General features: G+C 57.2%; 66 protein-coding genes (2 of these 66 cut by a window edge). 55 read left to right on the top strand and 11 right to left on the bottom strand.

What is annotated here, in order from left to right:
* From ABWV42_RS01445 to ABWV42_RS19680, 18 genes are all read left to right on the top strand, one after another.
* Positions 1-507, top strand: partial view of a hypothetical protein gene (locus ABWV42_RS01445; RefSeq protein ID WP_353338585.1) — the 3' portion only. 159 nt of this gene lie to the left of the window's left edge; 507 of the gene's 666 nt are visible here — the last part of the coding sequence; the start codon falls outside the window, past its left edge; it ends in the stop codon at positions 505-507.
* A gap of 56 nt (positions 508-563) precedes the next feature.
* Positions 564-1,178 (top strand): hypothetical protein, encoded by a 615-nt coding sequence (locus tag ABWV42_RS01440; RefSeq protein ID WP_353338584.1) that lies wholly within the window; start codon positions 564-566, stop codon positions 1,176-1,178.
* A gap of 636 nt (positions 1,179-1,814) precedes the next feature.
* Complete coding sequence (locus ABWV42_RS01435) at positions 1,815-2,195, top strand: hypothetical protein (RefSeq protein WP_353338583.1); 381 nt, start codon at positions 1,815-1,817, stop codon at positions 2,193-2,195.
* 50 nt (positions 2,196-2,245) lie between these two features.
* Positions 2,246-2,749: a DNA-packaging protein gene (locus ABWV42_RS01430; protein ID WP_353338582.1), complete on the top strand. Its 504-nt coding sequence runs from the start codon at positions 2,246-2,248 to the stop codon at positions 2,747-2,749.
* On the top strand, positions 2,694-4,148 hold the full coding sequence (locus ABWV42_RS01425) for a PBSX family phage terminase large subunit (protein ID WP_353338581.1): 1,455 nt from the start codon (positions 2,694-2,696) through the stop codon (positions 4,146-4,148). Before ABWV42_RS01430 ends, ABWV42_RS01425 begins: the two co-directional genes overlap by 56 nt.
* Entirely contained in the window at positions 4,148-5,554 is a 1,407-nt protein-coding gene (locus tag ABWV42_RS01420) for a DUF4055 domain-containing protein (protein WP_353338580.1), read from the top strand. Before ABWV42_RS01425 ends, ABWV42_RS01420 begins: the two co-directional genes overlap by 1 nt.
* Positions 5,551-6,606 (top strand): phage minor head protein, encoded by a 1,056-nt coding sequence (locus ABWV42_RS01415; RefSeq protein ID WP_353338579.1) that lies wholly within the window; start codon positions 5,551-5,553, stop codon positions 6,604-6,606. Before ABWV42_RS01420 ends, ABWV42_RS01415 begins: the two co-directional genes overlap by 4 nt.
* Before the next feature lie 328 nt (positions 6,607-6,934).
* Complete coding sequence (locus tag ABWV42_RS01410) at positions 6,935-7,666, top strand: DUF6651 domain-containing protein (RefSeq protein WP_353338578.1); 732 nt, start codon at positions 6,935-6,937, stop codon at positions 7,664-7,666.
* Positions 7,667-7,682: 16 nt separating this feature from the next.
* Positions 7,683-8,651 carry a major capsid protein gene (locus ABWV42_RS01405; protein ID WP_353338577.1) on the top strand — a complete coding sequence of 323 codons (969 nt, stop codon included), beginning with the start codon at positions 7,683-7,685 and terminating at the stop codon, positions 8,649-8,651.
* Positions 8,652-8,720: 69 nt separating this feature from the next.
* Entirely contained in the window at positions 8,721-9,035 is a 315-nt protein-coding gene (locus ABWV42_RS01400; protein ID WP_353338576.1) for a hypothetical protein, read from the top strand.
* A 9-nt stretch (positions 9,036-9,044) separates the two neighbouring features.
* The gene (locus tag ABWV42_RS01395) at positions 9,045-9,563 is read left to right on the top strand and encodes a DnaT-like ssDNA-binding protein (protein WP_353338575.1); all 519 of its coding nucleotides are present in this window, start codon (positions 9,045-9,047) and stop codon (positions 9,561-9,563) included.
* A 5-nt stretch (positions 9,564-9,568) separates the two neighbouring features.
* On the top strand, positions 9,569-9,925 hold the full coding sequence (locus tag ABWV42_RS01390; protein WP_353338574.1) for a hypothetical protein: 357 nt from the start codon (positions 9,569-9,571) through the stop codon (positions 9,923-9,925).
* A 3-nt stretch (positions 9,926-9,928) separates the two neighbouring features.
* Positions 9,929-10,333 carry an HK97 gp10 family phage protein gene (locus ABWV42_RS01385; protein ID WP_353338572.1) on the top strand — a complete coding sequence of 135 codons (405 nt, stop codon included), beginning with the start codon at positions 9,929-9,931 and terminating at the stop codon, positions 10,331-10,333.
* On the top strand, positions 10,330-10,719 hold the full coding sequence (locus ABWV42_RS01380; protein ID WP_353338571.1) for a phage tail terminator-like protein: 390 nt from the start codon (positions 10,330-10,332) through the stop codon (positions 10,717-10,719). Before ABWV42_RS01385 ends, ABWV42_RS01380 begins: the two co-directional genes overlap by 4 nt.
* 13 nt (positions 10,720-10,732) lie before the next feature.
* Positions 10,733-10,987, top strand: a complete 255-nt coding sequence (locus tag ABWV42_RS01375; protein WP_353338570.1) for a hypothetical protein — start codon at positions 10,733-10,735, stop codon at positions 10,985-10,987.
* Between the two features lie 73 nt (positions 10,988-11,060).
* Entirely contained in the window at positions 11,061-11,513 is a 453-nt protein-coding gene (locus tag ABWV42_RS01370) for a hypothetical protein (RefSeq protein WP_353338569.1), read from the top strand.
* A 1-nt stretch (position 11,514) separates the two neighbouring features.
* Positions 11,515-11,916, top strand: coding sequence for a hypothetical protein (locus ABWV42_RS01365; RefSeq protein ID WP_353338568.1), 402 nt, complete (start codon positions 11,515-11,517; stop codon positions 11,914-11,916).
* A complete protein-coding gene (locus ABWV42_RS19680; protein WP_502930932.1) occupies positions 11,844-12,263 on the top strand; it encodes a phage tail assembly chaperone in 420 nt (139 codons plus the stop codon). The genes ABWV42_RS01365 and ABWV42_RS19680 overlap by 73 nt, the downstream gene beginning before the upstream one ends.
* Before the next feature lie 64 nt (positions 12,264-12,327).
* Here ABWV42_RS19680 and ABWV42_RS01360 read toward each other — a convergent pair whose 3' ends face one another.
* Positions 12,328-12,621 (bottom strand): hypothetical protein, encoded by a 294-nt coding sequence (locus ABWV42_RS01360; protein WP_353338567.1) that lies wholly within the window; start codon positions 12,619-12,621, stop codon positions 12,328-12,330.
* A gap of 21 nt (positions 12,622-12,642) precedes the next feature.
* On the opposite strand from ABWV42_RS01360, the gene ABWV42_RS01355 reads away from it, so the two are divergent.
* The 14 genes from ABWV42_RS01355 to ABWV42_RS01290 all read left to right on the top strand — a co-directional run bounded on the left by ABWV42_RS01355 (position 12,643) and on the right by ABWV42_RS01290 (position 26,375).
* Complete coding sequence (locus tag ABWV42_RS01355) at positions 12,643-14,727, top strand: hypothetical protein (protein WP_353338566.1); 2,085 nt, start codon at positions 12,643-12,645, stop codon at positions 14,725-14,727.
* Entirely contained in the window at positions 14,724-15,473 is a 750-nt protein-coding gene (locus ABWV42_RS01350; protein WP_353338565.1) for a DUF2460 domain-containing protein, read from the top strand. Before ABWV42_RS01355 ends, ABWV42_RS01350 begins: the two co-directional genes overlap by 4 nt.
* 2 nt (positions 15,474-15,475) lie before the next feature.
* Positions 15,476-15,802 (top strand): hypothetical protein, encoded by a 327-nt coding sequence (locus tag ABWV42_RS01345; protein ID WP_353338564.1) that lies wholly within the window; start codon positions 15,476-15,478, stop codon positions 15,800-15,802.
* A 12-nt stretch (positions 15,803-15,814) separates the two neighbouring features.
* On the top strand, positions 15,815-20,260 hold the full coding sequence (locus ABWV42_RS01340; protein WP_353338563.1) for a hypothetical protein: 4,446 nt from the start codon (positions 15,815-15,817) through the stop codon (positions 20,258-20,260).
* A complete protein-coding gene (locus ABWV42_RS01335) occupies positions 20,260-21,081 on the top strand; it encodes a phage/gene transfer agent baseplate hub protein (RefSeq protein WP_353338562.1) in 822 nt (273 codons plus the stop codon). The genes ABWV42_RS01340 and ABWV42_RS01335 overlap by 1 nt, the downstream gene beginning before the upstream one ends.
* Positions 21,059-21,496 (top strand): C40 family peptidase, encoded by a 438-nt coding sequence (locus ABWV42_RS01330; protein WP_353338561.1) that lies wholly within the window; start codon positions 21,059-21,061, stop codon positions 21,494-21,496. The genes ABWV42_RS01335 and ABWV42_RS01330 overlap by 23 nt, the downstream gene beginning before the upstream one ends.
* Complete coding sequence (locus tag ABWV42_RS01325; protein ID WP_353338560.1) at positions 21,497-23,740, top strand: GTA baseplate fiber-binding domain-containing protein; 2,244 nt, start codon at positions 21,497-21,499, stop codon at positions 23,738-23,740.
* On the top strand, positions 23,737-24,240 hold the full coding sequence (locus ABWV42_RS01320; protein WP_353338559.1) for a hypothetical protein: 504 nt from the start codon (positions 23,737-23,739) through the stop codon (positions 24,238-24,240). Before ABWV42_RS01325 ends, ABWV42_RS01320 begins: the two co-directional genes overlap by 4 nt.
* A 72-nt stretch (positions 24,241-24,312) precedes the next feature.
* Positions 24,313-24,681, top strand: a complete 369-nt coding sequence (locus ABWV42_RS01315) for a hypothetical protein (RefSeq protein WP_353338558.1) — start codon at positions 24,313-24,315, stop codon at positions 24,679-24,681.
* The gene (locus tag ABWV42_RS01310) at positions 24,678-24,809 is read left to right on the top strand and encodes a hypothetical protein (RefSeq protein ID WP_353338557.1); all 132 of its coding nucleotides are present in this window, start codon (positions 24,678-24,680) and stop codon (positions 24,807-24,809) included. The genes ABWV42_RS01315 and ABWV42_RS01310 overlap by 4 nt, the downstream gene beginning before the upstream one ends.
* 12 nt (positions 24,810-24,821) lie before the next feature.
* Positions 24,822-25,559, top strand: coding sequence for an NlpC/P60 family protein (locus tag ABWV42_RS01305; protein ID WP_353338556.1), 738 nt, complete (start codon positions 24,822-24,824; stop codon positions 25,557-25,559).
* A gap of 1 nt (position 25,560) precedes the next feature.
* The gene (locus tag ABWV42_RS01300) at positions 25,561-25,863 is read left to right on the top strand and encodes a hypothetical protein (protein ID WP_353338555.1); all 303 of its coding nucleotides are present in this window, start codon (positions 25,561-25,563) and stop codon (positions 25,861-25,863) included.
* Positions 25,781-26,062 carry a hypothetical protein gene (locus ABWV42_RS01295; protein ID WP_353338554.1) on the top strand — a complete coding sequence of 94 codons (282 nt, stop codon included), beginning with the start codon at positions 25,781-25,783 and terminating at the stop codon, positions 26,060-26,062. The genes ABWV42_RS01300 and ABWV42_RS01295 overlap by 83 nt, the downstream gene beginning before the upstream one ends.
* The gene (locus ABWV42_RS01290) at positions 26,055-26,375 is read left to right on the top strand and encodes a hypothetical protein (protein ID WP_353338553.1); all 321 of its coding nucleotides are present in this window, start codon (positions 26,055-26,057) and stop codon (positions 26,373-26,375) included. The genes ABWV42_RS01295 and ABWV42_RS01290 overlap by 8 nt, the downstream gene beginning before the upstream one ends.
* Before the next feature lie 11 nt (positions 26,376-26,386).
* On the opposite strand, the gene ABWV42_RS01285 is transcribed toward ABWV42_RS01290, so the two are convergent.
* Positions 26,387-26,623, bottom strand: a complete 237-nt coding sequence (locus ABWV42_RS01285; RefSeq protein WP_353338552.1) for a hypothetical protein — start codon at positions 26,621-26,623, stop codon at positions 26,387-26,389.
* 150 nt (positions 26,624-26,773) lie between these two features.
* On the opposite strand from ABWV42_RS01285, the gene ABWV42_RS01280 reads away from it, so the two are divergent.
* Complete coding sequence (locus tag ABWV42_RS01280; protein ID WP_353338551.1) at positions 26,774-27,505, top strand: Crp/Fnr family transcriptional regulator; 732 nt, start codon at positions 26,774-26,776, stop codon at positions 27,503-27,505.
* Positions 27,506-27,559: 54 nt separating this feature from the next.
* On the opposite strand, the gene ABWV42_RS01275 is transcribed toward ABWV42_RS01280, so the two are convergent.
* Positions 27,560-27,760, bottom strand: coding sequence for a hypothetical protein (locus ABWV42_RS01275; RefSeq protein ID WP_353338550.1), 201 nt, complete (start codon positions 27,758-27,760; stop codon positions 27,560-27,562).
* A gap of 169 nt (positions 27,761-27,929) precedes the next feature.
* Positions 27,930-28,346, bottom strand: coding sequence for a hypothetical protein (locus ABWV42_RS01270; RefSeq protein WP_353338549.1), 417 nt, complete (start codon positions 28,344-28,346; stop codon positions 27,930-27,932).
* A gap of 241 nt (positions 28,347-28,587) precedes the next feature.
* Here ABWV42_RS01270 and ABWV42_RS01265 point away from each other — a divergent pair, with 241 nt between their 5' ends.
* The 6 genes from ABWV42_RS01265 (at position 28,588) to ABWV42_RS01240 (ending at position 33,305) form a co-directional block, all read left to right on the top strand.
* Positions 28,588-28,902, top strand: coding sequence for a hypothetical protein (locus ABWV42_RS01265; RefSeq protein ID WP_353338548.1), 315 nt, complete (start codon positions 28,588-28,590; stop codon positions 28,900-28,902).
* A complete protein-coding gene (locus ABWV42_RS01260) occupies positions 28,899-29,252 on the top strand; it encodes a hypothetical protein (protein WP_353338547.1) in 354 nt (117 codons plus the stop codon). Before ABWV42_RS01265 ends, ABWV42_RS01260 begins: the two co-directional genes overlap by 4 nt.
* Positions 29,242-30,075 carry a hypothetical protein gene (locus tag ABWV42_RS01255; protein ID WP_353338546.1) on the top strand — a complete coding sequence of 278 codons (834 nt, stop codon included), beginning with the start codon at positions 29,242-29,244 and terminating at the stop codon, positions 30,073-30,075. The genes ABWV42_RS01260 and ABWV42_RS01255 overlap by 11 nt, the downstream gene beginning before the upstream one ends.
* Complete coding sequence (locus ABWV42_RS01250; protein ID WP_353338545.1) at positions 30,057-31,364, top strand: N-acetyltransferase DgcN family protein; 1,308 nt, start codon at positions 30,057-30,059, stop codon at positions 31,362-31,364. The genes ABWV42_RS01255 and ABWV42_RS01250 overlap by 19 nt, the downstream gene beginning before the upstream one ends.
* Positions 31,361-32,482, top strand: a complete 1,122-nt coding sequence (locus tag ABWV42_RS01245; RefSeq protein ID WP_353338544.1) for an alanine racemase — start codon at positions 31,361-31,363, stop codon at positions 32,480-32,482. Before ABWV42_RS01250 ends, ABWV42_RS01245 begins: the two co-directional genes overlap by 4 nt.
* 595 nt (positions 32,483-33,077) lie before the next feature.
* Positions 33,078-33,305, top strand: coding sequence for a hypothetical protein (locus ABWV42_RS01240; protein ID WP_353338543.1), 228 nt, complete (start codon positions 33,078-33,080; stop codon positions 33,303-33,305).
* Between the two features lie 142 nt (positions 33,306-33,447).
* Here ABWV42_RS01240 and ABWV42_RS01235 read toward each other — a convergent pair whose 3' ends face one another.
* Both ABWV42_RS01235 and ABWV42_RS01230 read right to left on the bottom strand, forming a co-directional pair.
* Positions 33,448-34,311 carry a hypothetical protein gene (locus ABWV42_RS01235; RefSeq protein ID WP_353338542.1) on the bottom strand — a complete coding sequence of 288 codons (864 nt, stop codon included), beginning with the start codon at positions 34,309-34,311 and terminating at the stop codon, positions 33,448-33,450.
* A gap of 1,290 nt (positions 34,312-35,601) precedes the next feature.
* Entirely contained in the window at positions 35,602-36,666 is a 1,065-nt protein-coding gene (locus ABWV42_RS01230; protein ID WP_353338541.1) for a LacI family DNA-binding transcriptional regulator, read from the bottom strand.
* A gap of 151 nt (positions 36,667-36,817) precedes the next feature.
* On the opposite strand from ABWV42_RS01230, the gene ABWV42_RS01225 reads away from it, so the two are divergent.
* The 11 genes from ABWV42_RS01225 to ABWV42_RS01175 all read left to right on the top strand — a co-directional run bounded on the left by ABWV42_RS01225 (position 36,818) and on the right by ABWV42_RS01175 (position 46,194).
* On the top strand, positions 36,818-37,000 hold the full coding sequence (locus ABWV42_RS01225; protein WP_255108516.1) for a hypothetical protein: 183 nt from the start codon (positions 36,818-36,820) through the stop codon (positions 36,998-37,000).
* 34 nt (positions 37,001-37,034) lie between these two features.
* Complete coding sequence (locus tag ABWV42_RS01220; RefSeq protein ID WP_353338540.1) at positions 37,035-38,180, top strand: TRAP transporter substrate-binding protein; 1,146 nt, start codon at positions 37,035-37,037, stop codon at positions 38,178-38,180.
* 118 nt (positions 38,181-38,298) lie between these two features.
* The gene (locus ABWV42_RS01215) at positions 38,299-38,814 is read left to right on the top strand and encodes a TRAP transporter small permease (protein ID WP_255108512.1); all 516 of its coding nucleotides are present in this window, start codon (positions 38,299-38,301) and stop codon (positions 38,812-38,814) included.
* 11 nt (positions 38,815-38,825) lie between these two features.
* Entirely contained in the window at positions 38,826-40,154 is a 1,329-nt protein-coding gene (locus ABWV42_RS01210; RefSeq protein ID WP_353338539.1) for a TRAP transporter large permease, read from the top strand.
* A 10-nt stretch (positions 40,155-40,164) separates the two neighbouring features.
* Complete coding sequence (gene hisD, locus ABWV42_RS01205; RefSeq protein WP_353338538.1) at positions 40,165-41,472, top strand: histidinol dehydrogenase; 1,308 nt, start codon at positions 40,165-40,167, stop codon at positions 41,470-41,472.
* 4 nt (positions 41,473-41,476) lie between these two features.
* Positions 41,477-42,235, top strand: a complete 759-nt coding sequence (locus ABWV42_RS01200) for an SDR family NAD(P)-dependent oxidoreductase (RefSeq protein ID WP_353338537.1) — start codon at positions 41,477-41,479, stop codon at positions 42,233-42,235.
* Positions 42,232-43,212, top strand: a complete 981-nt coding sequence (locus ABWV42_RS01195) for a zinc-dependent alcohol dehydrogenase (protein ID WP_353338536.1) — start codon at positions 42,232-42,234, stop codon at positions 43,210-43,212. Before ABWV42_RS01200 ends, ABWV42_RS01195 begins: the two co-directional genes overlap by 4 nt.
* 11 nt (positions 43,213-43,223) lie before the next feature.
* Positions 43,224-43,514, top strand: a complete 291-nt coding sequence (locus tag ABWV42_RS01190) for a UxaA family hydrolase (RefSeq protein WP_353338535.1) — start codon at positions 43,224-43,226, stop codon at positions 43,512-43,514.
* Positions 43,515-43,526: 12 nt separating this feature from the next.
* On the top strand, positions 43,527-44,708 hold the full coding sequence (locus tag ABWV42_RS01185; protein ID WP_353338534.1) for a UxaA family hydrolase: 1,182 nt from the start codon (positions 43,527-43,529) through the stop codon (positions 44,706-44,708).
* A 146-nt stretch (positions 44,709-44,854) separates the two neighbouring features.
* On the top strand, positions 44,855-45,262 hold the full coding sequence (locus tag ABWV42_RS01180) for a universal stress protein (RefSeq protein ID WP_255108500.1): 408 nt from the start codon (positions 44,855-44,857) through the stop codon (positions 45,260-45,262).
* An 8-nt stretch (positions 45,263-45,270) separates the two neighbouring features.
* Positions 45,271-46,194, top strand: a complete 924-nt coding sequence (locus ABWV42_RS01175; RefSeq protein WP_353338533.1) for a lysophospholipid acyltransferase family protein — start codon at positions 45,271-45,273, stop codon at positions 46,192-46,194.
* Here the strand turns inward: ABWV42_RS01175 and ABWV42_RS01170 are convergent.
* Entirely contained in the window at positions 46,157-46,438 is a 282-nt protein-coding gene (locus ABWV42_RS01170; RefSeq protein ID WP_353338532.1) for a hypothetical protein, read from the bottom strand. The genes ABWV42_RS01175 and ABWV42_RS01170 overlap by 38 nt on opposite strands.
* Before the next feature lie 725 nt (positions 46,439-47,163).
* On the opposite strand from ABWV42_RS01170, the gene ABWV42_RS01165 reads away from it, so the two are divergent.
* The 3 genes from ABWV42_RS01165 to ABWV42_RS01155 all read left to right on the top strand — a co-directional run bounded on the left by ABWV42_RS01165 (position 47,164) and on the right by ABWV42_RS01155 (position 50,344).
* Positions 47,164-48,267: a porin gene (locus ABWV42_RS01165; protein WP_255108321.1), complete on the top strand. Its 1,104-nt coding sequence runs from the start codon at positions 47,164-47,166 to the stop codon at positions 48,265-48,267.
* A 221-nt stretch (positions 48,268-48,488) separates the two neighbouring features.
* Positions 48,489-49,823, top strand: a complete 1,335-nt coding sequence (gene tig / locus ABWV42_RS01160; RefSeq protein ID WP_353338531.1) for a trigger factor — start codon at positions 48,489-48,491, stop codon at positions 49,821-49,823.
* A 104-nt stretch (positions 49,824-49,927) separates the two neighbouring features.
* Entirely contained in the window at positions 49,928-50,344 is a 417-nt protein-coding gene (locus ABWV42_RS01155) for a DUF1330 domain-containing protein (protein ID WP_353338530.1), read from the top strand.
* A gap of 79 nt (positions 50,345-50,423) precedes the next feature.
* Here ABWV42_RS01155 and rplI read toward each other — a convergent pair whose 3' ends face one another.
* The 3 genes from rplI to rpsF are packed head-to-tail and all read right to left on the bottom strand — an operon-like array spanning position 50,424 to position 51,668.
* Complete coding sequence (gene rplI / locus ABWV42_RS01150; protein ID WP_255108318.1) at positions 50,424-51,044, bottom strand: 50S ribosomal protein L9; 621 nt, start codon at positions 51,042-51,044, stop codon at positions 50,424-50,426.
* 13 nt (positions 51,045-51,057) lie between these two features.
* Positions 51,058-51,285 carry a 30S ribosomal protein S18 gene (rpsR, locus tag ABWV42_RS01145; protein ID WP_008328567.1) on the bottom strand — a complete coding sequence of 76 codons (228 nt, stop codon included), beginning with the start codon at positions 51,283-51,285 and terminating at the stop codon, positions 51,058-51,060.
* A gap of 29 nt (positions 51,286-51,314) precedes the next feature.
* Positions 51,315-51,668, bottom strand: coding sequence for a 30S ribosomal protein S6 (gene rpsF / locus ABWV42_RS01140; protein WP_255108316.1), 354 nt, complete (start codon positions 51,666-51,668; stop codon positions 51,315-51,317).
* 281 nt (positions 51,669-51,949) lie between these two features.
* Between rpsF and ABWV42_RS01135 the strand changes: the two genes are divergently transcribed.
* Both ABWV42_RS01135 and ABWV42_RS01130 read left to right on the top strand, forming a co-directional pair.
* The gene (locus tag ABWV42_RS01135; RefSeq protein ID WP_353338529.1) at positions 51,950-52,444 is read left to right on the top strand and encodes a hypothetical protein; all 495 of its coding nucleotides are present in this window, start codon (positions 51,950-51,952) and stop codon (positions 52,442-52,444) included.
* Between the two features lie 105 nt (positions 52,445-52,549).
* Entirely contained in the window at positions 52,550-53,122 is a 573-nt protein-coding gene (locus ABWV42_RS01130) for a YceI family protein (protein WP_255108314.1), read from the top strand.
* Between the two features lie 191 nt (positions 53,123-53,313).
* On the opposite strand, the gene ABWV42_RS01125 is transcribed toward ABWV42_RS01130, so the two are convergent.
* Positions 53,314-53,436 carry the end of a cytochrome b/b6 domain-containing protein gene (locus tag ABWV42_RS01125; RefSeq protein WP_353338528.1) on the bottom strand. Its footprint extends 1,083 nt past the window's final position, so 123 of the gene's 1,206 nt are visible here — the last part of the coding sequence; the start codon falls outside the window, past its right edge; it ends in the stop codon at positions 53,314-53,316.

Below are 53,436 nucleotides of genomic sequence, written 5' to 3'. Positions count from 1 at the left end.
AGGCTAGACATCACGCAAAGTCAACGGGCCATCGGGAATTGCTTTGGAGCTCTGTGCCAGGAGGTCATTTCTGGTGGCCGTGGCGGGTCATTCCTCAAGGAACGTGTCGATTCCTCACCGACCGGGGCCGGAGGTTATTCAGAGGCACATGCTCACCGCTCACTGATGGTGAGTTGTGCTTTGAAGGCCCTCCGATCGGTTCCCTCGTTCACCTATCCCAAAGGCAAGGGCCGGAACTGTGTTCTTGGTCCACATAAGCGTATCAAGGCTTTCGACTTGGCCTTTCAGGTCTGTGTCAAACAGAGAACCTTGAGTTTGGTCGCGCTGAGCTATGGTTGGACACGAACTCCTGTGCGTGATGGCAAGCCGGGAAAACCCGTGGTTCCGGACAGACAGCGCAAGGCTCTGGCAGGCCATCTTCGAACGACGATTGACACAATCGCGGATGCCTGGGTGGAAGGCGAGTACAAGGTCCCCTACGAGTTTTTTACAGTTGTACCCCGCTAGACAGACTTGGCCTGAAGTGGTGTTGTGGTGCGAATTGAAAGTACGGGGATAGTTTGATGGCTTCTGGCGCAGAGAATTTTGCAAATGTTGTCCTGCCTTTGGCAACAGTTGGCGGTGCTTTTGTGGCTTGGTATGGGGTTTGGTCGTGGAAGGCTCAGAGAAAGTGGGAGCAAAGCAATGAACTGGGCCAAGAGATCCTGCGATCGATCCTCACCTATAGGGACGCTTTGGATGATCTTCGCAGCCCATTTGATCGAAAGCTGCAGTATCTCGGAGCCTATGAGGGAAAGCCAGAGGAGGAATTGGTAGAGATTTTTGCCATGCACGACCGGCGCGACCAAGAAAAACTGGACAAGCTTTCGGTGGCCAGGCGCGATCTGGAAGCCCTTCTCTCCGAAGCTGTGATCATATGGGGTGATCATGCGGAAACGTGGCTTGTTGATATTTCGGAATCAGAACAGCGGTTGAGACACCAGTTTACCGTTTATTCCCTTCTCGAAGATCCACGTGTCAGCGAAGAAGACAAAGAGTTGCTTCGGGTCGGAGCGGGCGCCGAAGATATTCGGTTTGACCACACCAAGTATGGCGAGAAGGAAGAGACTGGGTTCACGGAGATTTTTACTGCGAAAATTCAAGAGCTTAAGAGTAAGGTTCGAAAGCGCATGAAATAGCCTAAATCTAAAACAGTTGACTGAGAGTCAGTTACTGAGTCATGTATGTCACAATAGGGCGAATCACGAGATACAGTGGTTTGCCCTTTTTCTTGTGGCCTATGTTATCTCGTGCACAAGATGCAGGGCAGGGCGCCACCAAGCGCCAAATGGGTACAGTGCTGCCACCGAGGCCCTCCACCGAAGAGAGTAGGTGCGGATGCTGGCAGCCGGACTGGCAGACGAAACTAGGCTGTGTGACCGGATAGCTATCGGAACCGAAACCTAGGCCCAAAAATCAATAGGTGTGGTTGAGGCACAAATAGGCCCACACGAGGAGCCCTTGTGGCGGTTAAGCCCCAACCGAGATTGCGGGGGTGAGCCAGGCGGACGCTTTCGCAGGAGAGCCGCCAACCGCTTTTTGGTGGTGTGCTGGGAGTAGGTGCAAAGCCTGCTTGTACCGAAGATCCTCGGCATACCTCTAAAGCTCGGTACCGGCGCACCTCATGGGCGCGGGAGCGCACTGAATGCCAGCACCAGCTCTACGGTGCCAAGTGGGTGGAAAGCCCACACATCACCGCTGGTCAAAGCGGGTGACTAAGAGATGGCCTCAGGGCCCGGAAGCTTCGCGCAGCCAATCAAAATCCACGGGGTCTCATGGGTAAGACAAAAGAGCCAAAGGCTGATGGACTAATCATCGCACAGCCCTTTGGAGCGCAAATCGGAGTGTTCAAAGATCTGGACGAGATGTGCGAGTACTTCGAGCGTGTCGTCGGAATCAAGGATCATGGTTTTCGGGACAAACGGGCCAAAGCGATGGCCAGCGAGCTGACAGACGAAAAAAACACGCATTGGTGGGCCGTCTACCTGCCAGAGGAAGTCGATCTCTCCACAATAGTTCACGAATGCAGCCATCTCGCAGACATGGTGATGGAATCACACGGGGTTCCGCTCGGATGGGAATCCACGGAAGTCCGCGCATATGTGCTTCAGCGTATGTTCGAGCAAGCCGCAGATCTCTGTGGTTTCGAGGTTTAATCCGATTTCTTGCAGCCTGCTGAAGTGAATTACCTGAATGGGAGAACTGCATGTCCAAAGATGATGGCAAGCGAGACGCCGAAGGCCGGTTCCTTCCCGGCAACAAGTTTTGGCAAGCCCGCAGCTCAGCAGGTCCAAAGCCTCTGTTCGAAACACCGGAAGCGTTGGAAATCGCGTGCATGGAGTATTTCGACTGGGTACACGAAAACCCGTTGGTGACGGTTGAACTAGTCAAGTTTCAGGGGGAAGCAAAGCAGGCCGAAGTCCCTAAGATGCGCGCAATGACTATTGGCGGCTTGTGCCTTTTTTTGGATGTGACACAGCGAACCTGGTCGATGTGGAGAGAGGACCGCGCCGATTTGCTTCCTGTCATAACGCGAGTAGAGGAAATCATTCGAGCGCAGAAATTTGAGGGGGCTGCGGCAGATTTGTTGAACCCAAATATCATCGCTCGGGATCTCGGACTGGCTGACAAGAAGGAGCTTTCAGGCGAGATGAATGTTCGCACGTTGTCCGACTTCTACGCGAGTCCCGATGGCCCCAGTGACGCTTAACCCAGCACTACGTGATTTTTGGACAACGCCTGCGCGCAACCGAGTTTTATACGGGGGGAGGTCTTCCACTAAGTCTTGGGATGCCGCCGGGTTTGCCGTCTTTCTGGCTTCAAATTACCGTGTTCGGTTTCTCTGTGCTCGGCAGTTTCAGAACAAGATAGCTGAGAGCGTCTATACGCTTCTCAAGATGCAAATCCTGCGTTTTGGGCTGCAGAATGACTTTGTCATCACCAGGGATGCGATACGCCATAAGCGAACAGGTTCAGAATTCCTGTTCTATGGGCTGTGGCGGCATATCGATGAAATCAAGTCTCTTGAAGACATCGACATCTGCTGGATTGAAGAAGCGCACGGGCTGACAAAAGAGCAGTGGGAGATTCTGGAGCCGACGCTTCGCAACGAGGCAAGTCAGTTCTGGATCATTTTCAACCCGAAACTCGTCACCGACTTTGTTTACCGAAAGTTTGTCACCGGAACGCCGTCAACACTCATCAAGGGTAGGATCTATGGCGAAGTTGGCGACACCATAAAGCGCAAGATCAACTTTGACGAAAATCCGTTTCTCTCTGAAACCATCAAAAGGGTGATAGAGAAGAAGCGTCTTCAAGATCCCGACGGGTTCCAGAACGTCTACATGGGCGATCCGGTTGAAGATGATGACCAGGTCATCATTAAGCGCAGTTGGATAACGGCCGCTATCGACGCTCACAAAAAGATCGGGATGGGCATCAACGGGCGCAAGCGCATCGGGTTTGATGTCGCCGACGATGGGAAAGACAAGAACGCCTTTGTGGAGGCGCACGGTATAGTCGCAATTCGCCTCGAGGAGTGGAAAGCAGGCGAGGATGAACTGCTCAAGTCGGCCGCTAGGGTTCACGCCAGGGCGCGCCATACCAAGGCAGACATCGACTACGACAGCATTGGCATCGGAGCCTTTGCAGGCTCGCACTTCAAAGCTCTGAATGAGGAGCACGAAACAGGTATCGAGTACTTCAGGTTCAACGCAGCTGACGCAGTGGTGAACAAGAAGAAGAACATAGATCCAGAGGACCCAAAGTCTCCGTTGAACGAGGACTATTACTCCAATCTGAAAGCACAGTCTTGGTGGGAGGTCGGAAAGAGGTTTCTCAACACCTACAACGCCGTGACCAAGGGTATGAAGTTTCCAGATGACGAGTTGATTTCGATCTCCTCTGAGCTCGAGCACTTGGATGATCTCATCGACGAGTTGTCGACGCCTCGCAAGGACATCGACAAGCGGGGGCGCGTCAAGGTCGAGAGCAAGGAAGACCTGGCAAAGCGAGAGATCGCATCTCCCAACAAGGCAGACGCCTTCATTATGGCCTACGCCCCGCGGCCTGCGGCGTATAGGGCCGGCACAGTGAGGTTGAAACTCTGATGACCAACTCAGTTGCAGACAAGTCGCCAAAGAGCCTCAGTGGCAGCCCGGCTCTAAAGAAAATCCGGGATCTGCGTGGTGGCGTAGATGCAATGCGCAAAGCTGGTGAGGTCTATCTGCCTAAGGAAGAGCGCGAGTCAAATGAAGATTACATCAGCCGGAAAAACCGTTCCTGGCTGTTTCCTGCACTTGATAAGGCGATCGAGGATGTCGCGGACCGCGTCTTTGCCAAGGAGGTAGCATTTGGCGAGGACGTCGACGCCGAGCTGCTGAGCTTCGCAGAAAACATCGACAGTGACGGGCGCAAACTCAACAATTTCGCACGAGATGTTTTCGAGGATGGGGTTGAAGCAGGAATAGCATTCATTCTTGTCGACAGCCCCCAAAAGTCCTCAGGAATGACGAGGGCTGAAGCTCGAAAGCAGAACATCCGCCCATATATGATCCACGTCAAAGCAGAAGATGTGCTTGGCTGGAAGACCACGGTCCAGAACAATAAAACAGTTCTGTCCATGGTGAGAATCTGGGAGACCGTAGAAGAGGACGATCCCAACGACAAATTCTCCCAAATTTCAGTTGATCAGGTCCGTGTGCTCGAGTTGGTCGACGGCAAGGTGGTTATCTCCATCTATCGAAGGGGCAAGAATGCTAAATGGGAGATCTTCGGGAGTCCGATTTTTACGGACATGGAGGAAATTCCTCTGGTGCCGTTCTATACAAATCGCACCGGATTTTTCACGGCGAAGCCCCGGTACGAGAAGCTAGCCGACCTCAATATTGCTCACTGGCAGAGCGCAAGCGATCAGCGCAACATCCTTCACACCGCACGGGTGCCGTTGCTTGTTCTGTTCGGTATGAAGGCAAAGGACGTCGAGGCCTCGCCCAACTCGGCGATCATTACCGAGCGCCCGAAAACGGAAGCCGACGTCAAGTATGTCGAGCATGCCGGGGCTGCGATTGAGGCCGGAGAAAAGGATCTGGAGAAGCTCGAGCAGCGGATGCAGGTTCTCGGTATCGAATTGGCGTGGAAGCCGGTAGCGAACACTGGCGCGACAGGTGCAGCGATCGATCACGGCAAAGTCATGACGCCGCTGGCGATGATGGCGAACAATCTGAAAGATTCGTTGGAGCAGGCCCTGTGCTTCATGGCGCGCTACAAGGGGCGGGATGAGGGCGGCTCCGTTTCTGTGAACACCGATTTTGGCATCTCACTGCTGAGCCAAGGAGACCTGCAGTTCCTGCTAAACGCGGTGAACACCGGCCAGATCAGTCACGCGACATTCTTGAAGGAGTGCCAGCGGCGCAACGTTCTGATGGATGACATCGACCCATCCGACGAAAAGGAACTGATTGACAAGGAATCTCCCAAGCAGGTGGATTTCCCCGGTATTGAGGATGGCGAATGACTGCGGCAGAGGACATCCTCGTTGGCAACGTCCGCCATGCTATCTATTTGCAACGATACAGCACTCAGACAGTAAACATGATTGCGCGTCTGCTTGGACGTCTGGACGATAGAATTGTTGAAAGGCTGCTCCGAGAGGACTTAACTGATATTTCGCGTGTTCAGTTGCAAAGGCTTCTGGACGCTATTCGTAAGATAAATGTCGACGCCTACGTGGTTCTGAATGGGGAGTTTCGCAAAGAGGTGCGCGAGTTTGTGCGCTACGAGACGGAATTTCAGGCGGAGTTGTTGCAGGCGGCCTTGCCTATTCAGTGGGATGTAATCTCGCCGGCTCCTCACACGCTCTACTCGGCTGTGTCTGCCCGTCCGTTTCAAGGCCGTCTGCTGCGAGAGTGGATGAGTGATCTTGAAGCGAACGCGTTTAAGCGCGTCCGCGATGCCATTCGTATGGGTGTGGTTGAGGGGCTCACCACAGGCGACATTGTACGCCAAATCAGAGGGACCCGGGCCAACGGGTATCGCGACGGAATTCTCCACGCGAGCCGTCGTGGAACAGAGGCGATGGTTCGAACGGCGCTGTCTCACACAGCGTCCGTCGCTCGAGATCGGCTCTATCAGGAAAACGAGAGTCTGGTTAAGGGCTGGCGTTTCGTCGCCACGCTAGATGGTCGGACAACTGCGGAGTGTAGAGCGCTGGACGGAACGACCTACGCAATCGGTAAGGGGCCAAAGCCTCCACGACACATTGGGTGTCGTTCGGTCGATACTCCGATCCTCAAAAGCTGGAAAGAGTTGGGCCTGAAACCTGCCGAGGCTCCGGAGGGCACGCGGTCCAGTCTGAATGGGCAGGTTCCAGAAAATTTGACTTTCGAGGATTACCTCCGAAAGGAAAGTAGGGAATTCCAAGATAACGTCTTGGGGAAATCTAAAGCCAAGCTCTTTCGAAATGGCGGACTGTCGCTTGATCGGTTTGTTGATTTTTCCGGCGAGGAGTATACCTTGGATGAGCTCCGTAAGAGAGAAGTTGGAGCTTTTGAGAGAGCAGGATTATAGACCGTTTCAAAGTCATAAAGGGCGGAGAGAAGCCTAAGCCATACCGGGCGCGCAAAAAGGGCGATGTTGAGCCCTTGGTCTGCAAGTGCGGCTCGGCGACGACAATAGAAGTTACAATCGGTCGTATGGTTCGAAACGGCAAAGTTACTGGTGGCACCAAGCACGTCGCGTGCTTCCACTGCCGAAGCCTGCTGACCTAGCAAAGTACACAGAAATCGAATGAAGGGCCGTCCAACGTGGGCGGCCTTTGTCGTTGGGAGGATGCCCAGCGGCGCACGGGGCGGATGCCCCTCTTAGCACTGGTCGGATGGCCAAAAACGAGGAAGCAATGGATCTGAAAACAGTCGAAATTGAAGGCAAAACCTACGCTGAAGTTCGTGACGGAAAACCCGTCTATGTGGATGACGGCAAAGAGATCGCCTTCGACGTTGTCCACACGACCAAAACGGTCACTCGCCTAAATGGTGAAGCACAGGGTCATCGCGAGGCAAAAGAAGCGGCAGAGGCAAAGCTGAAGACATTCGAGGGGATTGAAAGCCCGGAAGACGCCATCAAGGCGCTGGAAACGGTCAAAAACCTTGATGACAAGAAGCTCATCGATGCCGGAGAGGTCGACAAGGTAAAAGCCGAGGTCTCCAAAGTTTACGAGGAGAAGCTCGACGCCAAAGATCAGGAAATCGGCAACCTCAAAACCACTCTCAACGACAAGATGATTGGCGACTCGTTCTCCAATTCCAAGTTTGTCGAAGAGAACATCGCAGTTCCCAAGAGCCTAGTCCGCTCGGAATTCTCCAAGAACTTTTCGATCGAAGACGGGAATGTCGTCGCCAAGGATGCGAGCGGCAATCTTATCTACTCGAAAGAGAAGCCTGGCGAGCCAGCCGCTTTTGAGGAAGCGCTGGGAATTCTCGTATCGTCCCACCCAGACAGTGAGCACCTTCTCAAGGAAAAGGGCTCTGGCGGCGGTGGAGCAAAGCAGCGTGATCGAGGCGGGGACGGCAATCACAGCAACCCTCTGGCATCAAAGATCCCCGGTTTCGGGGATTTGCCCGAGAAATAACCCAAGGAGATAAATCATGGGTCTTTCCGCAATGCAGGTGTTCAACGACTACATCATGCCTGCAACCATCATCTCGCTTGATCAGATGATCGACAAGTTCAATGCCAGTTCGGCCGGTGCGATTACCCTTTCATCTGAGGGTATGACTGGCGACTTTATGCGCGAAAGCTTCTTCGCTTCGCTGGCATCGGCCCGTCGCCGCGTCGATCGTTACGGCAGCAACGACGCGCAGGCGTCAACGGCTCTGCAGGAACTGAAGGGCTCCAGCGTGAAGATCGCTGGCGGTTTTGGGCCGGTCACCTACGAGCCCTCTCAGATGACCTGGTTGCAGCGCCCCACCCAACAGGGGGTCGAAGCGGCATCGTTGGCTTTTGCTGAACTTTTGCTTCAGGACCAGTTGAACACGGCAATTGCCGCGCTCGTAGCTGCGCTTGAAAACAACGCAGGGGTCACCAATGACGTTTCGGCGACGGCCGGGATGACCTACGGTGCAATCAACTCGGCCCACGCTAAGTTCGGTGATGCTTCTGGGCGCATCGTGGCCAATATCATGACTGGCACAGTCGCGCACAAATTGGTCGGTGACAACTTGGCGAACACTGAGCGCCTCTTCCAGGCGGGGAATGTCAACGTGATCGACATTCTGAACAAGGCTGTCATCGTCACAGACGCTCCGGCACTGTACGAGGCCGGCACCCCGAACAAGTCGAAGGTGCTTGGTCTCACAACTGGTGCAGCGGCGGTAGGCGGTGCATCGGATGTAGTCACCAACGTCGAAACGACCAACGGCAAGCAACGCATCGAGACTTCGTTCCAAGCTGACTACAGCTTTACGCTGGGCCTGAAGGGCTACGGCTGGGACGAGTCCAACGGGGGCAAATCGCCATCTGATGCTGAACTGGCTACTGGCTCGAACTGGGACAAAGTCGCCGAGTTCGACAAGCTGACGGCTGGTGTCATCGCCGTTGCGGATGCCGATCAGTAACACCGTCGTCCTCAAGGCGGGCTGCAACTGGCCCGCCTTTCTATGACCCCAGTCAAAGGTAAAGACACAATGTCCAAAGATCGCAAAATCGCTTACGTTAAGCACCCGATCACCACCGCTCAGAAGAAAGAAATCTGCGCCAAAGGCCTTCGTATCATTGATGCCCGTTTTGCCCCCGAAGGCGCAGACATCATCGACCCCAACGCAAAGACAAAGACGCAGAGCAAATCCCCGGCTGAGCCACCCAGATCAGCAGAAGACGTTGACAAACTCTTGAAGAGTGATCTGGTCAATTTTCTGAAAGGTCATGGCGTCGAAGATCCTAAAGGCAAGGTCCCCGAGCTTCGCGAGCAGCTCAAGGCCATCATGTTCACCAATCTCTAAGGGGCAGGCATGACACTGGATACCACGGTTGGGGGGGCAAGCTCGGACAGCTATGCCTCCGTCGCCGGTTTCAAGACCTACTCCTCCAGCATGGGTTGGACGGTTACTGGGGCAGACGCTGATCTCGAGCCGCATATGCGACGCGCGGCTGTGTTCCTCGACCGTGAGTACCAGTTCTTGGGCACCAAGAAGACATCGTCGCAAGCTCGTGCATGGCCGCGGACGGTCAACGAGACCGACCCAGATGGTTTCTCGATCCCCTCCGACAGCATTCCCCTGCCGATCATCTACGCGCAGTACGAACTCGCCTACCTCATCTACGAGGGCCACGATCTGCTGGAGTTCAAGAGTGGTGCCGAAATCAAGCGGGAGAAAAAGAAGGTCGGACCGATCGAGAAGGAAACCGAGTATGCCGCCGGCAGTGGCTCGGAGCCTCGAGTGCGTGCTGTCGAGGGTTTGCTGCGCGGCTACATCGTTGGCGGGCAGCCGGGTGAAAGCGTACGCACCGCCCGTTTGGCACGAGGTTAGTGAACATGACGTTCTATGATGATCTCGCCGGTGATGTAACAGACCTCTTGGAAGAGTTGGGACAAGTCGGGCAAGTCAGGCGCTTAAACCGCACTGGTGGGGCTGCCTCATCAACGACAGCCGGCGCAACGGCACCGGAGGACTTCGACGCAAAAATGGCTGTCTTGCCGGTTGATGACAAGAGGGTCGATGGGACGAACATTTTTGTCGGTGACTTTCAGGTGATTGTCGAAGCACTGACTGGCGGCATCACCAAAGAAGACAAAATCGTCTGCACAGAGGGAACCCTCACGATCCGTAAACTCGGAAAGATTGCACCTGCGGGAACAATCGTTGCCTATGATATGGTTTGCCACAGGTAAGCCGTGGGCAGTTTTAGTGAGGAAGTCGATCGCTTCGTGGAAAAAACGAAGTCGAAAATGGAACTGGCCATCCGAAAAATTGCGCTGGAGATGTTTTCGCGTGTGGTCCTCCGGAGCCCTGTCGATACGGGGAGGTTTCGAGGGAACTGGCAGGTCGCGATCGGTTCCGTGCCGACCGGAACGCTCGATCTCGATGACAAATCTGGACAAGCGACTCTAGGCAAGGTTCAGGCGGCGGCCCTTGGACTGCAGGTCGGCGACACCATCACATTGGTAAACAACCTGCCTTATGGGCCACGATTGGAAAACGGGCATTCCGGCCAGGCACCGAATGGAATGGTCGGCCTGACAGTTCAGGAGTTCCACAGCGTTGTCCAAGAAATCGGATTGGAGCTAGTTCAGCTATGAGCGTTGACGGTGATCTGCACGCCGCTTTGATGGCGCGCGTCGAAACCCTTTCAGGGTTCACGCTTGTTTATCCCTCGTTGGAGCAAAACGAGCCCGAAGGGGAGTATGTCAGAGTCTCTCATCTGCCAAACGACAATCAGCGCGTTGGGCTGAAAGACACAGACCCCCTCAGGCGCCGTGGGTTCATTGTTTTGACCCTATGTTCTCCTCTGGGAGAGCACGAAGCTGTCTACCGCGATCGTGCTGGCAATATCGCTGCTCATTTCACCGGACAGGTGTTTGACTACGTCGAAGACACAGTCAGCGTTCACTCCGTAACGGTGAAGCCCGGGCGCCGAGAGCGTAACCACTGGGAAACACCTGTTTGGGTGGACTACCGCAACTGAGGAGGGCCAATTCATGGCGACCGAGAAGAAAGCACCACGGGCAAAGGCCGCGCCCATTCGCATCGAGGGCGGGACGTTTGTTCCGACATCGGAGGGCAGTGTGACGAAACCAAGCCTGCAGTTCAAAGGCGAGAAGCCGGCCCGTCACACAGTGCTCGAGTTCGACCCTGGCAATGGGGTGACCTATTCCGGCGTTGTCGCCAAAGCGATCGAGAAAGACGGCAAAACGCTGGTCTCGTTCGAAGGCGATGTAACGCCCAAGAAATAGCGGCTTTCCCAGCGAGCCGCTTCCCCCGTGTGGGTGAGGCTGGGACATCAACCCAAAGAATGAGGATGACATCATGGGCGGAAGCATCAAAAGCACCCTGCACATCGCGCCGGGCGCTCCTGCAACCATCAATCAGGCCGGCTTCGAAGCTTTGACCTTTACCGAGGTGGGGAGCATTGCATCGATCGGTGAACGTGGCGACACACACTCCGACATTGAACGGCCGGCGGATCTCAAGACCGGGCGGAAAAAGAGCCTCAAAGGGGCAGTGAGTGGCGGAAATTTCCCGGTTACGTGCCACACCGAAGACTTCGCGGATGCTGGTCAGGACGCAGTTCGTACCGCGTGTGCTGCCTTTGGCAGTTCGGCCGACTATTCGATCAAAGTTCTCAACCCTGCCGGTGATGCGGAATACTACACCGGCTACCTGCGGGATTTCCGCCGCAGCGAGAAGAGCGAAACGAGCCATGAAGGTTGCGCCTTCGTGATGGTTTCGAACGAAGAGCCCGTGATCGTGGAGGCGTAACTTGAAACTCGACAAACTCAGCCCGCGGCTGGCCGCCAACTCGCCGGCAACACTGCACCTCAAAGATCCGGCCACCGGCGAAAGGCTATTCGACGGCAAAACGCCTGTTTCGATGGAAATTCTGGGGGCAGACAGCGACGCGCTCGAAGTGAAGCAGAAAGACATCGCCAGCCGACAGCTTGCTGGGGAGAATATATCTGAAGCGCAGTCGGGGGCAGAAATGCTGGCATCGATCACCGTGGGCTGGACAGGCATTGGCCTGCACTCAGACGAGGAACTGCCTTTCACCTTTGAAAACGCGGTTCGCCTCTATCTCGACAAGGATTCAGAGTGGATCTGTGGGCAGGTCGGCCCTTTCTCGAGAGACCGCAAGAACTTCGTGACGAACCGTCAAAAGCACTGATCTTGCGGGCCCGCCACCTCGGTTTCCTACACGGAAAGCCTAAAGAGTGGCCCAAAAACAGGTGGGACAAATGCGTAAGCGAAACCGGCTTTCCACCCAGGCTTCCGCCGATTGAGGCGGGAGAGCACGTCTACAATGCTTTTCTTGAACTCGAAAAGGTGGCTTCGAATGGGTTCGGCCTGATGCCGATCAGTTGGACCGAAATAGATGCCTACGCTCGGCTGACAGGGGAGATACGCACTCCTCTTGAAGCGCAGTTGGTACGAAACATGTCGAAAGCCTACATCGAGGGGCTCGAGCACGCCAAAAATGAGTTTGCACGAGAGCCTTGGGAAGACGGGTCCTAACGGGCTCTAGGGCGCCGCGGAATTGGTTTCGCCGCGGCGCCCGACAGGGCTACCGCTTAGAGCATCACTCTTTGCGGAGTGACTCGCAAACGTCGGAGAACGCAGAGATGAGCCCGTCGTAGTGCTTGACGGTTGCTTCGTACAACCCGCCGGCCATTTTGATTGCAGTCTCGCCGCCCTCAACTCTTCGAGTGTCGACGGCCAAGGCCTGAAACTTCCGCGCCATCAAAACCGCAGCGATCCGGGCATCGTACATCCCTGAAAGCTCTCTGATGCACTTTTGGTGATCCATCGGCGCGGACAACGCGCCTGTTGATGCGGTCGCTGCAATTGCGGTGCTGAGAAAAAACGCCTTCATCGAAACCTCCGAGGTAAGAATATGTCAGTAGATCTCGCCCAATTGGGGGTTCAAGTCCACACCTCGTCTGTAAAGGCCGGCGGCAAAGACCTCGATGAGTTTTCCAAGAAAGCAAAATCCGCCGAAGAGTCGGCGAAGTTTTTTGAGCGCGAAATTGACCGGCTGGAGAACAAATTCAACCCGCTGGCCACGGCGGTAAAGAGATACAAGCACGAAATCGACGAGCTCAAACGCGCCAAGAAACTGGGTGTGATCACCTCAAAGCAATATGCCGAAGATCTGTTGAAGCTCGAGCAAGGTTTGCGCTCTGCGACAGTTGCCACTGGCAAGCTGTATCAGTCGGCAGGTCAACGACAGTTTGTTCTCAAGAACCTTGCATTCCAATTGAACCAGATTGGCCAACAAGGCGCGGTAACCGGAAACTACCTCGGCGCTCTGTCTATCCAGCTGCCAGATATTCTCGCCAGTTTTGGTTTCTGGGGTGTGCTGATCGGTGGTGCCACCGCTGTTCTTGGTCCGATGGTTATGGAAATGGCCAAGGTTGGGGACGAAGGTAAAAAGCTGGTCAAGATGAATAACAAGCTGCGCGACAGCGCCGCGACATACACCTCGATCGTAGATCAGCAGAACCAGAGCCTCGAAACGCAGCGTGTCCGGTATGGAAAGGCTGCTGAGGCGGCTCGCAAACTGCTCGAGCAACAAGTGCAACTCGCTGAGTTTGACGTACAGAAGAAGATGGGCGACGCATTGGCCTTGCTGACCGAGGACTTCGGTGACTTGGGCCGGGTCAGCGCGGATAATTTCGACCTGATTATCAACCGAAGTGACGAGTACCTAGCCAAGGCGAGGGAACTGCAAACCGCCATTCGCGAGGGGGACACCGAACGGCGTGCTGCCCTGACGCAAGAGATTATTGAACTCGGTCAACTGCCTGACCTCGTGGCAAACGTCGCCGACGCGTACAATATTTCTCGTGATGCCGCTCAGGGTGTTCTTGTGGCAGCAAAGCAATTGCAAGACACAGCCAGTTTTGAAGATCAGGCTCGGGCAGCAGCGGATCTGGCTCAGGAAATTTGGGAGGCATACGGCGGCTTGGAGGGTATGCCGGAGGACGTGCGCAAGCTTTGGCAGGGTCTGACAGACGCTGGGATCGAAGCCGCGAAACTCGCCGGTATGGACATGACCTCGCCTATCTCGGACGCAGCGGACGAGGCAACACGTCTTGTTGAGCAACTTGGCCTCTCTGTCGAACTGGCCAACAAAATAGCCAACATCGGGGTGGTGAATGGAAACACCGTCCAAGGATTCGATGCAAACGATCCGCGCAACCCGAAATCCAAGGCGCCGATTTTCACCAACCCCACCGACTTCAATTCCCCTGGTTACAACCGAAAGAAACGTCGGGGAGGCGGCACAACCCGTGTGAACGAAGCCGAGCGCGAAGCGCAGAAAATCTATGAAGCAACGCGGACCGAGTTAGAGAAGTACAACGCTGAACTCGAACGCCTCGATGAACTTCATGAGCAGGGCTATCTCTCCGCAGACACGTACGCTCGAGCAATCGACAAAGCCAAGGAGAAGTATGAGGACGCGACGGAGGCCGCCGCTGAGTTCAAGGCAATGCAGGGCATCTTGAAGGATGCCATCCTGGATTTTGCCGAGGATGGTGCCGACGCGATGGACAGTCTGGGGGCTGCTATTCGCCGTGCCGCCCTTGAGGCTCTGCTTTTTGGTGAAGGACCGCTGTCCGGTCTCCTCGGTGGTTTGGTGGGAGACAGCGGCATTCTTGGCGGAGCAACCAGCAGCCTGTCACGCATATTCTCCGGCAAACGCGCCAACGGCGGAGATGTTCAAGCCGGTCGCGTCTACGAAATCAATGAGAGAGGCACCGAGGCGTTTGTGCCGCAAGTGCCCGGCTATGTGTTGAGCCACCAAGACGCAAAAGACGCGTTCGGTGGCGGGAAACAAGCCTCGCCGGTTGTCTTCCGCCCGATCATCAAGGTGCTGCATCCGGGCCCGAAAACGGCCGTGGAAATTCAGCCGTCGATGCAAGCTCAGCGGGGACGGCTTGGTCAGGTCTTTGGAAATGGGGAGAGGCAGGAATGACCTACGGTGCTTGCCACGAGATTCGCCTGAGCAATGCAGTGTTGTTCGGCGCTCGCTCGATGTCAGAATTCGGTGTCCGCATTACTCCTCTTGCCAGTGGAGATGAGGACAGAGAAGAGGTTCACAGTCAGTCGCGCCGGCGCTTGCAAATCACTCCTGGCGTTGAAAGCGATGAGGTCAATTCGGCGTTCCGTGAGTTTGTAGAAGCTCGCGGAGGTCATGCAAGCCCCTTTGTGGTGCGGGATCATACAGAATATGAGGCACCGGAAAAGACGCTTTGGTATGACCTCGAAGATGTTCACAGCGACGATTGGACCGCCTACACCGTCGACGGGAAGATCGAGTTTCCGCTTTTCCGCGGTTACGAAAGCGGCGGCCATCGGCGCTACCGCCGGATCACCAAACCGGATTCCAAAGGCTTCAGGATCTGGTGGAATGACGATGAAATCACGTCAGGTGTGGAAATCGACTATGGGCGCGGTGTCGTGGTCTTCAGCTACATCCCGCGCTCGGGGCGCCTCTATTTCGCCGGGACGTACAATCTCTGCGTTCGCTTCGATGGTGAGTTTGGCTTCGCTGCAGCCTCTCAGTATGCCACGGATGTGGAAACCTTCGAACTTGTCGAGTTGATCGGCGAAGAAGACTACGCCCCTTCCTCCGAAAACGACGAGTACCGCGCCGCGCTTGGCCGCACAGACGACGAGCTGTCGGCCCTGATCGAAAACTTCAAAGAACTGGTGAACTGATGGTGAGCATTCCTGATTTGGTGAGCTCGGCAACCAAGTGGTTGTCGTTCCTGAACGAGTGGGTCGCGGGTGACGAAACCGCGACTATCCCTGATCCGGATGGCGTTGATCGCGACAGCCCGCGCAAGCAGGTCCAGGCCCTTGTCGATGCGGCTGAGACCGACATCAGCAACAATGTCGCCGGCATGTCTGTGCAGTCCTACGGCACCACTGCCGATCGCCCGAACCTGGGGGCGGGCGTTTACTACCAGTATTTCGACACGACCCTTGGCAAGCCGATTTGGTGGAAAAGCACCGGATGGGTCGATGCCACCGGGGCAGCAGTCTGAGGATAAGAAGCCATGTCCACGATTCACATCCGCCACATGCAGGCGCCCGTTCCCCAATGCAAACCCAGCCGAACCGGCCAGATGTGGGGGGCATATGCCAATTTCACGCGCTGCTGGTCGAACGCTGCCGGAAAGTGGCACCTGCTGGTCGATCAGGAGCTGAGCCTTCCTGCGCGCTTCAAGCTGTCGGGCTTCCAGGTCTTTGGGGTCGGCAAGCTGTTCCATGAACCTTGGCCGAACGAGGCAGTTCGAACGGCCGGCTTTGATGAGTATCACCGGATTCCCGAAGGCGCGCTGAAGTCGCTTTCGGTGGCCACGCAAAGCGGCATCTTCGGGACTGCAAATCAGGTCATCGAAAACGTGGCCCTGTCCTTCGCGACTGCCGGCACCTTGCCTGGTGGGGAGGTCGATGAAAACGGAGATCCGATCGAGGTAGGTGGCAGTGGTGGATACGCCAATGTTACCCTTGACGCCGCCGGCACGGCGATCGCGACGGTCGAGGTGACGCAGGGGCCGGATAAAGGCACCTATGACAGCAAGCTGTCGGGATCCGGTTATGGAGTAGGCGGGACCGTGTCCGCCACGGTCGCCGGAGGTGATGTAACCTTCAACGTCGACCAGGTGGTGAACTACTTCCAGTCCACGATCACCAACGCGCACGCATTTGGTCTTTGGCAGGAAGATGACACCGCCGACGCGAAGAAACTGGATCTTTCGAGTGTCGAGGTCGAGGAAGCCAATGAGGCAGCCATCAAGAACACCGATCACGCCTCGGCTTCCTGGGTTACCGGAGACACGGATTTTGGAGACTGTCTGGAGGTGGATGGCTTCTTGCAGACGGGCTTCGAGGAGTACTTCAGGCTCAATCAGCGAGCGGTCTACGAGTTCGAGGTGACTTTCAAGGTTGTCGCGGATGACACCACGTCCGGTGGTTTCGCGTCGCGTATGGATGCCTACTCGCGAACCGGCGACGGCACGTTGGTCGAGCAGCAACAATCACCGAACGTCAATCGTGACACCGCGGATGGCGTGGTGACGTTGAAATACTGGATCAGCCAACGCGCCGTGGCGGATATGCCGGCACTGCCTTCCGATGTTCAGGCCTTTGTCGAACTGCCTGCCTCGACGACTGGTGAACAGCTGCAGGTGAACTGGCGCGCAAACACCTCGACCTCAGATGCTGTTGTTCGGATCGACAGCTTTGCGCTCCGCGATGTCTCGACCCTCGCCACCCAGCTCAAGGTCATCGAGGATGGTGGTGAGAGGGGTGACAAGGTCGGCAAGGGCGACGTGCATGTTGTTGAGACGCTTGAGCGCGTCTCACAGGCCGTCGCCGGTGGCAATGAGGCCTTCGCTGGCTGGTTCGGCCTGCGCGGGCCACACACGCCGCTTGAGCCGCTTCCTGAGTATCTTGATCGGCATCCCCTTGCGAACATCACTGTTCCTAGTGGCTTTGACACGGCGTCCAGTTGGGTGCTGCGCTATCTGTCGGAGTATGAGGCAACGGCCATTGCGGGCGACGGTCAGCTGGAAGAGCGGATCCAGTATTTCGCGGCCGTGTTTGAAGAGTTTAGCGCCAATTTCGGCCGCATGGTTCAGGCCATAAAGGATGCAGGCCTTTGGGATCGCGCGGTTATCTGTGTCTGGTCTGATCACGGCTACATGCTTGGCGAGCGCGCCTATGATGGCTTTTCCGGTTCACTGGAGAAAGGTTTGCCGTATGGCGTGGCGGCGCGCTGCTTCTGTGCGATGCGGGCGCCTATGGAATTGTCTCCGACAAGCGCGCCCATCCTGATCAACATTCTTGTCGATGACATGCCCGCGCTGGATCTCTTCAATGCGGGATCGCCATTTGTCTTGGAGATGAGCCAGTATGGCGTCGAACTGCAGATTCCCGAACTGCGCGAGTTTCTTGCTGATGCCGCGGAAATCAACGAGCCGGTTTCGGCGATCGATCTCTATCCCACCCTGATGGAGATGTTCGGCCTCGAGACGCCTGAACACGTTCAGGGGCAGTCCTTGCTGCCTGCCATGCGGAGCCCCAGCACCTGGGAGAATGCGCGAGGGGCGCTGGTGCAGACGTTGGGCAATCTTGGCTACGTGCTTGCTGTTGACGGTCCGAAGGGCCGAAAGGTGTTCCGATATGTCCGTTGGTACGATCAGAGGGAAGAGCTTTATTGCGATTCCGATGATCCGACCAACCGGATCAACCTCATCAACCACACGTCCTACGCGACTGTAAAAACCGCGATCAAGGCTGCCTTTGATGCGGAACTGGAGCGGGTCGGATATCAGGACAGCGACGCCGGCGGGGGCGCGGCCGAGGTCTTCGAACGTCTCGTTGGCGAATCCGTCATGACCGCCCTGCAGGGCTATCACGGTGACGACACCTACATCGTCAGCACGACCGACACGCCAGTGCGTGAGCGCGAGGGCGGTGGGTTTGATGTGGTGCTTTTCCAGCCGGAGACGGACAGCGCACACACCTTTGTGATGCCTCCGGAGATCGAGGCGTTCTTTTCTGACAGCACGGCAACGCCGCCTGATGTGATTGCGTCGCCTACCGGATCTTACATCCAGGGCCGTCTTGACCAGGTGTTCGGTGGTGCCGGCGACGATGTTGCGGTTCAATACTATGCCAAAGGCGATGTCCTTACTGCGATCGGGGCAGGGGGCAGCGATACCCTGCAGGGCGCAAGCGGTGCCGACAGCATCGAGGGGGATGGCGACATGCTTCTCGCAGACACGACGCTTGATGTGCGCAAGGACCACGACGCGGCCGGCGCAACGGCGCTGTTCGTTACGCCCTATTCGGGTGACTGGAGCTTGCTTCTGACTGGTTCGTTCTATTCGGGGCAGACACCACAAATCAGACCCATCGGTGGGATTGATCTGGAGGCTGGCCTGCTCTTGTCGAGCGTCGGCGTCATTTGTGACGAACTGGAGACCGGATTTGCCAGCAATCCTGGCTCTGGGGTAATTACTCGCAGCTATACGGACCAGATGGGTGACTGCGTTGTGTTTGCATCCATGATGGGCTTCGCTTCCGCCCGCCCGACCGCGCCGGTCATTGACCAGGTCCGCTCTGGCGGGTGCGACATGCGTTTGCAGTCCACTATCGGCACATCTATCGAAACCGAAGCCATTCGCTGGTTGGTGGCCACCAAAGGGCGGCACGTGTTCTCAGATGCCGGCGACGTATTTGAGGCCGAAGCGGTCGACGTTCGGGTCGGCCAAACTCGCCAAGTCCGGTTCGATCGCACGATGCCAACCGTTCCTGTTGTGATTGCGCAGGTGCAGGAACTGAAGTCTGGCCATCTGGTGCAGGCGCAAATTGTGCCAGGGTCCGTCACGCGCGATGGGTTTGAGGTGAAGCTGGTTGCTGAGCCGGGCGCAACAGATCTGGCAAGCACCGAAACCGTCGCGTGGATCGCGTTCCCGACGGGCCTGATCATGGGAGAGGAGGCCTCGAGCTGGGTCAACGCGCGCCCGCTTGGTACCTCTGGGGACGACTCGATCATCGGCGGTGGTGGCAATGACACCCTGAAGGGTAACGGCGGCGACGATACTCTCGAAGGTGGATCTGGCGATGACAGCCTTCTTGGAGAGGCTGGAGATGATGAGCTGAAGGGTGGGTCTGGCAACGACACACTGGATGGCGGTGACGGGGATGACACTCTCAGGGGCGGCGGTTCAGGCGCTGACAGCCTGATTGGTGGCGCCGGCAATGACCTCGTTCAGGGCATCGGTGGCGATGACACGCTCGATGGCGGCGATGGTGACGACACACTTGAGGGCGGCGATGACGCCGACTCGGTGCTTGGCGGTGCCGGTGAGGACCTCGTCAAAGGCGGCTCCGGCAACGATACCCTCTCTGGTGGTGCTGAAGCAGACACAATGACGGGTGGGCTTGGCGCGGATTCCATTTCCGGTGATGGCGGGACTGACAGCATTGAAGGCGGCGACGGCGCAGATACGATCGACGGCGGGGCTGGCGCCGACACGATCAAGGGTGAGGAGGGTGCAGACAGCCTTTCCGGTTCCGGAGGGACTGATTCCATCGTTGGCGGTGCTGACAACGACACCCTGTCCGGCGGTACAGGCAACGATACCCTGGTTGGTGGCGCAGGCAACGACAGCCTCGATGGAGGCGATGACGATGACAGTCTCGAGGGCGGTGCTGGCACTGATACCGTATCGGGCGGTGCCGGTGGCGATCGGTTCCAGTTCGGGACCAGTGTCGAAAGCCTGACCATCAACGACTTCGACGCGGCGGAGGGAGATGTGATCGTGATCACCTCCGGTGTCGGGCTTGGGAACCTCACCCAGGTTCAAAGCAATGCGGTAGACGCCGGCAGTGACTGCACCATCACTTCGCCAAGCACGAGCGGAACTGTCACCTTGATCGGCCACAACGTCGCCGACCTTCAGGCCTCCTGGTTCGAGTTCCAAAGCTGATGCTGTTGAAGTGGGCACGCTGCTATATCCTGACCCGTTCGGACGGGCAGGTTTGGGGCTATACCGAACACAATCGGCCGCTGATCGTTGATGGTGTCACCTGTAGCCCGGTCAACTCGATTGTTGCTTCCTCCGCGGAGCAGCGTGTTGGAGGCGCTATCGACACTATCGACATCACCACAGTATTCGATGCTCAGCACTTCTCGCGTGTCGAGGTCGAGGCGGGGCTGTGGGATGGCGCAGAGCTGCGGGTGATCCTGTTTGACTGGAGGTCGCGTGAGATCGTCAGGGAGTTCCTGACTTATTCGTTGGCCGACACCTCATGGCAGGGCAATACGCTGAAGGGCACACTGGAAAGCGCAGGTGCCGTGAAGATCAACGTCAAGACGGGTTTGATCGGTGCGCCGAACTGTGGCCACGCGCTTGGAGACGCGCGGTGCGGGGTCGATCGTGCGAGCTTCCAGTCTTCTATGGAGGTGACGGCCGTCAACGGTTCAGTCCTCTCCGGGGCCGTGCCTACCCCCGCGGCAGGGCAATGGCAGACCGGCTTCGCGATCTTTGGCACCGAGCGTGCGGAAATCGTTTTCGTGGATGCCTCGAACCTGTGGCTTATTCACCCATTCGCCAACCCGCCCGTCGTTGGTGACACCGTCACTTTGGAGCCGGGCTGCGGCAAGACCGTGTTGCAGTGCAAAACGTTCAACAACTTTGAGTTCTTCGGGGGGCATGGCCACCGCTCGCCGAACGCCAGCGCCACGATCGAGGTGGCAAACAGCAACGATGGCAGGGAGTTTGACGGTGGATCACGTTTCGAAAGCTGAGATCGTGCGTGAGGCGCGCGAGTGGATTGGCACGCCTTTCCTGCACCAGCAGAGCGTACAAGGGGGCGGGTGTGACTGCGTGGGCCTCATTCGTGGCCTCTGGCGCGCGATTATCGGGCCTGAGCCGGAGGCGCCGCCGCCTTACCCGTCGCGGGTGGATCTGCTCGAGGCCTCGATCCTCACTGAGTTCGCCGATCGCTATCTGCAGCCGATTTCTGCCGATGAGGCGGGGCCCGGCGACGTGCTGGTCATGCGCTTCAAAGAGGACACTCCAACCCATCATGCGGTGATCCTCGTTGAGGCTGGGCGGTGCGTTCATGCCTGGGGCGGCCGGACCGTTCGCAAGGTGGTTGAGGGGCCGCTTCCACCTCGTGCCGAGATCACCGGCGCTTATAGTTTTCCGGGGGCGATCTAGATGGCGACACTTGCTCTTAGTGCAGCTGCCAGCGCACTCATCCCGGCGCAGGTGGCTGGCGCCACTCTCATTGGTTCATTCACTGTTGGCCAGGCAGTGGGTCTTGGTGTCTCGCTGGTGGGAGGCATCATCGATCGAGCGTTTTTTGCTCCGGATCTACCGACCGTGGAAGGCCAGAAGCTGTCGACGGACTCTCTGACCAGCACGTTCAATGGCCAGCAAGGGACGCGGGTCTATGAAACTGCGGCCGTCACCGCGCACATACTCTGGGCCTCGCGTTTCGAGCAGGTGAAGACAGAGGAAGAGGTCGGCGGGAAAGGCGGTCCGTCTCAAACCCAAATCACCTATCAGTATTTTGTCAGCATTTCCTATGTCTTCGCGGAGGAAGTGGATGCAGTTGTGCAGGTGTTTTTTGACGCAAAGCCTCGTGATCTGGGCGATTTCAACACCACGTTTTACACAGGAACGGGCAACACAATTGACCCAACGATCGAAGCGGTTGAAGGGGTGGGCAACGTTACGCCCTATCACGGCCTCGCCCATATGGTCTTCGATGATCTGGATCTGACGACGCACTTTTCGAACCGGCCGCCAACCGTTCGTGCTGTTGTGCGGAACTCCCTGTCCGCGGCAACTCTCCCGAAGCTGCTAGAAGCCATCATGGCTGACGATGGCATCGCCGTCGATGTCTCTCAGGTGCCGGCATACTTGGTTCAGGGGGCCGCGTTTTCGGGCGTCACAAGCCCCCGTTCGCGGTTCACGTCGATCGCGGCTCCCCGGCTCATTGACTTGGTCGAACGTTCCCGCGGCACATTTGAGGCGGTGCCGAGATATGGTGCGCCCGTTGCCACGTTCGACTGGTCCGAGCTCCCGGTAGGTCAAAGGGGAGAGTCGCCAATTCAGGTCAAGCGCGACGGCCCGGCGAAAGTGCCGTCACGGGTACATCTGTCGGCACCGGATCCGGCGAGGGACTATGAAGAGGTGCCGGCACAGGTTTCGGCTGATGCTGGTGAAGTCACCCAGCTGCGCACACCAGAGGCGCTGTATGAGCCGCAGGCTCTTGCCTTGGCAAATGGGGCCCGGATGGATGCCATCGTGCGTCGTACCAAAGTTGCCTTCACCCTTCCAGCGCGCGCAATGCTGGACCCGCTGATCAAGCACGGGGCTATCATCAGGCTGATCGACAGGGATCAGAGCAAGTACGACGTTCAGATTGTTGGCATGTCGTTTCAGGGCGCGCTCCACTGCGAGGGTGAAACCGTACTGTCTCGCGATCCCTATACCGAACCGGGTGAAGGCAGCCCCGGGTTTGCAAGCCGCGATCCACGCGACCCCGTGGCGCCGACAGTTGCAATGATGGATCTGCCTTGGACGTCAGGCGCCAAGAGTGATTTGGGTGTCTATGTCGCCGCCTATGCTGACCCTTGGTATCCGATGGCAGTTCTTCGTGAGCAGCAGTTTTCGCTGGGTGCTGATCATGATGCGGTCGCCGCTATGCAGCGGGTTGCCACGATGGGGTCAACCACTTCCGCGCTTGCGATCGGCGATGCCGAGAGCTGGGACGCTTCCGCGCAACTCGATGTGACGCTCCTCGATGGCTCCTTCGCCTCCAAATCTCAGGCGCAGGTCGAAGCCAACAACATCAACGCGATTGCGGTTCAGGCGGCGGATAGCTCTTGGGAGGTAATGCAGTTTGCGGACGCGGTGCTGTTGAGCGGGACAACCTGGCGGCTGTCCAACCTCTATCGCGGCCGAGGCGGAGAGACCAAAGCCATCCCGTCTGGCGCTCGTGTGGTGGCGCTGAATGGTGCTGTGTCTCCTGTTGAGGCGCGTGTTCAGGATGTATCGGTTCAGCGGGTCTACAAAGTTGGTCCGGCGGTCAAGGATGTCGGGGATGCGTCCTATGTCACTGTGAATTTCACCTCCAGCGACCGGGGCCGCACTCCATACCTAGTAACGGACATTGCGGCCACCATGTCGGGGGCGAACGTCCTGATCACTTGGAGTCGGCCGGAGCAGCCCCATACTTCCGATTCATTTGAAGTGAAGCTCTACGACGGCGCGACACTGAAGGGCACTCACACCGTCTCCGGCGCCAATAAGTTCCTGTATCTGGAAGCGGATCAAGTCACCGATTGGGCCACTGCCCGACAGAGCGGTGACACCCTCACGATCGGGGTGCGTGAAGCCAATACCCTCGGCAACGTGGGTGGTGAAGCCAAGCAGGAGGTTACCTTGGCATGACGCAGAAGTGGCTGTCAGACGACACGTTCATTGACGATGAGGGTCTTTTGCGTGGTCTCAATGGTGGTGTGTTCGAGGGAGACCTTGAAGTTACCGGCGGTCTGCAGGTCGCCGGTGACGTGGAGGCGCAAAGCGACCTCCTGATCGGTCTGGCCACAGGCGGTGGCGCGTTGGCTAAGTTAGGGCAGGGGCAGGGCGGAGGAGACATCTTCTCGATACGTCCAACGGATATTTCGGGCGCCTATCAAAATGACCGTGAGTTCATGCTGGACCCCGAGAACGCCAACGTTTGGAAGATTGAAGGGGGCGTTCGTGTTTCGGGGGCGCTGGATGTTCCAACTGGTGGTGCGGAATTGCATGGCGGTGTGAAGGTCCAAGACCTTCTGAAACTGAATCCCACAACTGCACCGGCCAGTCCCGAACGGGGCGACGTGTACTTTGACGATGCGACCGACAAACTGAGGTGCCACGACGGCACCACATGGCACGATCTGTTCTGATCTGCAGCGCGGGCAGGAGCAGGGCAAGAATATCCGCGCGGTGAAACAAACCACCAACTGAGAGTAGTTATCATGAAACTTGAATTTCTCGGGTCTGCTTCGGCAGGCCTTTTCGCCGTTGCGAGTACGTGGCTTGCAGCAAATGGCTCGTCTCCGACGTTCCTCATTTTCGCTGCAGTGGGCGCACTGATCGCGGTTCTGGAACTCGAGCCGTTTGACATCAGGAAGGGCCTTGTCCTGTTCCTCTTCAACGGTCTTGTCGGAACATTTGGTGGACCTCTGTTTCTTTGGCTGATCGGTGTTGAGATCCCTACCTTGCCTGCAGCTGCAATGATCCTGCTCCCGTTCATTCTGGGTTGGGCTGCCCACACTGCTTTCAGCCACATTCGGGGCGTAGTTCTCGAGCGGTTGACCAAGCGCATCAAGGAGGCGGGGCAATGAAATCTGTAGTTCAGATCGCGCGCTCAGCGACCCGCAATCGGTGGTACCGCTGGATCCAAGGCGCTTCCTCCTGGCTGATCTGGCTGTGCCTTTTGGGCGCGCTGATCTGGGCTGCAATCTTCAACTAGGGGAAAACCATCATGGCGACGCAAGTCTATGACGTGCGCTGGCTGCAGCGCGCGCTAAAAACGCTTGGCTTTTACACTGGCGAAGTCGACGGGATCTCGGGGCCGCTCACACGCTCGGCCGTCGTGGCCTTCAAACGCTCGCAGGGCCTCTGGGCGCGGCCTTACGTTGGCCCTCTCACTCTCGAGGCCCTGGAGGATGCCTACACGGCCGAGGCGAAGCCTGCGCGCTTTGGTGCGGATCACGCGCCGGAGCCGCCTTGGATGGTCGAGATCTCGAAATACCTCGGGCTGCACGAGGTGCGGGACAATGCCGAGCTGCGCGATTGGCTGAAGTCCGACGGCGCGACCCTCGGAGATCCCGCCGTCTATCCCTGGTGCGGTGATGCGGCAATCACGGCGCTCGTCAAAACATTGCCGGACGAACCGCTGCCCGCCGATCTCGAGCGCAACCCCTATTGGGCGCGCAATTTCGCCGAGTTCGGGATCAAGTGTGGTCACGTTCTCGGGGCGATCGCGAGCTTCGAGCGCGGCAAGGGGGGGCATGTCGGCTTCGTCATTGGGTACGATCCGGAGTGCTGTCGCTACCAGGTGCTGGGTGGCAACCAGGGCAACGAGATCAGCGAGGATGCCTGGGTCGCTGCGAGCCGCTTGCTGGCGCTGCGCTGGCCTCTGACCTGGCCCGCGGCCCATCAGCGACCTCTGCCCTTGGTCGACGCCTCTGGCACCGTCTTGAGCGTCAACGAGGCCTGACATGCGGAGTTTCACAGGTGCAATCCAGGTGGTCGCGATCATCGCGGTTCTCGGTGCCGTGGTTTGGTACGTCCAGGACGCGACGCTGGCCAAGCAGCAGAACAAGACCCTGAAGGCAGCGCAGGCCACCAACTCTGAAATCATTCGCATGCTCGGGCAGGGCATCGAGGGCGCGCGTCAGCGGGCCGTCCAGTTTCGTGAACTTAACGAGGATCTCGCCAATGTCGAGGATGACAACACTTGTCGCAGCCCTGCTGTCGATCGGGCTTTTGAGCTCATGCGCCGGCACCGCGCCGGCAATTGAGGTCCCGCCCGATGAGCTGGTCGCGCCGGCAAAGCCGATGCTGCCACCTCCGGGGGCAACCAACCAGCAGCAGGCGGCGTACCTGTTGAAATCTGAAGAGTGGATGGACGCTGCGGTCGAGCGGATCAAGACGCTTGCCGGCATCATTTGCGCAATCACCGGGCAAACATGTCCGCAGGAAGGAGGATCCGATGTATAAAGTTCTTGAATGGCGGTTGTTCCGCTACCCGCAGTCTCATTTGACCGTCGCAATCATTCTCAGCCTGTCTGTCTCGCTGCTCGTCTGGGGGGTGTCGGGAGGTTCTTTTCTTCAAGCTGCCACCGCTCTGCCTGGGATCTTCTTCTATGCCGGCCGCGAGGTGCGCGACTTTCAGAAGAACGTGCGCCCCGGCTCGGCCGACCGCACGTTCCAAGACTTTCTGAAGCGGCCCGACCAGTTTGATTGGCCAGGGTTCCTGTGGCCAGTGGTGCCGTTGGTAGTTGCTGAACTGGTGTTGGAGTTTCCAGCGTAAGAGGGACGGTACTAAGAGCGTCTCGGAAGGTTGTCGCCAACGATGATCGCATTGATCAGCTTGGCGGTTGCCGAGTGCAATTTCTGCTCTGATTCTGGGCCTTGGGCATTTTCATGGGTGGCTGCTGCATCGCGGAGAATGCCGACAATCTCGCGTTCCGGCAGTAGATTGCGATCTTGCAAGGCAAGTAGGAGGGCCTCACAAATCGACAAGGCGGCCATGCCTGCGGGGTCTTGTAGGTCTGACATCGGGCGTTCCACTTTCGTTCGTTCTATTCCGACGGGGTTGGGTCTTGATCGTCCTAAACTCACAAATAGTTTGGTATTCCTTACTGATCGAAAGTAGTCTCAACGCCGAAATACTCCTGAAGCATGCGCCCGGTTCGGGTGGGACAGATAATGAACATCAAAACCAGTCCACTCACCCAAAAGCTTTCCGCGTTCGTTGCGCTATCGGAGTCTGAGCTGGCCGTTCTAGAGCGCTTGCATCAGCGGAGGAAGTGTTTCTCTGCTGGGCGTGACTTGGTTCACCAAGGTCAATCCGAACAGGCGGCCTACATCCTGGCGTCGGGTTGGGTCGTTTCTTACAAAATCCAGCCTGACGGGTCGCGGCAGATTGTTGATTTCCAGATACCGGGGGATTTTCTGGGGCTGCGCAGCGTTCTTTTGCACACATCAGATCATGGGATCGAACCCATCGTCGATATCGAGGCTGCGGAAGTTCTGGTGAGCGATTTTCTGCAAGCCTTCGCAGAGACACCCAGGCTGGCCACCGCCGTTCTCTGGGCCGTGTCGCGCGACGAGGCGATGGTTGTCGAGCATCTGGTTGGTTTAGGGAGGCGCGATGCGGATGCACGCATGGCGCATTTCCTGCTGGAGCTTGGCGTGAGACTGTCCCTTGTCGGTATGGGAAGCAGGGAAGGTTATGCCTGCCCGCTCACACAGTATCATCTGGCGGATGCGTTGGGGCTCAGCGCCATCCACGTCAACCGCGTCCTTCGCAAACTCCGCGAAGGCGGGCTAGTCACGTTTCAGGGCGGGCGTGTCACGTTCGATGACTACGAGGGATTGGTTGCATTGGCGGATTTCGATCCGGCCTACCTCGATCAGTCGCGGCCTCTTTTGCCGTGAAAAAGCCGCCCTAAGTTTGGGCGGCCCTGTCGTCTTTTCACAAGCATACCGACACTACATCAGTGCGCGGCTCGCTTGTTTGAGCTCGTTGTAGGCCTCTTCGTCGTTTTCGGCTTCATGGGCCTTTTCAGCGGCCTGATAGTGCTTCAGCGCCGCAGCCTTCTTGGGGCCTTCGGGTGCCTTGTCCCAGGCGGCTTTGACGGAAGCCATGTGTTTCACAGTCTGATTTTCCGCGGTTTGGTTTTCTTCGCTCATGGAATTGTCCTTTCCGGGACGGCCCGAGAACAAGAGGCGCAGAATTCATACAGTTCTATTTTGGAACTGCATGTGCCCCGCGCCTCTGAGCTACTCGGAAAAAGCCACCATGACTTTCGGTGGATTGTTTCACCTAACCGGTTTCTCGGTGTCCTCGCACTGACGCAGGTTAGCCCGTCTGAGCCAGTTTTAGGACTAACGCTAGAATAACAGCTCCAACGAGGGCCACCGTTGTCCAGGAGAATGATATTTTAGGAGAATTTTTGGCACCTGATTCGCAGGGCTTCGAAACGCGAAGCGGTGCGCGCTTCGGCAACAGTAAAACGAGCTTTGCCGCTCTGCCCTCGCTTGCCAACGCCAGCGCCGGAATATCGGTAATCGCTTCAAAATGCGTTGTCAGCCGAACTTGCGCGTCCTCCCGAGCCAAACGTGCAAGCTCACGCGCCTCGGTCCACGGCTCGAGGTCAAGGCGTGCAAGAGCTGACAAGACTGTCACGGCTGCACCTGTTCGGTCCTCCCCCAATTCTGCGAAGAGGAAGGCATCGTAGTCACTGCCATCCGGGTGAAGGATGTCTGAGGCGGACATGGGTTTCCTTTCGGCGTGTGACTTAGGCAAAGGCTTGCACGGAGGTGTCTGAAGCCGCGGAACGGCTTTACCTCTTATCCTGACAGCAAAGAACCGGGCCGGGGCTAACCTCAATCAGCTTCGCCCTGCGAGGGCTCGGATAATGTGCACACAGAAGCTTTGCCTTGGCGAGGCGTTCTGTTCGACGTTTGCCACTGTGGCGATGGCGGAAAGCTCAGCATCTTTTCAATGGAGACCTAGGATGCTCACGCGTTCAACCAGATCAAAGGTGACGTTTTCAAATGACTTCAAAATTGGCGAAAGCCAGCAGGAGATTCTGGCCGGAACGTATGAAATCGTTGTTGAGGAAGAACTAATACAAGGCCTCAGCTTCGAGGCTTACCGGCGCGCCTCGACATACCTGATGGTCCGGGGACGCGGTCGCAATGCCGGTCAAACGACGATGCAAATGACCACAAAGGAGGAGCTCGAACATGCGATGGCATGTGATCGAGCCCTTTCTGAGACCAACAATGATAGCGAAGCGGCGCTTTCCCCGCAAAAGGACACGACATGACAACACCTGAATGGCTAAAACCCGGAATCTACGGCGCGCTCCTTGGTGCGGCGTTTGTCGGCGTCGTTGGATTTTCCTGGGGCGGCTGGATGACCGGAGGCGGCGCGGAGGAGATGGCCAACAAAATGGCACGGGAGGAAGTGATCGCAGCGCTCGTACCCGTCTGCCTTGAGATGTCCCGCACCGACATTGAACGCATTGCCAAGCTGGGTGCGATCCGCGAGGCATCTTCATTCAAACGACGCGACGCCGTTATGGAAGCCGGTTGGGCGACGATGCCCGGAGCAGATGGCCCGAACCGCGATCTGGCACAGGCATGCATCGAAGGTCTCGACCTTGATGCATCGTAGTTACCTCAAGTTCTCGCCCGTTTCGTCTAAGGGCACCGTAGGTGTGCTTGCCTTGGTGTCTTTCACGGAATTCCTTGCGCTCGCCTTTGTCGTGTTCATCGCGATCGGATCGCCGTCTTTCGCCCAATCTCAATCGGCCCAGATGCCCGCGAATGCGCGGCCCAAAAGCTATGGCGAGGGATGGGAGTGTGATCGTGGATACCGGCGTGACGGCGACGCGTGTCTTGCCATCATCATTCCCGAGAACGCCTATGCAACCAACCGGACCTATGGCAAGGGCTGGGAGTGTCTGCACGGATTTCAGGAGGTCGATGACGCGGCTTGTTTTGAGGTCGTAGTTCCCGAAGGCGGCTATCTCGACCCGTCGGGACAAAGATGGAACTGCCTTCGTGGCTACACGAAAATTGATGATCTCTGCCTAAAGATCGATTTGCCATCAAACGCCTATCTGTCTGACCGTGGCTATGGGGCGGCCTGGCTGTGTGACCGTGGCTATGAGGTCGAAGGTGACACATGCGCGGCAATCGCTGTCCCAGAAAACGCCTTTCTGAATGGCTCCGCACACGGGCAGCCCTGGACATGTGAACGGGGCTACTTCGAACGCGATGGCACCTGTGAGGCTGTTGTCGTTCCGGAGAACGCATTTTTCGACGATGCGAGCTATGGCCCAGGCTGGAAATGTAATCGTGGCTTTGCAGAGTCCGACAACGGCTGCACAAAGATAGTCCTTCCTGACAATGCGCATCTCGACAGATCGGGAAACGGGTGGGAGTGCCATAGAAATTTCCAGCGCTCTCAAGGGCGTTGCGTTTTCAACGACTAGCACTCGCAATCAAAATTGAAACGAAGCTCAGGCGCCCGAACGCTTCATGCGATCGGACCGGCAAATATCCATTTGGAAAAGGAGTGACTATGGAAACGGACACTACAAGAACCCCGTCTGCGAGGCTGTCGACGATGGGTCCGCAAGCCCCGCCCGACGTGCCCTCAACCAGTCAGACCCATGCCAAAAAGGCTGAAACAAAAGGGGTGCCCACCGCGGTTCTCTATTGCGAGGGAAACTTCGGGCAGATCGACGGCAAGACCGCAAATGGCCTTGTCCGTCACAGCCAAGCATATCGCGTTCTTTCGGTCATAGACAGCGAAACTGAAGGGCGCGACAGCGGGCTGGTGCTGGACGATACATGTAACCAAATCCCCATCGTTGAAAATCTTGAAGCTGCGGTTATACGTGAGGTAAAAATCCCCGACACACTGATCTATGGCATGGCGCCCTCTACGGGCAAGATGTCACCTGCGGATCGAGAGGTCGTGCTGGATGCAATCGCGCTCGGAATGAACATCGTCAGCGGCCTGCACGAATACCTCGGCGATGACGCAGAGATTTCGAACGCTGCTGGCAGGGCCAACGTGACGATCCGAGATACCCGAAAACCCCGGCCAAGCAAGGACATGCGCCTGTTTGACGGAAGCGTGTCCGAGGTGAAGGCAATCCGCATTGCCGTGCTGGGAACGGATTGTGCAATCGGCAAACGGACGACAGCGACCATTCTGGCCAGGGAACTGAACACGCGTGGTATTAAAACCGTCCTCGTTGGCACTGGCCAGACGGGGCTTATGCAGGGTGCAAAATACGGGATTGCCATGGACACGGTGCCACCCCAGTTTTGCTGTGGGGAGCTTGAACGCGAAATCGTCGCGGCGTCTCATGGCGAAGACCCGGATGTCATCCTGATCGAAGGACAAGGCGCTCTAAGTCATCCGGCCTTTTGCACCTCGGCATTCATTCTGCGCGGCAGCCAGCCGCACGGTGTTGTTCTTCAACATGCGCCCAAACGCGCCCATCGCTGCGACTTTCCCACCATGCCGATGCCCGAGACGAAAAGCGAAATCGCCCTCATCGAAGCTTTTGCTGACACTCGGGTGATTGGTATCACTCTCAATCACGAGGCGATGACGGGAACCGAGGTCGAACGTGCAATCGACAGTCTTTCACAGGATCTTGGCATTCCGGTGACGGACGCGCTGACCCGGCCGGAAGTGCACCTGGGCGACATGGTCTTGGCCGCCTTTCCGCAGTTGCGATCCGTACCTCTCGCGGCCGCGGAATGACCTCGCCGCGAGTGGAAATTGATCTTGGCAAGATCCAGGCTAACGCGCGATGCCTCGTCCGCCGCCTTGGCGACCGTGGAATCTCGGTTATTGGTGTGACCAAGGCCGTCTGCGGACATCCTGACGTTGCCACGGCCATGCTGGATGGTGGAGTTGCCGGTCTGGCTGATGCCCGCATCGCAAATATCTTTCGGATGCGGACAGCGGGTCTTGCTTGTCCGATCTCAATGATCCGCGCGCCGCTGCTTAGCGAGATGGAGGATGTTATCCAATATTGTGACGCGAGCTTTAATACAGAGATGGATACGATTCTGAAGCTAGGCGTTACGGCAGTGAAGCTGGGTGTCTTGCACGATGTTATCTTGATGATTGAAATGGGAGACTTGCGTGAAGGCATTCTACCAGAGCACCTTAACGATTTGGCCACCCGGGTCGTTGCAACACCTGGTGTTGTGCTCAAAGGCATCGCCGCGAATTTTGCCTGTATGGGCAATGCGACGCCGAAGGCCGGCGACATGGCCAAGCTCTCACGGCTGGCCGAACAGCTAGAAGGCAATTGCGGGCCATTTGGAAATTTTATTTCAGGAGGTGGCTCGGCCAATTTGCAATGGGCGCTTGGTGAAGTTGTAACTAGGCGCGTCAACAATCTGCGTTTGGGCGAGGCCATCCTGTTGGGCACCGACCCCTTGACGGGGCATCCTATCACTAGCCTTTATACCGACGCGTTTCATCTGATTGCCGAGGTTGTAGAGACAAGCCGCAAACACAGTTCACTGTTGTCCCAGTCAACGACTCCGAAGCCTGGGGGACTCAAATTAGTTCGGAAAGTTGACATCCGCGCCCGAACAATCCTTGCTGTCGGGCAGCAGGATACCGATGCCAGCGGTCTTACGTTTCCCTCAGGAGTTGAATGGATCGGCGCGACCAGCGATCACACCGTCGTCGAGACAGCCAAGTCCGCTCTATCCGTCGGATCCGAGATGAAAATGGGCATGAACTACAGCGCCCTAATGCGGGCGATGAGCGCCCCAGACGTTGCCAAGGTTGTGCATGGCAAGCAAAGGATGAGGGGTAGTGCTAAGGATCGCGAGATCCACCCTGTCTTGACGCTGGTATGACGTCCGGATGATCGCACAGGAGGCTGCGGACGGATGGTTCACGCCGGACGTGCCGGTTGCTCACGTTTACTTTAGTTCTGAGATCAGTCTTCATTGAACGGCTCAGCGGCGAGGAAAGACTCGCTTTCTTTCCAATTTGACGGCTCTATTGTTTTTCATACCCCCCGGTCTCTCCCGATCAGGTGGGTGACGAAATGGGCAGTCGAGCGAGCGTGAAAACGAAGTGCTCCTTGGTTCATTGAACCTGCGTGAACCGGAACAAATTGTGAAAACGACGCCTTAAGGCCTGATAAAAAGTGTTCCCTTCAATAGATTACAATAGCTTGGGCAAGGGACGTGTTGTTTACACCAAAGCGGATCTTGGTTCAATTTTCGGCAAAAGCTGGCACTTCGTTCTCTATGCAAAGAGTATTTAGCGGCTCAAACGGGCGGTTCGTGCGAGAAATACGTTTAGTGACCGCTCCCAGCCCAAAGCAGTCGCTCCAACTGAGAAACCCGTCTTCTCATTGAAATGCGAAACTGCGGTGTGGCTCGCCGCACAAGTGCGTTGCCCACCAGTATGCTCTTAGTACTGATTCACATACAGGAGATGATCATGGGAAACATTGATGCTTTGCGTGAGAACTTGCCTCCCAGCGTAACCGTTCATGAATACCCCAATGGCTATGTAGAGGTGAAAAGCTACTTGAATGAGTTTATCGCAGGCTGCTACATAATTGCCGGATTTAATGGTGGCGTGCGCTCTCTATATGGGCCTGACGATTTGGATCCAGGGGTACGCGGGCTCAAGACGGCTGCCGATGCATATCATCAGTCCCTTTAGTCTCGGCCTGATCAGAAACTCGCGGTGGGAACTACAAGTGCAGCAGCCAGCGCAAGGCGGGCATCAAACCGACATAGAGCAGATCGCTGCGAAGAGCCCGTAAGCAATCAATTCTGAAGGCTCAACCAATGGCCTGTTTCCGCTAGAAAGGAATCTCGTCATCTGGGCTAGGAACCGTAGAAAGAGCAGCTGAAGGCATTGGTTGGTTCGTCACGATAAACAGATTGAGGATATCCTCCCTGTCCATGAACATGATCTGGCTTCGCTTAGTCGCGTCCAGCTTTTGCCCTAACCAATTCTTGGCTTGTTTTGTAATTTCTCCCCCGGCAACGATGAAGGCATGATCTACGAGAGCTTTCTTGCTCGTCTCCGGATCGAAGATTTCATGACCGAGCATCATCAAGGCTTGCTGGTGAATCTCAGATATATTCCTGTTGCTGCCCTTTCTCATTCCCGCCGCATCAAGTTTTCCCTTCTTCGCTTGTATTCCGAAATAAAGGACGTGTTGAGTGGGAAGAACGAAACGCATCCAAATGTCTTTGCCGTATTCAAGAGCTTTGTCTTTGTGTCCTGCTGCCTGAATCCGGTGGAATCCTAACTGCCGAAAGAGGGGCAACAGTACTTCTTCTATCAGTTCATCTTCTGAGCAGGTGTTCAGATAGGTGCTTAATGCCTCACGCCGCTCCAGTTCTTTAAGCGTAAATGGTCGATGCGGGTTCGCTGCCTGCGAAATAGTTCTTGTGCCAATATGCCTTATGTAGAGTAGAGCATCGTCGCCGTAGTAGGCTTCAAATCCTTCTCGCGTAAGTGGCTTATTGATGTATTCGAGAGCATTGGTTCGGTCAGGGTCGTCGTCTTCTGCATCAGACTTATGCATCAGCACGCGCAGCACATGGACAAACCGCTCAGGCAGTACATTTGGTCCTGAGGAGGGCTCAGCCAATAGTTCTGCGAGCACATCAAAGGCCCACGCCCAACGTGTAGAGCCGTCGTGGGCGTAGTCCATATCGCATTCTTCAAAGAAGCGAGTGATATAGCTACTCGACCGATAGGGGAAATGTGGCGCATCCCCTATCACGGCCTCAGCTAACCCTCTTAAGTTCCGGTCCCTAAATTTCATTTCCTACACCGTTATTCCTCGTCAACATCAGCGTATCAAAAGACCGCTTTTCCGCAATGAATGAGTATTTTTCATTGGTAGCGGACACCGCCTTCTGTCAGAAATCTGGTTCGATCACATCCGCTTTGGGCCGTTGAGGGTTAATGAGGCATGTGTGGACGTTGCTTGCATACGGAACACGTGTAGGAATTGGCTAGGTAACATGGAGAGGCCCGATGTCTTACCAGGAAAAAATGAAAGGTCAGTGTTCCAAGTGCGGTTGGGTCACAAGGCGAACATTCAAAAACATGGGCCGCAAGCCTTGTCCGAAATGTGGTGGTCAAGTTCTATTCCACGAAGATGACAAAGAAGCAGCGCAGACTATCGCTATACTGTCGATAGTTGGGACGATTGTGATTGGGTTCCTTTTTGTCGCGCTAGGGATAGCGGAGTGGTAATGGTCTCCGGAACGAAAACTTCATTCCAATGACTTCAGGGACGGCTGCGTTCGCCAATGCTCAATTGTTGCACACGTGACAGAAGGCAGCTTCAACGGGCTGCGGAGCGGCATCCGAATTGATTGATGAATGCCCGCCAAGGGCCGTTCACGAAATTTTGCAAAGACCGCTTCCTGCGCATTGCCGAAATTTGTTCCCACCGCAGCGAACGACCAATTTCCGCCCATGTGCAATTCTGGCATGTCCCCTTGGGGCCGCAAGCCGGCTTGCGGAATAGCGGCACTCCATTTTGGGGGCTGATCAATTCCCATTGGTTGTGGACCAACAATTGTTTTGGGGGCGTTTCACAGATTCTTCGTTTGTTTCGTTTTTGTCCTGTGAAGAAATCCATGTAACGCTTTGAAAGCGTATAATATTCATTAGATTTAGGTTCTGGCGCCGCGAGGCGTGGGGGTTCAAGTCCCTCCACCCGCACCATTGTCCGAAAAAGTCAATGAATAGCAGTACATTGCGTCTTGCTGGTTGGTGCGGCCCACCCTTTGGTGCGCCTTGATTTCCATGCATTTGCAAAAATGCCGGGGGATTTAAGCAAGTTCAGAACTCGCGCATGTCGCCCAGTCGTTGAAATAGATGTTTTCTTGACACCGGCAATGTGGTTGTCGAACTGGAGGTGGGGACGGTGACCGATCCCGGCACTCCAAGCGCTGTCGAATGTGCGATAGGTACTAAGAATTGAACCTCAAAGACCCAAGACTTTGGGGGCGGGGCCGAGGGAATCACGTATCGTTGTCGTGGCGTCCAGTTCCACGCTTGGACCGGGATTCTCGCCTTTGCGCAGGGCGACCAGTAATCGGGCCGCGCCCTTGCCCATGTTGCGGTGTGGGACATGGACCGTTGTCAGGGGCGGGGTCACGATTTCGGCGATTTCAATGTCGTCGAAGCCGGTGATGGAGACGTCTTCCGGCACCTTGATGCCCATCTTCCGGGCCTGAATCAGCGCGCCGGCGGCGAGCACGTCGTTGCCACACATAATCGCCGTGGGCCTGGGGGTCAGCTGCATGGCATCTTCGAAAGCCTGTGCGCCGTTGGCGATGGAGTAGGGGGTTTCGATGACGTGGAGGCTGTTTGGATCAACGTCGCGGGACAGCATCGCCTGTTTGACGCCTTCGCACCGCAGTCGCGCCCTGTCGTTGCCATTCAGGTCGGCGGTGACAAAGGCCATTGTGTGATGCCCCAGGTCCAAAACCTGTTCGGCCAGGTCTTGCATGGCTTTGCGGTTGTCAAACCCGATCGAAAGCTGCGCGTTCTCCTGATCGTAGACCCATGCGACCACGCTCGGGATCTGTTGTTTCTTGAGGAACTCGTAGACCTGTGGGGTTCTGTCAAAGCCGATGAGCAGCAGGGCATCGGCGCCGCGTGCAACAAGGCTGCGGATCTGTTCTTCTTCGAGTTCGGGATTGTAGGAAGAGCTTGCGACGAGCAGGGTTATGCCATGGCGCTGAAGTTCTTCCTGGAAGGCCTGAAGACCGCGCGCGAAAATGGCGTTTTCCATCGTTGGGATGATGGCGCCAAATGTTCTTGTGCGTTTGGCAGCCAGGGCCTGAGCGCCAAAATTGGGTGTGTAACCAAGGGCTTTGACCGCATCGAGAACCTTTTTACGTGTCTTTTCCGAGACGACCGACGGGTTGTTCAGGCATCGAGACACGGTTGCTGTTGAAACGCCCGCACTGCGAGCGACATCTTCCAGCGTCGGGGAGATCGCCGTCTGTTGGTCTTCAGAAACTGGAAACGGTGCCTTCTTCATCTACCTTTGCACATATGCAGCCTTGCAATACCCTTTGCGCCCTTCGTCTGGCGGGGTCAACCGGTGTATTGTTCAGGCTAAAATGTAAGCGCTTGCATTGCAATATGTAAGCGCTTACAGTGACCTCGAATCGAAGGGAGAGGGGAGTGAAATGCTTAAATTCGCATCCGGTGCGTTGTTTCTTGCATTCTTGATCAACGTGGTGGCTGGCGCTTTTGGGTACGGCCAATTCCTTGGGGACGTTGGAGAGATGCTGCTGCTGTTTGCGGCATCTCTTTCGTTCGTTGTCATCACCCTGAACAAAGAGGCGAAAGACAAGACAGATAATCAATAAATCAAGAACTTACATGACCCATAGGGAGGAAAAAATGGATCGTGAAAAGCAAGAACTGGCTTCGGCGTCACGTCGAAACTTCTTGAAGCTGGCAGGAAGCGGCAGCTTTACAGCGGCGCTCGTGGCCGGTGCGGCCGGGACGTTGTGGTCGACCGAAGCGGCGGCGCAGACTGCGAAGGAGGAACGTGAACGCGAGAGCGCAGCGGACTACACGATGACGCTTGCAACTGCCTATGTTCTGGGTGCGACACGCAGCTATCCCATCATGCAGCTGGATCTGAAAGAGAACATCCAGAATGCAACCAACGGCAAAGTCTATGTAAAATTGGCGCCCGGTGGTCAGCTGGGGGCGGGTGGTGCCCTGGTTCAGGCGGTGCAGGCCGGCACCATCCAGTGTGCGCAGCATTCGCTTTCGAACTTTGCGCCCTATGCGAGTGCCGCCGACCTGATCAACATGCCTTACTTCTGCGGGTCGAACCAACGCTTCACCAACCTCGTGACGTCGGATGCGTGGAAGGCGGAAGTGCATCCCAAGATCGAGGCGGCCGGGTTCAAGGCGCTTTTCTATATCAACATCGACCCGCGGGTTGTGGCCGTGCGCAAAGGCGGGAACGCGGTGATCACGCCGGGCGACATGTCGGGTATCAAGTTCCGCGTGCCCGGGTCGAAGATGCTGCAACAATACTACCGCATGGTCGGGGCCAACCCGACGCCGGTGGCCTGGGGCGAAACCCCGTCTGCGATCAAGCAGGGCGTGGCGGATGCATTGGACCCGTCGGTTGGCGCACTGTTCGTGTTCGGCTTCAAGGATATCCTGAGCCACGTGACCTTTACTCAGGCCGTGCCGGATAGCCAGATCTATTCCATGAACCTGGAATGGTTCAATTCGCTGCCGTCGGACGTTCAGGACGGTATCGAGTTCGCGGGCGAACTGACGTCGCACCAGAACCTGTCCAAGGTTCCCTCGGCGCGCACCTATGCCATGGCAGAACTGCGCAAGGCGGGTGTGGAGTTCCATAGCCTCAGCGACGATCAGCTGGCGGAATGGCAGGCAGCTGGCGGATACCAGCGTTCGGAATGGGACGAGTTCAAGGTCGAGCTGGCCGGCTCCATGGATACCTTTGCCAAGCTTGAAGAAGCGGCGGGGACCAAAGGCCGCTACTATGTCCATGACGCCTGATACGGCCTGACGCGTAACAGGGGCGGCGGACTGTTTTTGCGCCGCCCCGACCACCTGAAGACACCTTGGAAATCCGGCTGCCAGCTGCCCTTCACGCGCTGGTTCACGGGAGGATTGCATGCAACGGATACTGCAAGAACTGAACCGGAATGCAGAGCGGTGGTTGCTGCTTGTGTTCTACACGATGCTGGTGGCGACGATGTTCATCGAAGTCCTCCGGCGCGAGCTGTTGTCCTACTCTTCGATCTGGGGCGAAGAGATTGTCCGGTACTCTTTCATCTATCTTGCCTGGATCGGTGCGGCGGCGGCGGTGCGTGAGCGCGGCCACATCCGGATCGACGTCATCATGCACTACGTCAGCCCGCGTCTTAAGGCGCTCCTTTACCTCTTTGGCGATCTTGTGATGGTCGCTGTGTCGGTGGTTGCGCTCTACTATTCGTTTGAAACAGTTCACGTTTCTGCAAAATTCGGTTCGGTGACGGACGGGCTTCGCATCAGCCGGGTCTGGTTCTTGATGGCGGTTCCGGTCGGTTTTGCCCTCGTTCTGCTTCGCCTCTTCCAATCCATTCTCCGCGATGTCGCGGACCTTCGTGCGGGTCGGCCCGTCTACGAAGGCGACAAACTTTTCGATTGAGGAGATAGGTCATGCTTTGGAACCAACTTGAGCAAACCGTTGTCCTTGGTTGGGACTTTTACGGCCCGGTCCTTCTATTTGTCGTGCTGGTTGCGTTGGCCGTGCCTGTGTGGGCCGCGATCGGCTCTGCCGCGATACTGATGCTGGTCTGGTCCGGGGCTCTGCCGCTCAGCCTTGTTGGCGAAAAACTGTTCTCGGGTATCGATTTCTTCGCTTTGACCGCGGTCCCGTTGTTCATCCTGACGGGTGACGTTCTTGTGCGCACCGGGTTGAGTAGGAAATTCCTTGATGTCGCCGAGGCGCTGACGCAATTCGCCAAAGGCGGGTTTGGTTCGGCCACTGTGTTGGTGTGCGGGATGTTCGCGGCGATTTCGGGCTCGGATGCCGCGGGGGCGGCTGCTGTTGGCCGCATGACCATCGACCGGTTGGTCGAGTCCGGCTATCCGCGGCCTTATGCCTGTGCCCTTGTGGCGGCCGGGGCCTGTACCGGTATCCTGATCCCGCCGTCGATTGCCTATATCATCATTGGTCTCGTGCTGGGCATTTCAGCCTCGACCTTGTTCCTTGCGGCCCTGATCCCCGGCATCGCGATCCTGCTGTCCATTCTTGCCACCAACATCATCATGAACCGGCTCAAGGGCTGGGAAGGTGGCGGCAACATCAGCATGTCCGAGTATTTCTCGCGTCTTGGTAAGGCCCTGAAATCTGGTTGGTATGCCTTTCTTGTGCCTGGTATCATCTTCTACGGCATCTTTTCGGGGCGCCTGACGCCGACCGAAGCGGGGGCCACTGCCGTTGTGGTGACAATCATCATGGGCTTTGTCCTGCGGACCCTGAGCCTCAGCGACTTTCCGGCGATGCTGGTCAGTTCGGCCAAGGTGAACGGGGTTATCCTGCCGATCATCGCCTTTTCGGCGCCCCTGGCGGAAGCGCTGGCCATCATTGGGGTTCCCCAGGGCTTCGTGGCCGCTGCGACTTCGGTAAGTGATGAGCCGCTGGTGTTGATCCTGATGATGGTTGGCATCCTGATCGCGGCGGGCTGCGTGATGGAAACCACGCCGAACATCGTGATCCTTGCTCCGATCCTCAAGCCCCTGGCTGACGACATCGGCATGAACGAGATTCAGTTCTGCATCATGATGATCACGGCCCTTGGCGTGGGCTTCATCACACCGCCGTTGGGTCTGAACCTGTTCGTTGTCGCGGGGATTACCGGTGAGTCGATCCTGAAGATCGCCTACCGCGCCATCCCGTTCGTCCTGTTCATGCTGATTGTCACGCTGTTCATCGCCTACGTGCCAACGATCTCAACCGTTCTTCTGCCAGATATTTACAAATAGGAAGCAATCAATGCCGAGAGAATATCTCAAAAAAGCCACGCTGACCTCGAAGAGCGATGCCTCGGAAACCAAGAAGATTGTGCGCGAAATTCTTGATGAGATCGAGGCGGGCGGTGACGCGGCGGCCATGGAGTATGCCCGCAAGTTTGACAACTATGACGGTGAAATCCTGTTGTCGCCCGAGGCCGTTGAGGCGGCTTCGGCGCTGGTGCCCGAGAAGCTTAAGCAGGACATCCAGTTCAGCCATGCCAACGTCAAGAAATTTGCCGAGGCGCAGCTGAACACGGTGAAGGACTTTGAAACCGAGGTCGTGCCGGGCTTTATCGCGGGGCAGAAGGCGATCCCGGTGGATGCGGCTGGCTGCTATGTTCCGGGCGGGCGGTATAGCCACATCGCCAGTGCGATCATGACCGTCACGACCGCAAAAGTCGCCGGGTGCAAGCATATCGTGGCCTGTTCTCCGCCGCGTCCGGGCGTGGGGATTGCCCCTGCGATCATCTATGCAGCGCATGTGTGCGGTGCGGACAAGATCATGGCCATGGGTGGTGTTCAGGGCGTTGCGGCAATGACCTTTGGTCTGTTCGGGCTCCCCAAGGCAAATATTCTGGTTGGTCCGGGCAACCAGTTCGTTGCCGAAGCCAAACGGATGCTGTTTGGGCGTGTCGGTATCGACATGATCGCCGGGCCGACCGACAGTCTGATCCTTGCCGACAAGACAGCCGATCCGATGGTGGTTGCCGCCGATCTCGTTGGTCAGGCTGAGCATGGCTACAACTCGCCGGTATGGCTGGTCACGGATGATCGGGCCTTGGCCGAAGAGGTCATGCGCCTAGTGCCGACGCTGATCGACGATCTTCCCGAGGTGAACCGCGACAATGCCACCGCGGCCTGGCGCGATTATGCCGAGGTCATTCTATGCCCGGACCGCGAGGAAATGGCGGCGACGTCAGATGCCTATGCGCCCGAACACCTGACCGTTCAGGCAGAGGATCTGGATTGGTGGCTGGATCGTCTGAGCTGCTATGGATCGCTGTTCCTTGGAGAGGAAACCACGGTTGCCTTTGGCGACAAGGCAGCAGGTACAAACCACGTTCTGCCGACCTCCGGGGCGGCCAGCTATACCGGGGGGCTGAGTGTGCACAAGTACATGAAGATCGTGACCTGGCAGCGGGCGACGCGCGAAGGTTCCAAGCCTGTTGCCGAGGCGACGGCACGGATTGCCCGGCTTGAGGGAATGGAAGGTCATGCGCGCACGGCCGATATTCGCCTGAAGAAGTACTTTCCGGATGAAGACTTCACCCTGACGGCGGAAGGCTGAACCGTTGCCCGCGTCCAACCTGTTCAACATAGACGGTCGGGTGGCCGTCGTGACCGGTGCCAGTTCCGGCCTTGGGCAACGCGCCGCCACCATTCTGGCCAGGTCTGGGGCCAAGGTGGTTGGCGTCGCGCGGCGTGGCGATGCGTTGGAAGATTGGGCCAATGGGATCGGAGACAATGCCGCCGTGGTCGCGGGGGATGTCGCCAACCTTGATAGGGTCGACGATCTCGCGCGGCAGCTTGCCGCTCCTTTCGGCGCGCCCGATATTCTTGTTCATGCGGCCGGGCTCAATCCTCGCCTTCCGGCAGAAGACCTGTCGCCAGATGTCTGGAATGCCACCCTTGCCGTCAATCTGTCGGCGCCCTTTTTCCTGAGCCAGGCCTTCGTTCCGGCGATGACAGAGAGTGGGTGGGGGCGGATCGTCAACTTTGCGTCCCTGCAATCGTTTCGCGCCTTTCCAAATGGTCTTCCCTATGGCGCGTCGAAAGGGGGCGTGGCCCAGATGACGCGGGCCATGGCCGAAGCGTGGTCGTCTTTCGGCATCACGGTGAATGCCATTGCGCCCGGCTTTTTCGAGACCGAGTTAACCGCATCGGTTTTTGCCGATCCGGAGAGGGCCGCGCGAAACGCGGCGCAGACATGTATCGGGCGCAATGGCGAGGCCGGGGATCTGGATGGGCCTTTGCTGTTCCTGTGCTCGGATGCCTCGCGATACGTGACCGGTCAGATCCTGATGCTGGATGGGGGGTTCACCGCGAAATGAAGGCTCTTGTCTATACGAATGTGCAATCGCTGTCGTACGAAGACACGCAGGATCCCACGCCGCAGTTCGGAGAGGCCCTTGTCCGCGTGGACAGCGTTGGGATTTGCGGCTCGGACATGCATGCCTTTCTCGGGCACGACAACCGTCGGCCGGCTCCGTTGATCCTTGGACATGAGGCTGCCGGGACAATTGTCGGTGGGCCGCGTGATGGCGACCGCGTGACGATCAATCCGCTGGTCACCTGTGGAACCTGTGATGCCTGTATGTCCGGGCGGGAAAACCTGTGTGCCTCGCGGCAGATCATTTCGATGCCCCCACGTGAGGGGGCGTTTGCAGACCTTGTGCGCATACCCGAAGTCAACCTCGTGACGGTGCCGGATGATGTTTCTCTGGAAAAGGCGGCACTTGCCGAACCTATTGCGGTTGGTTGGCACGCGGCGCGGCTTGGGGTGGAGGCGCTTCATGGCGCGGAACCTCGTCGCGGGCTTGTCATTGGGGGAGGGGCCATAGGAGTGGCCTCTGCCTTGTCGTTGTCCGCGATGGGCTTTGAAGACGTGGTCATCATCGAGAGAAACGAGAGTCGGCGCGACTACCTGGCGCGGACTTGCGGATTGCAGGTTGCCACGGAGATAGAGGGTGAGTTCCCGCTTGTTGTTGATGCCGTCGGTTTTGCCGCGACACGGGCGGTGGCCTCGGCTGCGGTCAAGCCCGGCGGGGTGCTCCTGCATATCGGTCTGGGCGAGGATACCGGTGGGCTGGATGTGCGTCGCATGACGCTTCAGGAAATTACCTTTATCGGCACCTACACCTACAGCGCACAAGACTTTCGCGACACCGCCCAAGCCATGTTCGATGGGCGCTTGGGGCCGCTTGACTGGGTGGAGAGCCGCCCCCTGTCAGATGGCGCACATGCCTTTCAGGACATTCTGAACGGCCGGGTCGCTGCACCGAAAATCATTCTAAAACCTGATGCCTGAGGAGACTACAAATGGCTGAAATTCCACACCTTCTCGTCCACGAACATGCCGATAACGTTGGCGTGGTCGTGGTCGAGGGCCTGACGGCCGGCACCGACATGCTGGTTTGCGTGACGCATGACAATTCGACGTTCCGCCTGACGTCAGGTGCCGATGTCCCGATTGGCCACAAGATTGCCCTGAAGGACTTCAAGGATGGCGACACCGCGATCAAGTACGGCGAGGACATCGGCAAGATCATCGCCGACATCCCCAAGGGCGCCCACGTTCATACCCATAACTGCAAAACGAAGCGCTGGTAAGGAGCTCATTTCATGGCACTCGATTTCAAAAACATGTCCGTGCATGCCTACCGTCGTGAAAATGGCCGCGTTGGCGTTCGTAACCACGTGATCATCTTGCCGGTGGACGACATTTCCAACGCCGCCTGCGAGGCCGTGGCAAACAATGTCAAAGGCACGCTTGCCCTTCCGCATGCCTATGGTCGCCTGCAGTTCGGTGCCGATCTGGAGTTGCATTTCCGGACCATGATCGGCACGGGCGCGAACCCCAATGTGGCGGCCGTGGTGGTGATCGGTATTGAGCCCGGATGGACCAAGCGTATCGCCGACGGCATTCGCGAAACCGGCAAACCGGTCGCCGAGTTCTCGATCGAGCAGAAGGGGGATTTTGAAACCATCCGCCAGGCCAGCTGGGCAGCGAAGGAGTTCGTGCATCTGACGTCGGAATATCAGCGGGAGGAATGTGGGCTGAACGAGTTGTGGATATCGACGAAATGCGGTGAGTCCGACACGACCACCGGTCTTGGGTCCTGTCCGACCGTTGGCAACATGTACGACAAGCTTTTGCCCGAAGGCATCACGGGGTTCTTTGGCGAGACGTCGGAAATCACCGGGGCGGAGCATATTTGTCAGAAGCGTGCGATCAACGAGGAGGTTGGTGAGCGCTGGTACAAGATGTGGAAAGCCTATCAGGATGACGTGATTTTTGCGCATCAGACCGACGACTTGTCGGACTCGCAACCGACGAAAGGCAATATCGAAGGCGGCCTGACCACGATCGAGGAGAAGGCCCTTGGCAATCTCGAAAAAATCGGCCGGACGTCACGCTACATCGACATTCTGGACGCGGCCGAGGCTCCGGGATCGGGGGCGGGGCTTTACTTCATGGACAGTTCATCGGCTGCTGCCGAGTGTGTGACCCTGATGGCGGCTGGTGGGGCCGTGATCCACACCTTCCCGACCGGGCAGGGCAACGTGGTGGGCAACCCGATTGTCCCCGTGATCAAGATCACGGCGAACCCGCGGACCGTGCGCACCATGGGGGAGCACGTGGATGTCGATGTGTCCGGCATCCTGCGTCGTGAGCAGACCATCGACGAGGCCGGTGATGCGCTGATCGAGATGATCCGCCGCACGGCCAATGGTCGGAACACCGCCGCAGAAGCGCTTGGCCACCGTGAATTCTCGATGACCAAACTGTATCGCAGTGCTTGATCCAATCGGGGCGGCGCAATGGTGCCGCCCCGTTATCAAAAACGGCAATAGGGGACAATTTGAGTGCAGTTGCAGACTTGCCGGAGCAAACGGAGCTCTCGGGACGGGGCCAACAGCTGTCACCAAAAACAAGTGAGGACGTGACCATGCACAAACACATTCTGATCCCGGTAGCGCTTGACCATGAAGGCGTTGTTGTCAACAAGATCGCGGCCGCGCGTCGGCTTTTGGACGAAGGTGGCAAGATCACGCTTCTCACGGTGCTGGAGGATATTCCCGGGTTTGTTGCCGAGCTCGTTCCGTCGAAGCCCGAGAACCATCTTACGGCGCGTATCAAAGCGCATCTGGACAAAATTGCAGGCGGGGCAGAGGACATTGGTACCGAGGTCGTGACCGGTAAACCGGGGCTGAAAGTCTCGGAATATGCCCGCCAGCACGAGGTTGATATGATTATTGTCGGCTCGCATAAACCGGGTGTTCAGGATTACTTCCTTGGCTCGACGGCTTCACGGATCTCCCGTCGCGCCCCGTGTTCGGTGATGATCATTCGTTGACGGACAGGATGGTTCAGAAACCAAAGAGGCAGGGCGGCGATCAGGCGGATCAGCACAAGGCGACGCGGCTATTGATCGGTCAGGGCGACGGTGCCAGCCTGACCGACCAGCCGTATGACCGCCGCCGCTTGTCCTATGCATCCACGTTCCGAAACCCGGTTCAGCGGTGGATGATCCAGGCCATCGAACTGGCGACAAGCAAGTACCATTTGTTGCGGCGCATACGTCAGTTCGAGGCCATGGGGGTTCCTGTCGGGCAGCCATTCTGGGCGCAGGCGCTGGGGGTGATGGGGATCGATCTACAGACGCCGATGGAGGAAATTCGCCGGATTCCCGCCAAGGGGCCCGTGGTCATCGTCGCCAACCACCCGCATGGGTTGGTGGATGGGATGATACTGGCCGAACTGATTGGAAAGGTTCGCACCGACTATAAGATTCTCACGCGTTCTCTTCTGACGGGGGTAGCGGAAATCGACCAGTTCATGATCCCGGTCCCCTTCGATCATGAACCGGATGCGCTGAAGCTGAGCCTTGAAATGCGGCGCAGGGCGATGGAACACCTGTCGCGGGATGGTGTGATTGCTCTGTTTCCGTCTGGCGTTGTCGCCTCGTCGGATAGCTGGTGGGGAGAGGCCGTAGAACGCGCATGGAACCCCTTTACGGCCAAGATTATCCAACGCTCCGGTGCCACCGTTGTGCCGATCCGCTTTCCGGGACGCAACAGCCGCGCCTACCAGATCGCGAGCAACGTTTCGGCCATACTGCGCCAGGGATTGCTTCTGTATGAAGTGCGCCATGCGCTGGACAAACCCCAGCGTCCCTTCGTGGGAGAGCCGATTGCGAAAGATGAACTGGCGAAATGGGCGGGCAATCCAAGAGGGTTGCTCGATTTCCTCAGGCAGCGCACGATTTCCTTGGGCACATGTGTTTGATTGCGACCGGGCTGCGTTGCGCAGCAGCGGGTCCAGCGGTTTCTGAAACAATCACGGCGATTGCCTGACCGCCGACGTCGAGGATGCGCTTCAGAGAGGTTTTCATTCCAAAGGCGGCGATCAGGGCAAGAAGCGCCCGGCGATTCATTGAGGACATTGTATCGACGAGGAAGGCGGGGATCAGGTGACGCGAGTTGAGCGTGGCGAAGATCATAAAACCGAGAGCAAGGTCGTCATTCCTCATGCGACAGGTGTTGGTTACGCGGTGCTCTCTCGCGCAAACAATCGGGTTTCTGGAGCTTCTCTGGACCGCTGCTGAAAAGCTGTCGGAACTCGACAGTAATCAGTAAGGCCAACAATCAAATAGCGCAGAGGTCTTTGGGCATGCATTCCCTTGTTCAGAAGACCTGTGAATTGTTGCTTTACGGGTAATCTGCCGCTTTGCGCTAGGCATAGATTGAAACGTGTTCCGCGACGCGTATCCTTGTGCGTTCCAGCCGAATTCTCGTTGGCGGTGAATCATCGAATTCATACCTGGCGGCCGTCGGCGGAAACCCGGGTTTGGCAATGGATTCACCTTGGAGCGGGTCGTTCCATGAAAGAAATTCAATCGTTTCTGTGCATCGATGCACCCGGGTTGTTCGGGGATCACGCAAGTCCCCTGCTTTGGCGGTGGTAAGCTATTCGGATGATGTTTGCTCGGTATGCCGGAGGCGCATGGCTGTCTAAGGTTTTTACATGTGTTTAATTGGACGAAATTTGAATTAATGTAAATTGTCACCGGCTTAATAATTGAAAAATATGTATAAAAAATTTCAAGGGGCGATGCTGAACAATTTTGTGACGACCTATTGTGACAATGTTAACTGTGGTACTTGTGAGTTTACTTGTCGTTGAACCTACGAATTTCCGTGCCTATGTCGGCCTCGGCCCCACCGGGTCATCACGCAAACAGGAACGACAGTGACCATGAGCAAACAGATTTTTTCGGCGGTTTCAGTGATCGCAATGGGCGCAGCCCTCGCAGGCACGGCCTCGGCTGCAGAGTATGAGAACGCCTCGGGCGGCAAGGTAACATTTTACGGCCATATCAATCCGGCCATTGTGTCGGTCGACGACGGCGTGAACAGCGAAACCAACCTTGGTGATAGTGCGAAGTCGAACAGCCGTCTGGGCTTCCGTATCGTACAGCCGATGGATGCAGGCACGCTGAAGTTCAACTTCGAGACCGGTCTTGGTCTGGGGTCGACTAGCGCCTTTGGCCAAGGCACCAGCCCCGACAACATCGATTGGGACCGCACCGACATTCGCAAGATTGACGTGTCGTTCGTATCGAACTCGTTTGGTACCATCTCGTTGGGTCAGGGCAGCATGGCAACCGATGGCGTGGCGTTCATGGATGGCACCGGCACGGGGCTGGTTTCGGATGCGGCGATCGGCGACTTCGCAGGTGGTTTCCAATTCACCACCACTGGTGGCGCGCTGTCGGGCATCGAGATCGGCGACGCGTTCGGCACTTTTGACGGCGGCCGTAAAGGTCGTGTCCGTTATGACAGCCCCTCGTTCAACGGTTTCACCGTTTCGGCGGCCTACGGTACCGAGATCCTGAAAGCTGGCAACGACGATGACTTCTATGACATCGCGCTGCGCCACAAAGGCGAATTCGGTGACTTCGAAGTCAATAGCGCTCTGGGCATGTCCTGGACCAAGTCGGGCGGCACCACCACAGACGCGGTGCTGGCCTCGGTTGGCGTTTCGCACGCATCCGGCCTGAGCGCGGCCCTGGCCACCGGTGATCAGGATGGCGGCGCAAACTATGTCTATGCAAAGCTCGGTTACGGAGCGGACCTGATTTCGGCCGGCAAGACCTACTTCAGCATCGACCTCTTCGAAGGCGACGACTTTAACACTGCGGGTTCGGAAAGCTCGTCCTGGGGTGTTGGCGTTGTTCAGAAGCTGAACAAGTACAATGCCGAAGTTTATGCAGGTTACCGCGATTACTCGTATGACGACGCAGCGAATACCTACAACGATGCGTCTTCCATCGTCTTCGGCACCCGTCTGAAGTTCTAACCACTCTCCCTTGGTTTTCCATGACTGGCGCCAGATCCTGACGGGTTTGGCGCCTTTTTTCTTGGGGGATTGGGGTTGTTGAAGGGGAGTCGGAAAATATCCGCCGCGTCCCTTTGCAAAAGGCGGTGAAACCCCTTGCGCCCGCCCGCGCGGACCAATAGAAGGGCAAAAATTTTTGCCCGCGCGCGGACCTCGCGCGCCGTAACCTATGGGGAACTGACATGCAGGTCACCGAGACTCTGAACGAAGGTCTGAAGCGCGGTTATTCGATCACCGTCACCGCTGCCGAGCTGGACGAGAAAGTGAACGAAAAGCTGGTTGAAGCGCAGCCGGAAATCGAAATGAAAGGTTTCCGCAAAGGCAAGGTGCCGATGCCGCTTCTGAAAAAGCAGTTCGGTCAGCGTCTGCTGGGCGAAGCGATGCAGGAAGCTGTTGACGGTGCGATGAACAAGCACTTTGAAGACAGCGGCGACAAGCCGGCCATGCAGCCGAAAGTCGAAATGAAAAACGGCGAAGAGTGGAAAGAAGGCGACGACGTAGAAGTCGAAATGTCTTACGAAGCTCTGCCGGAGATCCCGGAAGTTGACCTGAAAGCGATCAGCCTCGAGAAGATGGTTGTAAAGGCAGACGACGCGGCTGTTGAAGAAGCGCTTGGCAACCTTGCCGAAACCGCGCAGGACTTCAAAGACCGCAAGAAAGGCACCAAAGCCAAGGACGGCGACCAGGTTGTCATGGACTTTGTTGGCAAGATCGACGGCGAAGCCTTTGAAGGCGGTTCGGGCGACGATTTCCCGCTGGTACTGGGTTCGAACCAGTTCATCCCCGGCTTCGAAGAGCAGCTGGTTGGTGTGAAGGCCGGTGAAGAAAAAGACGTCACCGTGTCGTTCCCGGAAGAATACCAGGCCGAGCACCTGGCCGGTAAAGAAGCTGTTTTCACCTGCAACGTGAAAGAAGTGAAAGAGCCGGTTGCCGCGGAAATCAACGACGAGCTGGCACAGAAGTTCGGCGCGGAAGACCTGGACGGCCTGAAAGGCCAGATCAGTGAGCGTCTGGAAGCAGAATACGCCGGTGCAGCACGCGCCGTCATGAAGCGCGCCCTGCTGGACAAGCTGGACGATGCGGTTTCCTTCGACCTGCCGCCGTCGCTTGTTGAAGCGGAAGCCGGCCAGATCGCGCACCAGCTGTGGCACGAGGAAAACCCGGAAGTCACCGACCACAACCACGACACCATCGAGCCCACCGAAGAGCACACCAAGCTGGCCGAGCGCCGCGTGCGCCTGGGCCTGCTGCTGGCCGAGCTGGGCCAGAAGGCAGAGGTTGAAGTGACCGAAGCGGAAATGACCCAGGCGATCATGAACCAGGCACGTCAGTACCCGGGTCAAGAGCGTCAGTTCTTCGAGTTCATCCAGCAGAACGCACAGATGCAGCAGCAACTGCGCGCGCCGATCTTCGAAGACAAGGTTGTCGACTATGCGTTCGAACTGGCCGAGGTTGCCGAGAAAGAAGTGTCGAAAGACGATCTTCAGGCGGCTGTTGAAGCCCTCGACGACGAATAAGACCTTGCGTCACGTTATCGGAAAGGCCGCCTTCGGGCGGCCTTTTTTGTTGGCCTGCTGTCAGGGGAAGGGCAGGATGGCGGCAAGGCCAAGGGAGGATGACAATGGCACATACCGCGTTCGGGAAAGAGGATTTCCAGGCGTTCAAGGACAATGACCGGGACGGGCCGATACACATGCTGAACCTCGTCAGGTTGCGCGAGACAGCCGAATACGAGGACGGGCGCGAGGCGACGGGCGCCGAGGCCTATGCCGCCTATGGCCGCGAGAGTGCGCCGGTGTTCCAGCGGCTGGGTGGGCGGATCATCTGGCGGGGACAGATGGAGCAGATGCTGATCGGGCCGGGCGAGGAACAGTGGGACCTGTGCTTTATTGCCGAGTATCCATCGGTGCAGGCCTTTGTCGATATGCTGGGCGATCCCGACTATCGCAAGGCGATGGCGCACCGGCAGGCGGGGGTGAGTGATAGCCGTCTGGTGCGCATGGCGCCGATGGGTGTGGGGGCGAATTTCGGCGAGTAATGTTGCCGGTGTTCCGCAAAAGGAAAGGGCCGCACGACGGATCGTGCGGCCCTTCCTGATTTCCGAGAAGGCGAAAAGCTTAGGCTTTTGCTTCTTCTTCGTCCGAAACCGGAGCATCTTCGATGATGTCGTCTTCGTCCGATGCAGCAGCGCCGATATCGTCGAACAGTTCGGCGATTTCGAATTCTGCTTCTGCTTCGGCTTCAGCGGCCAGTTCCTGAATCGACTTGCCCGAGGCTTGCAGTTCGGCTTCTTCTTCCGAACGTGCAACGTTCAGCTGAATGGTCACGTCAACTTCGGGGTGCAGCAGCACGTGTACGTCGTGCAGGCCCAGTTCCTTGATCGGCTTGGCCAGAACGATCTGCTTCTTGTCGACGGTGAAGCCAGCTTCGGTTGCTGCGTCAGCCGCGTCACGCGGGCTAACCGAACCGTAGAGGGCGCCGGCGTCCGATGCCGAACGAATCACGATGAACTGTTGACCAGCGAGTTTCTCACCGAGAGCTTCGGCTTCTTTCTTGGTCTCGAGGTTACGTGCTTCGAGCTGGGCTTTCTGGGCTTCGAAGGCCGCCACGTTGGCGTCGGAAGCGGTCAGAGCTTTGCCCTGCGGCAGCAGGAAGTTACGGGCATAGCCGGGCTTAACGTCAACGACGTCGCCCATTTGGCCGAGTTTGGCCACACGTTCGAGAAGGATAACTTGCATCTGTCAGGTCTCCTTACTTCACGGCGTAGGGCAGCAGGGCGAGGAAGCGGGCGCGCTTGATAGCACGGGCCAGTTCACGCTGCTTCTTGGCCGAAACGGCGGTGATGCGCGAAGGAACGATCTTGCCACGCTCAGAGATGTAGCGTTGCAGGAGCTTGGTGTCCTTGTAGTCGATTTTCGGTGCGTTGTCGCCCGAGAAGGGGCAGACTTTGCGACGACGGAAAAACGGTTTTGCAGCCATGACTTAGTGTCCTTTCTTCAACCGTGTGATCAGCGGCGCTCGCGACGGTTGTCGCGTTCGTCACGTTTCTGCATCTGGACCGAGGGGCCCTCGGCGTGCTCGTCGACCTTGATGGTCAGGACGCGCATCACGTCGTCATGCAGGCGCATCAGGCGTTCCATTTCCTGAACGGCCGACGAAGGTGCGTCGGTTTTCAGGAAGGCGTAGTGGCCCTTGCGGTTCTTGTTGATCTTGTAGGCCATCGTCTTGACGCCCCAGTATTCGCTTTCAACGACTTTACCGCCGTTGTCCGCGAGGACGGTGCCAAAATGTTCGACGAGGCTTTCGGCTTGCGCGTTGGACAGGTCCTGGCGCGAGATGAATACATGCTCGTAAAGGGGCATGCGAACTCCATTTCATTTTCAGGCGCATTTCAAAGAGCGGGGCAATGATCCTTTCGCACCCCACCCACGAGAGACTGCGCGGTTCTAGCTTTCGCGAAAGGATGGCGCTGTATAGCGGAACTGGGCGATCATGCAACCCTTGTTTTGCCGGAAATACAGGCGTTTCGGCGGGGTGAGGGCAAGGCGGGTGAAACCGTTGATATTCCCAAGATGCGCCTCATTCCAGCCGCATTTTGCCACGAGGGTTAACGAAAGAATAAACGACAGCCGAGGAGACCCTCATGACCGTTGCATCCAACGCCTTCGCACTTGCCGCCGACCGTGCCAACCGCGGGTTTGAACGCGGCCATACCGTGCCGGTGCGTGCGGCTTCGGTCTTTTTCGGATTTGCCTTTATCTGGGCGGGTGCCGGTCTCTGGCTGGTGCCGGGGCTGGACCTGGAACCGGGTGTGTTGATGGTCAAGGCCTTCCTGTCGATCATGATGGTTGCAGCCGGGATCGGCATGACGCAGATCGCGACGGCCCGCAAGCTGGCCGAGATGCACTTTGACTCACGTACACGTCAGGTTCACCTGATTGAAATGCGTGGACGTGGCCGCCGCGAAAGCCTGCGTTCGGTTGGTTATGACGCGATTTCCTCGGCGCGGGTGACGGATCAGTCATTGGTGTTGCTGGACCAGCGCGGCAAAGCCATCGCGGAAATGGCGCTGGAAGGTCCGGACATGCGTGACGAAGCCATTGCACACTTGCGCAGCCAGTCGATCACGCTTTCGTGAGTGTTCATTGATACACACTGGTTGTTGAAACCTAGTGAATTGTTCCGTTCGGGCGCTACGTCGATATTTACACCACGATATTGACGCCAACGGAGTGTATCACCCATGAAATCCCTTCTTCTTGCCGCAGGTTTCGCTGCTGCCGCCGGCTTTGCTGTTGCTGAGCCGGTAAAATACGATCTGGACGCAAGCCACAGCCAGGTTGTCTTCTCCTACAACCACCTCGGGTATTCGACCACCTACGGCATGTTCTCGGGCTTTGCCGGTGAAATCATGTTCGATCAGGAAAACCCGGCGGCCTCGTCGGTGAATGTCTCGATGCCGCTGAGCTCGATGATCACCGGTTGGGATGCACGTTTCGGCCACTTCATGTCGCCGGACTTTTTCAACGCGGCGGGTGACGAGATGGTGACCTTTGCCTCGACCGGCATCGAAGTGACCGGTGAGAACACCGCGAAGATCACCGGCGACCTGACCCTGAACGGAATGACCAAGCCGGTGGTTCTGGATGCCAAGCTGAACCAGGCGAGCAAGCACCCGATGGCGGGCAAGGACTGGGCTGGTTTCGATGCCACCACAACTGTTGTGCGTTCGGAGTTCGGCCTTGGCAAGTTCGCACCCTTCGTAAGCGACGAAGTTCAGCTGATGATCTCGATCGAGGCCTCGAAAGCCGAATAAGGCAGAACGTCCCCAAGTTTTCCAAGAGAGGCCGCCGGAGCGATCCGGCGGTCTTTTTTGTTTCTGGGCATTATTGAGAGGGCGCACCTGAGACAGAATGATGGAGCCGGTGGCCAAGGGCAGGGCGGAAGGGGCAACGAAAAAGGCCTCCCGAGGTGGGAGGCCTTTTGGGGCGTTGATTTGTTGTGGGTTCAGCCGCGGGTGGCGGTGAGGGTGATGTCCACCTTGACCGGGAAGCCGAGGGAGCTTTCGTCAGGCATGGTGGCGCCGATGCCGAAATCCAGACGTTGCAGGGTGGTGGACGCGCTCATGCG

It is taken from the genome of Pelagimonas sp. KU-00592-HH (assembly GCF_040369695.1).
Lineage (GTDB): Bacteria > Pseudomonadota > Alphaproteobacteria > Rhodobacterales > Rhodobacteraceae > Shimia.
Note: the sequence above shows the minus strand (reverse complement) of the source record. Positions and strands in the feature narration are given on the sequence as shown.

What these genes read in the sequence shown, in the direction of transcription:
- ABWV42_RS01315 (WP_353338558.1), top strand. Translation starts at nt 24,313, where the DNA reads ATGAAACTTGAATTTCTCGGGTCTGCTTCGGCAGGCCTTTTCGCCGTT.
- ABWV42_RS01135 (WP_353338529.1), top strand. Translation starts at nt 51,950, where the DNA reads ATGACCGTTGCATCCAACGCCTTCGCACTTGCCGCCGACCGTGCCAAC.
- ABWV42_RS01245 (WP_353338544.1), top strand. Translation starts at nt 31,361, where the DNA reads ATGACCTCGCCGCGAGTGGAAATTGATCTTGGCAAGATCCAGGCTAAC.
- ABWV42_RS01380 (WP_353338571.1), top strand. Translation starts at nt 10,330, where the DNA reads ATGAGCGTTGACGGTGATCTGCACGCCGCTTTGATGGCGCGCGTCGAA.
- ABWV42_RS01390 (WP_353338574.1), top strand. Translation starts at nt 9,569, where the DNA reads ATGACGTTCTATGATGATCTCGCCGGTGATGTAACAGACCTCTTGGAA.
- ABWV42_RS01430 (WP_353338582.1), top strand. Translation starts at nt 2,246, where the DNA reads ATGTCCAAAGATGATGGCAAGCGAGACGCCGAAGGCCGGTTCCTTCCC.
- ABWV42_RS01230 (WP_353338541.1), bottom strand. Translation starts at nt 36,666, where the DNA reads ATGAAGAAGGCACCGTTTCCAGTTTCTGAAGACCAACAGACGGCGATC.
- ABWV42_RS01290 (WP_353338553.1), top strand. Translation starts at nt 26,055, where the DNA reads ATGTATAAAGTTCTTGAATGGCGGTTGTTCCGCTACCCGCAGTCTCAT.
- ABWV42_RS01440 (WP_353338584.1), top strand. Translation starts at nt 564, where the DNA reads ATGGCTTCTGGCGCAGAGAATTTTGCAAATGTTGTCCTGCCTTTGGCA.
- ABWV42_RS01325 (WP_353338560.1), top strand. Translation starts at nt 21,497, where the DNA reads ATGGCGACACTTGCTCTTAGTGCAGCTGCCAGCGCACTCATCCCGGCG.
- rpsR (WP_008328567.1), bottom strand. Translation starts at nt 51,285, where the DNA reads ATGGCTGCAAAACCGTTTTTCCGTCGTCGCAAAGTCTGCCCCTTCTCG.
- ABWV42_RS01425 (WP_353338581.1), top strand. Translation starts at nt 2,694, where the DNA reads ATGTTCGCACGTTGTCCGACTTCTACGCGAGTCCCGATGGCCCCAGTG.
- ABWV42_RS01265 (WP_353338548.1), top strand. Translation starts at nt 28,588, where the DNA reads ATGCTCACGCGTTCAACCAGATCAAAGGTGACGTTTTCAAATGACTTC.
- ABWV42_RS01400 (WP_353338576.1), top strand. Translation starts at nt 8,721, where the DNA reads ATGTCCAAAGATCGCAAAATCGCTTACGTTAAGCACCCGATCACCACC.
- ABWV42_RS01310 (WP_353338557.1), top strand. Translation starts at nt 24,678, where the DNA reads ATGAAATCTGTAGTTCAGATCGCGCGCTCAGCGACCCGCAATCGGTGG.
- ABWV42_RS01170 (WP_353338532.1), bottom strand. Translation starts at nt 46,438, where the DNA reads ATGAGGAATGACGACCTTGCTCTCGGTTTTATGATCTTCGCCACGCTC.
- ABWV42_RS01195 (WP_353338536.1), top strand. Translation starts at nt 42,232, where the DNA reads ATGAAGGCTCTTGTCTATACGAATGTGCAATCGCTGTCGTACGAAGAC.
- ABWV42_RS01395 (WP_353338575.1), top strand. Translation starts at nt 9,045, where the DNA reads ATGACACTGGATACCACGGTTGGGGGGGCAAGCTCGGACAGCTATGCC.
- ABWV42_RS01275 (WP_353338550.1), bottom strand. Translation starts at nt 27,760, where the DNA reads ATGAGCGAAGAAAACCAAACCGCGGAAAATCAGACTGTGAAACACATG.
- ABWV42_RS01340 (WP_353338563.1), top strand. Translation starts at nt 15,815, where the DNA reads ATGTCCACGATTCACATCCGCCACATGCAGGCGCCCGTTCCCCAATGC.
- ABWV42_RS01415 (WP_353338579.1), top strand. Translation starts at nt 5,551, where the DNA reads ATGACTGCGGCAGAGGACATCCTCGTTGGCAACGTCCGCCATGCTATC.
- ABWV42_RS01155 (WP_353338530.1), top strand. Translation starts at nt 49,928, where the DNA reads ATGGCACATACCGCGTTCGGGAAAGAGGATTTCCAGGCGTTCAAGGAC.
- ABWV42_RS01375 (WP_353338570.1), top strand. Translation starts at nt 10,733, where the DNA reads ATGGCGACCGAGAAGAAAGCACCACGGGCAAAGGCCGCGCCCATTCGC.
- rplI (WP_255108318.1), bottom strand. Translation starts at nt 51,044, where the DNA reads ATGCAAGTTATCCTTCTCGAACGTGTGGCCAAACTCGGCCAAATGGGC.
- ABWV42_RS01225 (WP_255108516.1), top strand. Translation starts at nt 36,818, where the DNA reads ATGCTTAAATTCGCATCCGGTGCGTTGTTTCTTGCATTCTTGATCAAC.
- ABWV42_RS01410 (WP_353338578.1), top strand. Translation starts at nt 6,935, where the DNA reads ATGGATCTGAAAACAGTCGAAATTGAAGGCAAAACCTACGCTGAAGTT.
- ABWV42_RS01180 (WP_255108500.1), top strand. Translation starts at nt 44,855, where the DNA reads ATGCACAAACACATTCTGATCCCGGTAGCGCTTGACCATGAAGGCGTT.
- ABWV42_RS01355 (WP_353338566.1), top strand. Translation starts at nt 12,643, where the DNA reads ATGTCAGTAGATCTCGCCCAATTGGGGGTTCAAGTCCACACCTCGTCT.
- ABWV42_RS01285 (WP_353338552.1), bottom strand. Translation starts at nt 26,623, where the DNA reads ATGTCAGACCTACAAGACCCCGCAGGCATGGCCGCCTTGTCGATTTGT.
- ABWV42_RS01240 (WP_353338543.1), top strand. Translation starts at nt 33,078, where the DNA reads ATGGGAAACATTGATGCTTTGCGTGAGAACTTGCCTCCCAGCGTAACC.
- ABWV42_RS01175 (WP_353338533.1), top strand. Translation starts at nt 45,271, where the DNA reads ATGGTTCAGAAACCAAAGAGGCAGGGCGGCGATCAGGCGGATCAGCAC.
- tig (WP_353338531.1), top strand. Translation starts at nt 48,489, where the DNA reads ATGCAGGTCACCGAGACTCTGAACGAAGGTCTGAAGCGCGGTTATTCG.
- ABWV42_RS01360 (WP_353338567.1), bottom strand. Translation starts at nt 12,621, where the DNA reads ATGAAGGCGTTTTTTCTCAGCACCGCAATTGCAGCGACCGCATCAACA.
- ABWV42_RS01420 (WP_353338580.1), top strand. Translation starts at nt 4,148, where the DNA reads ATGACCAACTCAGTTGCAGACAAGTCGCCAAAGAGCCTCAGTGGCAGC.
- ABWV42_RS01335 (WP_353338562.1), top strand. Translation starts at nt 20,260, where the DNA reads ATGCTGTTGAAGTGGGCACGCTGCTATATCCTGACCCGTTCGGACGGG.
- ABWV42_RS01220 (WP_353338540.1), top strand. Translation starts at nt 37,035, where the DNA reads ATGGATCGTGAAAAGCAAGAACTGGCTTCGGCGTCACGTCGAAACTTC.
- ABWV42_RS01210 (WP_353338539.1), top strand. Translation starts at nt 38,826, where the DNA reads ATGCTTTGGAACCAACTTGAGCAAACCGTTGTCCTTGGTTGGGACTTT.
- ABWV42_RS01305 (WP_353338556.1), top strand. Translation starts at nt 24,822, where the DNA reads ATGGCGACGCAAGTCTATGACGTGCGCTGGCTGCAGCGCGCGCTAAAA.
- ABWV42_RS01270 (WP_353338549.1), bottom strand. Translation starts at nt 28,346, where the DNA reads ATGTCCGCCTCAGACATCCTTCACCCGGATGGCAGTGACTACGATGCC.
- ABWV42_RS01235 (WP_353338542.1), bottom strand. Translation starts at nt 34,311, where the DNA reads ATGGACTACGCCCACGACGGCTCTACACGTTGGGCGTGGGCCTTTGAT.
- ABWV42_RS01280 (WP_353338551.1), top strand. Translation starts at nt 26,774, where the DNA reads ATGAACATCAAAACCAGTCCACTCACCCAAAAGCTTTCCGCGTTCGTT.
- ABWV42_RS01295 (WP_353338554.1), top strand. Translation starts at nt 25,781, where the DNA reads ATGTCGAGGATGACAACACTTGTCGCAGCCCTGCTGTCGATCGGGCTT.
- ABWV42_RS01165 (WP_255108321.1), top strand. Translation starts at nt 47,164, where the DNA reads ATGAGCAAACAGATTTTTTCGGCGGTTTCAGTGATCGCAATGGGCGCA.
- ABWV42_RS01435 (WP_353338583.1), top strand. Translation starts at nt 1,815, where the DNA reads ATGGGTAAGACAAAAGAGCCAAAGGCTGATGGACTAATCATCGCACAG.
- ABWV42_RS01320 (WP_353338559.1), top strand. Translation starts at nt 23,737, where the DNA reads ATGACGCAGAAGTGGCTGTCAGACGACACGTTCATTGACGATGAGGGT.
- ABWV42_RS01185 (WP_353338534.1), top strand. Translation starts at nt 43,527, where the DNA reads ATGGCACTCGATTTCAAAAACATGTCCGTGCATGCCTACCGTCGTGAA.
- ABWV42_RS01370 (WP_353338569.1), top strand. Translation starts at nt 11,061, where the DNA reads ATGGGCGGAAGCATCAAAAGCACCCTGCACATCGCGCCGGGCGCTCCT.
- ABWV42_RS01255 (WP_353338546.1), top strand. Translation starts at nt 29,242, where the DNA reads ATGCATCGTAGTTACCTCAAGTTCTCGCCCGTTTCGTCTAAGGGCACC.
- ABWV42_RS01350 (WP_353338565.1), top strand. Translation starts at nt 14,724, where the DNA reads ATGACCTACGGTGCTTGCCACGAGATTCGCCTGAGCAATGCAGTGTTG.
- ABWV42_RS01405 (WP_353338577.1), top strand. Translation starts at nt 7,683, where the DNA reads ATGGGTCTTTCCGCAATGCAGGTGTTCAACGACTACATCATGCCTGCA.
- ABWV42_RS01190 (WP_353338535.1), top strand. Translation starts at nt 43,224, where the DNA reads ATGGCTGAAATTCCACACCTTCTCGTCCACGAACATGCCGATAACGTT.
- ABWV42_RS01300 (WP_353338555.1), top strand. Translation starts at nt 25,561, where the DNA reads ATGCGGAGTTTCACAGGTGCAATCCAGGTGGTCGCGATCATCGCGGTT.
- hisD (WP_353338538.1), top strand. Translation starts at nt 40,165, where the DNA reads ATGCCGAGAGAATATCTCAAAAAAGCCACGCTGACCTCGAAGAGCGAT.
- ABWV42_RS01260 (WP_353338547.1), top strand. Translation starts at nt 28,899, where the DNA reads ATGACAACACCTGAATGGCTAAAACCCGGAATCTACGGCGCGCTCCTT.
- ABWV42_RS01130 (WP_255108314.1), top strand. Translation starts at nt 52,550, where the DNA reads ATGAAATCCCTTCTTCTTGCCGCAGGTTTCGCTGCTGCCGCCGGCTTT.
- ABWV42_RS01215 (WP_255108512.1), top strand. Translation starts at nt 38,299, where the DNA reads ATGCAACGGATACTGCAAGAACTGAACCGGAATGCAGAGCGGTGGTTG.
- rpsF (WP_255108316.1), bottom strand. Translation starts at nt 51,668, where the DNA reads ATGCCCCTTTACGAGCATGTATTCATCTCGCGCCAGGACCTGTCCAAC.